Annotated in this window: 56 protein-coding genes (2 of these 56 cut by a window edge); 40 read left to right on the top strand and 16 right to left on the bottom strand. The window is 70.6% G+C overall.

Features of this window, described 5'->3' with window-relative positions; genetic code table 11:
* Window positions 1–224, bottom strand: partial view of a nucleoside deaminase gene (locus tag PGH47_RS24680; RefSeq protein WP_271665262.1) — the beginning only. The gene continues 226 nt to the left of window position 1, outside the view; only the first 224 of its 450 coding nucleotides appear in the window; its start codon is at window positions 222–224; its stop codon lies beyond the left edge, outside the window.
* Between the two features lie 334 nt (window positions 225–558).
* Between PGH47_RS24680 and PGH47_RS24685 the strand changes: the two genes are divergently transcribed.
* Window positions 559–1,080, top strand: coding sequence for a hypothetical protein (locus PGH47_RS24685; RefSeq protein ID WP_271665263.1), 522 nt, complete (start codon window positions 559–561; stop codon window positions 1,078–1,080).
* A gap of 25 nt (window positions 1,081–1,105) precedes the next feature.
* On the opposite strand, the gene PGH47_RS24690 is transcribed toward PGH47_RS24685, so the two are convergent.
* Entirely contained in the window at window positions 1,106–1,435 is a 330-nt protein-coding gene (locus PGH47_RS24690) for a PLD nuclease N-terminal domain-containing protein (protein ID WP_271665264.1), read from the bottom strand.
* Between the two features lie 86 nt (window positions 1,436–1,521).
* Between PGH47_RS24690 and PGH47_RS24695 the strand changes: the two genes are divergently transcribed.
* Complete coding sequence (locus PGH47_RS24695) at window positions 1,522–2,979, top strand: menaquinone biosynthesis decarboxylase (protein ID WP_150500515.1); 1,458 nt, start codon at window positions 1,522–1,524, stop codon at window positions 2,977–2,979.
* On the top strand, window positions 2,976–3,878 hold the full coding sequence (gene mqnP / locus PGH47_RS24700; RefSeq protein WP_271665265.1) for a menaquinone biosynthesis prenyltransferase MqnP: 903 nt from the start codon (window positions 2,976–2,978) through the stop codon (window positions 3,876–3,878). The genes PGH47_RS24695 and mqnP overlap by 4 nt, the downstream gene beginning before the upstream one ends.
* A gap of 6 nt (window positions 3,879–3,884) precedes the next feature.
* On the opposite strand, the gene PGH47_RS24705 is transcribed toward mqnP, so the two are convergent.
* Window positions 3,885–4,502 (bottom strand): rhomboid family intramembrane serine protease, encoded by a 618-nt coding sequence (locus PGH47_RS24705; protein ID WP_271665266.1) that lies wholly within the window; start codon window positions 4,500–4,502, stop codon window positions 3,885–3,887.
* A 143-nt stretch (window positions 4,503–4,645) separates the two neighbouring features.
* Here PGH47_RS24705 and PGH47_RS24710 point away from each other — a divergent pair, with 143 nt between their 5' ends.
* From PGH47_RS24710 to PGH47_RS24745, 8 genes are all read left to right on the top strand, one after another.
* Window positions 4,646–5,278, top strand: coding sequence for a UbiX family flavin prenyltransferase (locus PGH47_RS24710; RefSeq protein ID WP_443048531.1), 633 nt, complete (start codon window positions 4,646–4,648; stop codon window positions 5,276–5,278).
* Window positions 5,279–5,378: 100 nt separating this feature from the next.
* Complete coding sequence (locus PGH47_RS24715; protein WP_030944826.1) at window positions 5,379–5,834, top strand: Lrp/AsnC family transcriptional regulator; 456 nt, start codon at window positions 5,379–5,381, stop codon at window positions 5,832–5,834.
* 47 nt (window positions 5,835–5,881) lie between these two features.
* Window positions 5,882–7,045 (top strand): aminofutalosine synthase MqnE, encoded by a 1,164-nt coding sequence (gene mqnE, locus PGH47_RS24720; protein ID WP_030944829.1) that lies wholly within the window; start codon window positions 5,882–5,884, stop codon window positions 7,043–7,045.
* A gap of 47 nt (window positions 7,046–7,092) precedes the next feature.
* Window positions 7,093–7,629, top strand: a complete 537-nt coding sequence (locus tag PGH47_RS24725) for a GNAT family N-acetyltransferase (RefSeq protein WP_271665268.1) — start codon at window positions 7,093–7,095, stop codon at window positions 7,627–7,629.
* A 75-nt stretch (window positions 7,630–7,704) separates the two neighbouring features.
* On the top strand, window positions 7,705–8,016 hold the full coding sequence (locus PGH47_RS24730; protein ID WP_107904315.1) for a DUF4229 domain-containing protein: 312 nt from the start codon (window positions 7,705–7,707) through the stop codon (window positions 8,014–8,016).
* Between the two features lie 174 nt (window positions 8,017–8,190).
* Window positions 8,191–9,837, top strand: coding sequence for an SPFH domain-containing protein (locus PGH47_RS24735; protein WP_269641045.1), 1,647 nt, complete (start codon window positions 8,191–8,193; stop codon window positions 9,835–9,837).
* On the top strand, window positions 9,834–11,174 hold the full coding sequence (locus PGH47_RS24740) for an SPFH domain-containing protein (protein ID WP_271665269.1): 1,341 nt from the start codon (window positions 9,834–9,836) through the stop codon (window positions 11,172–11,174). Before PGH47_RS24735 ends, PGH47_RS24740 begins: the two co-directional genes overlap by 4 nt.
* A 58-nt stretch (window positions 11,175–11,232) precedes the next feature.
* The gene (locus PGH47_RS24745) at window positions 11,233–11,895 is read left to right on the top strand and encodes a TetR/AcrR family transcriptional regulator (RefSeq protein WP_107904309.1); all 663 of its coding nucleotides are present in this window, start codon (window positions 11,233–11,235) and stop codon (window positions 11,893–11,895) included.
* Here the strand turns inward: PGH47_RS24745 and PGH47_RS24750 are convergent.
* Together PGH47_RS24750 and PGH47_RS24755 are read right to left on the bottom strand one after the other, a co-directional pair.
* Complete coding sequence (locus PGH47_RS24750) at window positions 11,877–12,728, bottom strand: MaoC family dehydratase (protein WP_271665270.1); 852 nt, start codon at window positions 12,726–12,728, stop codon at window positions 11,877–11,879. The genes PGH47_RS24745 and PGH47_RS24750 overlap by 19 nt on opposite strands.
* Window positions 12,728–14,023 carry a 3-oxoacyl-ACP reductase gene (locus PGH47_RS24755; RefSeq protein WP_271665271.1) on the bottom strand — a complete coding sequence of 432 codons (1,296 nt, stop codon included), beginning with the start codon at window positions 14,021–14,023 and terminating at the stop codon, window positions 12,728–12,730. Before PGH47_RS24755 ends, PGH47_RS24750 begins: the two co-directional genes overlap by 1 nt.
* A gap of 85 nt (window positions 14,024–14,108) precedes the next feature.
* Here PGH47_RS24755 and PGH47_RS24760 point away from each other — a divergent pair, with 85 nt between their 5' ends.
* The 3 genes from PGH47_RS24760 (at window position 14,109) to PGH47_RS24770 (ending at window position 18,978) form a co-directional block, all read left to right on the top strand.
* A complete protein-coding gene (locus tag PGH47_RS24760; RefSeq protein ID WP_271665272.1) occupies window positions 14,109–15,503 on the top strand; it encodes an acetyl-CoA C-acetyltransferase in 1,395 nt (464 codons plus the stop codon).
* A gap of 236 nt (window positions 15,504–15,739) precedes the next feature.
* Complete coding sequence (locus tag PGH47_RS24765; protein ID WP_271665273.1) at window positions 15,740–17,668, top strand: AMP-dependent synthetase/ligase; 1,929 nt, start codon at window positions 15,740–15,742, stop codon at window positions 17,666–17,668.
* A gap of 173 nt (window positions 17,669–17,841) precedes the next feature.
* Window positions 17,842–18,978: a sugar ABC transporter substrate-binding protein gene (locus tag PGH47_RS24770; RefSeq protein WP_271665274.1), complete on the top strand. Its 1,137-nt coding sequence runs from the start codon at window positions 17,842–17,844 to the stop codon at window positions 18,976–18,978.
* Here the strand turns inward: PGH47_RS24770 and PGH47_RS24775 are convergent, their stop codons facing one another.
* Window positions 18,979–19,869, bottom strand: a complete 891-nt coding sequence (locus PGH47_RS24775) for a LysR family transcriptional regulator (RefSeq protein ID WP_271665275.1) — start codon at window positions 19,867–19,869, stop codon at window positions 18,979–18,981. It lies immediately after the preceding gene.
* A 279-nt stretch (window positions 19,870–20,148) separates the two neighbouring features.
* Between PGH47_RS24775 and kstD the strand changes: the two genes are divergently transcribed.
* Complete coding sequence (kstD, locus tag PGH47_RS24780; protein WP_271665276.1) at window positions 20,149–21,921, top strand: 3-oxosteroid 1-dehydrogenase; 1,773 nt, start codon at window positions 20,149–20,151, stop codon at window positions 21,919–21,921.
* Window positions 21,922–21,936: 15 nt separating this feature from the next.
* Here the strand turns inward: kstD and PGH47_RS24785 are convergent, their stop codons facing one another.
* The 4 genes from PGH47_RS24785 to PGH47_RS24800 all read right to left on the bottom strand — a co-directional run bounded on the left by PGH47_RS24785 (window position 21,937) and on the right by PGH47_RS24800 (window position 23,984).
* Window positions 21,937–22,584: a class I SAM-dependent DNA methyltransferase gene (locus PGH47_RS24785; RefSeq protein ID WP_271665277.1), complete on the bottom strand. Its 648-nt coding sequence runs from the start codon at window positions 22,582–22,584 to the stop codon at window positions 21,937–21,939.
* A gap of 128 nt (window positions 22,585–22,712) precedes the next feature.
* Window positions 22,713–22,961: a hypothetical protein gene (locus tag PGH47_RS24790; RefSeq protein WP_271665278.1), complete on the bottom strand. Its 249-nt coding sequence runs from the start codon at window positions 22,959–22,961 to the stop codon at window positions 22,713–22,715.
* Between the two features lie 25 nt (window positions 22,962–22,986).
* Window positions 22,987–23,301, bottom strand: a complete 315-nt coding sequence (locus PGH47_RS24795) for an AzlD domain-containing protein (RefSeq protein ID WP_271665279.1) — start codon at window positions 23,299–23,301, stop codon at window positions 22,987–22,989.
* On the bottom strand, window positions 23,298–23,984 hold the full coding sequence (locus tag PGH47_RS24800; RefSeq protein WP_271665280.1) for an AzlC family ABC transporter permease: 687 nt from the start codon (window positions 23,982–23,984) through the stop codon (window positions 23,298–23,300). The genes PGH47_RS24795 and PGH47_RS24800 overlap by 4 nt, the downstream gene beginning before the upstream one ends.
* A gap of 82 nt (window positions 23,985–24,066) precedes the next feature.
* Here PGH47_RS24800 and PGH47_RS24805 point away from each other — a divergent pair, with 82 nt between their 5' ends.
* Window positions 24,067–24,615 (top strand): helix-turn-helix domain-containing protein, encoded by a 549-nt coding sequence (locus tag PGH47_RS24805; protein ID WP_150500494.1) that lies wholly within the window; start codon window positions 24,067–24,069, stop codon window positions 24,613–24,615.
* Window positions 24,616–24,709: 94 nt separating this feature from the next.
* Here the strand turns inward: PGH47_RS24805 and PGH47_RS24810 are convergent, their stop codons facing one another.
* Window positions 24,710–24,913, bottom strand: a complete 204-nt coding sequence (locus tag PGH47_RS24810) for a cold-shock protein (protein WP_003992177.1) — start codon at window positions 24,911–24,913, stop codon at window positions 24,710–24,712.
* A 357-nt stretch (window positions 24,914–25,270) separates the two neighbouring features.
* Here PGH47_RS24810 and PGH47_RS24815 point away from each other — a divergent pair, with 357 nt between their 5' ends.
* The 5 genes from PGH47_RS24815 (at window position 25,271) to PGH47_RS24835 (ending at window position 30,593) form a co-directional block, all read left to right on the top strand.
* Window positions 25,271–26,119, top strand: coding sequence for a menaquinone biosynthetic enzyme MqnA/MqnD family protein (locus PGH47_RS24815; protein ID WP_030958190.1), 849 nt, complete (start codon window positions 25,271–25,273; stop codon window positions 26,117–26,119).
* Window positions 26,120–26,179: 60 nt separating this feature from the next.
* On the top strand, window positions 26,180–27,943 hold the full coding sequence (locus PGH47_RS24820) for a serine/threonine-protein kinase (protein ID WP_271665281.1): 1,764 nt from the start codon (window positions 26,180–26,182) through the stop codon (window positions 27,941–27,943).
* 19 nt (window positions 27,944–27,962) lie between these two features.
* On the top strand, window positions 27,963–28,688 hold the full coding sequence (locus PGH47_RS24825; RefSeq protein WP_376052340.1) for a prepilin peptidase: 726 nt from the start codon (window positions 27,963–27,965) through the stop codon (window positions 28,686–28,688).
* A gap of 92 nt (window positions 28,689–28,780) precedes the next feature.
* The gene (mqnC, locus tag PGH47_RS24830; RefSeq protein WP_271665283.1) at window positions 28,781–29,980 is read left to right on the top strand and encodes a cyclic dehypoxanthinyl futalosine synthase; all 1,200 of its coding nucleotides are present in this window, start codon (window positions 28,781–28,783) and stop codon (window positions 29,978–29,980) included.
* Between the two features lie 7 nt (window positions 29,981–29,987).
* Window positions 29,988–30,593: a hypothetical protein gene (locus tag PGH47_RS24835; RefSeq protein ID WP_271665284.1), complete on the top strand. Its 606-nt coding sequence runs from the start codon at window positions 29,988–29,990 to the stop codon at window positions 30,591–30,593.
* 78 nt (window positions 30,594–30,671) lie between these two features.
* On the opposite strand, the gene PGH47_RS24840 is transcribed toward PGH47_RS24835, so the two are convergent.
* Window positions 30,672–31,697 (bottom strand): chitinase, encoded by a 1,026-nt coding sequence (locus tag PGH47_RS24840; RefSeq protein ID WP_271665285.1) that lies wholly within the window; start codon window positions 31,695–31,697, stop codon window positions 30,672–30,674.
* A gap of 225 nt (window positions 31,698–31,922) precedes the next feature.
* Between PGH47_RS24840 and PGH47_RS24845 the strand changes: the two genes are divergently transcribed.
* The 4 genes from PGH47_RS24845 to PGH47_RS24860 are packed head-to-tail and all read left to right on the top strand — an operon-like array spanning window position 31,923 to window position 36,608.
* Window positions 31,923–32,255, top strand: a complete 333-nt coding sequence (locus PGH47_RS24845; RefSeq protein ID WP_333938103.1) for a hypothetical protein — start codon at window positions 31,923–31,925, stop codon at window positions 32,253–32,255.
* Window positions 32,256–32,275: 20 nt separating this feature from the next.
* Window positions 32,276–34,558: a bifunctional polysaccharide deacetylase/glycosyltransferase family 2 protein gene (locus tag PGH47_RS24850; protein ID WP_271665287.1), complete on the top strand. Its 2,283-nt coding sequence runs from the start codon at window positions 32,276–32,278 to the stop codon at window positions 34,556–34,558.
* Entirely contained in the window at window positions 34,555–35,889 is a 1,335-nt protein-coding gene (locus PGH47_RS24855) for an acyltransferase family protein (RefSeq protein ID WP_271665288.1), read from the top strand. The genes PGH47_RS24850 and PGH47_RS24855 overlap by 4 nt, the downstream gene beginning before the upstream one ends.
* Window positions 35,890–35,912: 23 nt before the next feature.
* Window positions 35,913–36,608: a demethylmenaquinone methyltransferase gene (locus PGH47_RS24860; protein WP_126900130.1), complete on the top strand. Its 696-nt coding sequence runs from the start codon at window positions 35,913–35,915 to the stop codon at window positions 36,606–36,608.
* Between the two features lie 9 nt (window positions 36,609–36,617).
* On the opposite strand, the gene PGH47_RS24865 is transcribed toward PGH47_RS24860, so the two are convergent.
* Complete coding sequence (locus PGH47_RS24865) at window positions 36,618–36,932, bottom strand: PASTA domain-containing protein (RefSeq protein WP_271665289.1); 315 nt, start codon at window positions 36,930–36,932, stop codon at window positions 36,618–36,620.
* A 155-nt stretch (window positions 36,933–37,087) separates the two neighbouring features.
* Window positions 37,088–37,621, bottom strand: a complete 534-nt coding sequence (locus PGH47_RS24870; protein WP_271665290.1) for a GNAT family N-acetyltransferase — start codon at window positions 37,619–37,621, stop codon at window positions 37,088–37,090.
* Between the two features lie 71 nt (window positions 37,622–37,692).
* Here PGH47_RS24870 and PGH47_RS24875 point away from each other — a divergent pair, with 71 nt between their 5' ends.
* Window positions 37,693–38,997 (top strand): geranylgeranyl reductase family protein, encoded by a 1,305-nt coding sequence (locus tag PGH47_RS24875; RefSeq protein ID WP_107904256.1) that lies wholly within the window; start codon window positions 37,693–37,695, stop codon window positions 38,995–38,997.
* Window positions 38,998–39,076: 79 nt separating this feature from the next.
* On the opposite strand, the gene def is transcribed toward PGH47_RS24875, so the two are convergent.
* Window positions 39,077–39,718: a peptide deformylase gene (gene def, locus PGH47_RS24880; protein ID WP_271665291.1), complete on the bottom strand. Its 642-nt coding sequence runs from the start codon at window positions 39,716–39,718 to the stop codon at window positions 39,077–39,079.
* A gap of 108 nt (window positions 39,719–39,826) precedes the next feature.
* Between def and PGH47_RS24885 the strand changes: the two genes are divergently transcribed.
* Window positions 39,827–41,653 (top strand): hydroxysqualene dehydroxylase, encoded by a 1,827-nt coding sequence (locus PGH47_RS24885; RefSeq protein ID WP_271665292.1) that lies wholly within the window; start codon window positions 39,827–39,829, stop codon window positions 41,651–41,653.
* 90 nt (window positions 41,654–41,743) lie between these two features.
* On the opposite strand, the gene PGH47_RS24890 is transcribed toward PGH47_RS24885, so the two are convergent.
* Window positions 41,744–42,577 carry a C40 family peptidase gene (locus PGH47_RS24890; RefSeq protein ID WP_126900135.1) on the bottom strand — a complete coding sequence of 278 codons (834 nt, stop codon included), beginning with the start codon at window positions 42,575–42,577 and terminating at the stop codon, window positions 41,744–41,746.
* 713 nt (window positions 42,578–43,290) lie between these two features.
* Here PGH47_RS24890 and PGH47_RS24895 point away from each other — a divergent pair.
* The 13 genes in view from PGH47_RS24895 to PGH47_RS24955 are tightly spaced (at most 16 nt apart) and all read left to right on the top strand, a layout consistent with a single transcriptional unit that may run on beyond the window.
* Window positions 43,291–43,650, top strand: coding sequence for an NADH-quinone oxidoreductase subunit A (locus PGH47_RS24895; protein ID WP_030950624.1), 360 nt, complete (start codon window positions 43,291–43,293; stop codon window positions 43,648–43,650).
* Window positions 43,651–43,665: 15 nt separating this feature from the next.
* Entirely contained in the window at window positions 43,666–44,220 is a 555-nt protein-coding gene (locus tag PGH47_RS24900) for a NuoB/complex I 20 kDa subunit family protein (RefSeq protein ID WP_010041554.1), read from the top strand.
* On the top strand, window positions 44,217–44,978 hold the full coding sequence (locus PGH47_RS24905) for an NADH-quinone oxidoreductase subunit C (RefSeq protein ID WP_271665293.1): 762 nt from the start codon (window positions 44,217–44,219) through the stop codon (window positions 44,976–44,978). Before PGH47_RS24900 ends, PGH47_RS24905 begins: the two co-directional genes overlap by 4 nt.
* Window positions 44,975–46,297: an NADH-quinone oxidoreductase subunit D gene (locus PGH47_RS24910; protein WP_271665294.1), complete on the top strand. Its 1,323-nt coding sequence runs from the start codon at window positions 44,975–44,977 to the stop codon at window positions 46,295–46,297. The genes PGH47_RS24905 and PGH47_RS24910 overlap by 4 nt, the downstream gene beginning before the upstream one ends.
* A complete protein-coding gene (gene nuoE, locus PGH47_RS24915; protein WP_271665295.1) occupies window positions 46,294–47,166 on the top strand; it encodes an NADH-quinone oxidoreductase subunit NuoE in 873 nt (290 codons plus the stop codon). The genes PGH47_RS24910 and nuoE overlap by 4 nt, the downstream gene beginning before the upstream one ends.
* Window positions 47,166–48,515 carry an NADH-quinone oxidoreductase subunit NuoF gene (gene nuoF, locus PGH47_RS24920; protein WP_271665296.1) on the top strand — a complete coding sequence of 450 codons (1,350 nt, stop codon included), beginning with the start codon at window positions 47,166–47,168 and terminating at the stop codon, window positions 48,513–48,515. The genes nuoE and nuoF overlap by 1 nt, the downstream gene beginning before the upstream one ends.
* The gene (locus tag PGH47_RS24925; protein WP_271665297.1) at window positions 48,512–51,016 is read left to right on the top strand and encodes an NADH-quinone oxidoreductase subunit G; all 2,505 of its coding nucleotides are present in this window, start codon (window positions 48,512–48,514) and stop codon (window positions 51,014–51,016) included. The genes nuoF and PGH47_RS24925 overlap by 4 nt, the downstream gene beginning before the upstream one ends.
* The gene (gene nuoH / locus PGH47_RS24930) at window positions 51,013–52,377 is read left to right on the top strand and encodes an NADH-quinone oxidoreductase subunit NuoH (protein ID WP_271665298.1); all 1,365 of its coding nucleotides are present in this window, start codon (window positions 51,013–51,015) and stop codon (window positions 52,375–52,377) included. Before PGH47_RS24925 ends, nuoH begins: the two co-directional genes overlap by 4 nt.
* Complete coding sequence (gene nuoI / locus PGH47_RS24935; protein ID WP_271665299.1) at window positions 52,370–52,999, top strand: NADH-quinone oxidoreductase subunit NuoI; 630 nt, start codon at window positions 52,370–52,372, stop codon at window positions 52,997–52,999. Before nuoH ends, nuoI begins: the two co-directional genes overlap by 8 nt.
* Window positions 52,996–53,838, top strand: coding sequence for an NADH-quinone oxidoreductase subunit J (locus PGH47_RS24940; RefSeq protein ID WP_269637505.1), 843 nt, complete (start codon window positions 52,996–52,998; stop codon window positions 53,836–53,838). The genes nuoI and PGH47_RS24940 overlap by 4 nt, the downstream gene beginning before the upstream one ends.
* Window positions 53,835–54,134: an NADH-quinone oxidoreductase subunit NuoK gene (nuoK, locus tag PGH47_RS24945; RefSeq protein WP_107904232.1), complete on the top strand. Its 300-nt coding sequence runs from the start codon at window positions 53,835–53,837 to the stop codon at window positions 54,132–54,134. The genes PGH47_RS24940 and nuoK overlap by 4 nt, the downstream gene beginning before the upstream one ends.
* A gap of 16 nt (window positions 54,135–54,150) precedes the next feature.
* A complete protein-coding gene (nuoL, locus tag PGH47_RS24950) occupies window positions 54,151–56,064 on the top strand; it encodes an NADH-quinone oxidoreductase subunit L (RefSeq protein WP_271665300.1) in 1,914 nt (637 codons plus the stop codon).
* A 5-nt stretch (window positions 56,065–56,069) separates the two neighbouring features.
* Window positions 56,070–56,380, top strand: the start of a protein-coding gene (locus tag PGH47_RS24955) for an NADH-quinone oxidoreductase subunit M (protein ID WP_271665301.1). Its footprint extends 1,261 nt past the window's final position; only the first 311 of its 1,572 coding nucleotides appear in the window; the start codon lies at window positions 56,070–56,072; its stop codon lies off the right edge, out of view.

The following is a 56,380-nucleotide window of genomic DNA, read 5'->3' on the forward strand; positions in this document are numbered from 1 at the left end:
GTCGTGCCGCGGTACGACCGCTGCCGCCCCGCCGCCCGGAACGCGGCCGTCTCCGCGTGCATGGACGGGTCGCCGTCCTGCACCCTGCGGTTGTGGCCGCGCCCGAGCGGCGTCCCGTCGGCCCCGTACAGCGCGGCTCCGATGGGGATGCCGCCCTCCGCGAGCCCGGTGCGTGCCTCCGCGAGCGCGGTGGCGAGCCACTCGCGTGCCTCCGACTGATCCATGCCCTCACTCTCCAGCGGCGGACCCGCGCAGGCAACGGCGGGAAGGGGCGAGCGGGATCGGCGGCGGAGCGTGAAGCGGCTCTCGCCGTCGTGGGGTCGAGGCGGGTCACCGTGTCCATGTGCGCGGGCTGTCGTCGTCGGGCGAACCGGCGCCGCGCCCGCGCGAAGGGGCATCTCGCCGCTGACGGCCGGGCGGCACGGTCGTACGGCTCGCGCTCCTCGCCCGGGCCTCCGCGCCGCCCCGCCCCGGTAATTCGGTGGCGTTGCGGGCGCCGGCCGGTGTTGTGTGGCCCGGCCCGGTGATCACCAGGAACGCCGGGGGCGGGGAGGGTCGATGGTGTGGTGGGAGCGGGCTTGGCGGATCGCCGAGCTGCGGCAGCGGGGGGATGTGCTGGCGGCGTTCGTGGCCGCGTGCGGCGAGGAGGAACGGGCCGGGCAGGCGCGGGAGTTGGCCGCCGGAGTGTGCGAGCTCCCGTACGCCGGGGGTGACCTCGATGCCGCCGAGGACGCCGTGCGGACGCTGGAGGAGTGGGCGGACGACCTCGGGGACCACCCGTACCGCCCCGGTGGGGCCCGCCCGGACGCGGCGGACCGGCTGACGCGCGACCACTTCAAGGACGTGCTGCGCGAGGCCCTGACGGTCCCGGCCCGCGACTGGATGTCGGCCACCCGGCTTTCCCTGGACGTCCACTACCAGGCCCTGTGCCGGGCGCGCGGCCTGGACCGCCGGACACGCGAGGACGCCTTCTACGTCTACGGGCGCGGCACGATGGCCCTCGACCTCGGCCATCGCACGGCGGCCGAACGTGAGGCGGCGCGGCTGCGGCAGCTGAGGGAGACCTGCGTCAAGCGGTGACGTCGGCCTCTTCGGCCGGGCCCGGTCAGGGCTCGTCGCGCTTCTTCCTGTCGTCGTCCTCGTCCGCCGACTTGTCCTCGTCGCCCAGGGACTTCAGGAACTCCGGGTTGTCGTCGGGCGCGACCCACTGCTGACGCCCGCGGTCCCGTACGCCGGACCAGCCCTCCGCGGCCGGGCTGCGCTTCTTGCCCGCGATCAGCCAGGAGATCGAGCCGACCAGCGGGAACACCAGCACGAGGATCGCCCACAGCGGCTTGGGCATGTGGCGGATGTCGTCCTCCTTCGTGCTGATGCAGTCGATGAACGCGTACACGCTCAGCGCCAGTGGCACGAGGAACATCAGCACCCGGAGCATGGGCCCTCTCAGCGAAACGGTCGGCGGACCGGGGGCACGGCCCCCGGGGTAAGGGCCAGGGTAGCCGCTCGGGGATACTTGACCCCATGGCTTACGACGATCTTCGTTCCCTGCTCAGGGCGCTGGAGCGCGAGGGCGACCTCAAGCGTGTGAAGGCTGAGGTCGATCCGTATCTGGAGGTCGGGGAGATCGTCGACCGGGTCCAGAAGTCCGGCGGTCCCGCGCTGCTCTTCGAGAACGTGAAGGGCTCCTCGATGCCCCTCGCGATGAACGTCTTCGGCACCGACCGGCGGCTGCTGAAAGCCCTGGGACTGAAGTCCTACGGCGACATCTCCGACAAGATCGGCGGGTTGCTGAAGCCCGAGCTGCCGCACGGCTTCGTCGGTGTCCGCGAGGCCTTCGGCAAGCTCGGCGCGATGACGCACGTACCGCCGAAGAAGGTGAAGTCCGACAGCGCGCCGGTGCAGGAGGTCGTGCTGCACGGCGACGAGGTCGACCTCGACCGGCTGCCGGCGCTGTTCACCTGGCCCAAGGACGGCGGCTCCTTCTTCAACCTGGGGCTCACCCACACCAAGGACCCGGAGTCCGGCGTCCGCAACCTCGGTCTGTACCGCCTCCAGCGCCACGACAAGCGCACGATCGGTATGCACTGGCAGATCCACAAGGACAGCCGCAACCACTACCAGGTGGCGGCGCGCAGGGGGGAGCGGCTGCCGGTCGCGATCGCCTTCGGCTGCCCGCCGGCGGTGACGTACGCCTCGACCGCCCCGCTGCCCGGTGACATCGACGAGTACCTGTTCGCCGGCTTCGTCGCCGGCAAGCGGATCGAGATGGTCGACTGCAAGACCGTCCCGCTCCAGGTCCCCGCGCAGGCCGAGGTCGTGCTGGAGGGCTGGCTGGAGCCGGGAGAGATGCTGCCGGAGGGCCCCTTCGGCGACCACACCGGCTTCTACACCCCGCAGGAGCCCTTCCCGGCCCTGAAGATCGACTGCGTGACGATGCGCCGCCGGCCCCTGCTCCAGTCGATCGTCGTGGGCAGGCCGCCGACGGAGGACGGGCCCCTCGGGCGGGCGACGGAACGCTTCTTCCTGCCGCTGCTGAAGATCATCGTCCCGGACATCGTGGACTACCACCTGCCGGAGTCCGGCGGCTTCCACAACTGCGCGATCGTCTCGATCGACAAGAAGTACCCCAAGCACGCCCAGAAGACGATGCACGCGATCTGGGGCGCGCACATGATGTCCCTGACCAAGCTGATCGTGGTCGTCGACTCCGATTGCGACGTGCACGACCTGCACGAGGTCTCCTGGCGGGCCCTCGGCAACACCGACTACGCCCGCGACCTCACCGTCGTCGAAGGTCCCGTCGACCATCTCGACCACGCCTCCTACCAGCAGTTCTGGGGCGGCAAGGCCGGCATCGACGCGACGAGGAAGTGGCCCGAGGAGGGCTACACCCGCGACGGCGGCTGGCCCGACATGGTCGAGTCCGACCCGGAGACGGCGGCGAAGGTCGACCGCCGCTGGAAGGAGTACGGCCTGTGAGCAGCGCCTCCGCCGCGATTCCGCAGCCAGGACGCACGAAGGCGTTCCTCCGCCTCGTCATGATCGAGCACTCGGTGTTCGCGCTGCCGTTCGCGTACATCGCCGCGCTCAGCGCGATGTTCCAACTGGACAGGAACATCCACTGGGGCCGGCTGCTGCTGGTGACGATCTGCATGGTGGGCCTGCGGACCTTCGCGATGGCCGTGAACCGGATCATCGACCGCGAGATCGACGCCCGCAATCCGCGCACCGCGCACCGCGAGCTGGTCACGGGCGCGATGTCGGTACGGCACGCCTGGACGGGCGCCCTGATCGCCCTGGTGGTCTTCCTGGGCTCGGCCGCCCTGCTGAACCCGCTGTGCCTGGCCCTCGCCCCCATCGCGGTGATCCCGATGGTGGTCTACCCCTACGGCAAGCGGTTCACGAACTTCCCCCAGGCCATCCTCGGCCTAGCCCAGGCGATGGGCCCGGTCGGCGGCTGGCTGGCCGTCACCGGCACCTGGTCCTGGGACGCGGTGATCCTCGGCCTCGCCGTCGGCATCTGGATCGGCGGCTTCGACCTGATCTACGCCTGCCAGGACGTCGAGACCGACCGCGAGATCGGCGTCATGTCGGTCCCGGCCCGCTTCGGCATCCCCGCGGCGATCTGGGGCGCGCGGGTCTGCCACGCCGTCACCACGGCCCTGTTCGCCTGGTACGCGCTCGCCACCGACGCGGGCGCCTTCTTCTGGCTGGGCCTGCTGATCGTGGCCGGCGCCTTCGTGTACGAGCACTCGATCGTCCGCCCCCATGACCTGTCCCGCCTGAACAGGGCGTTCTTCAGCGTCAACGGGTTCATCGGGATCGCCCTGTTCGTGTGCGCGCTGCTGGATCTGCTGGTGCGCGGACTCACCGTCTGACGGGGCCTAGACCGCGAGTTCCCCACGGGGGACGGTGCCGCGGCGGCGGAACACGAACGCCGCCGCGACGCCTGCCACCAGCCCCACCAGATGCCCCTGCCAGCTCACGCCGGACTGGGTCGGGGCGAGCCCCGCCAGGATCGAGCCGCCCCAGACCGCGGCCACCAGCAGGCCGGCCAGCACACCGAGCGGACGCCGCTCGACGAACCCGGTGACCAGCAGGAAGCCGAAGAGGCCGAAGATCAGGCCCGAGGCGCCCGCGGTGTTGGTGCCGGACGGGGATATCAGCCACACGCCCAGCCCGTCCGCGACGACGATCAGCGCACAGACCGCGGCGAACCGGCGGATGCCGCCGAGCGCCGCGAGGAAGCCGAGGACCAGCAGCGGCACGCTGTTCGCGGCGACATGGGCGAAGCCGAAGTGGATGAATGCGGCCGGGACGACGTCCACCAGCTCCGACGGGGTGCGCGGGACGATGCCGAAGCCGTCCAGCGCGTGCCCGCTGATCACGTCGGCCACTTCCAGCAGCCACAGCAGTGCCACCCAGCCCGCCATCAGCTTGGCCGCGGTCAGCGCCCGGTCACCCCGCGACACCTCGCGCCGCGCGTCCCACATGTCCGGCATGGCAACCCCCACTGCCCAACTCGTCCCCAAACGGGAACGCCTGGCACCCCTTGGTCGGTTCCCACCCCGCCACGCCGGATAGGCTCGGTGTCGTGAACCCAGTCAAGCCAGGAGAGACGGCGCGTACGCCTTGGATCGTAGGGGTGTCCGGCGCTTCCGGCACCCCATACGCCGCCGCCGTGCTCCGCGCGCTCCTCGCCGCCGGGGAAAGCGTCGACCTGGTCGTCAGCCGGGCGTCACGGCTCACCCTCCTCGACGAGACGGGGATCTCCTTCCGGGACGGCCACTGGCAGGACGACCTGCGGGAATGGCTCGCGCGGGGCGCCGACGGCAAGCCCGGGACCTTCGAGGCGGACATCGAGGACGTCCGGTACTGGAACGCCGGGGACCTCGCCGCCGGGCCGTCCTCGGGGTCGTACGCCACCAAGGGCATGCTGATCGTGCCCGCCTCCACCGCCTGCGTCGCCGGAGTCGCGCTCGGGCTGTCCAAGGACCTGTTGCAGCGGGCGGCGAGCGTGACCCTGAAGGAGGGGCGCGAGCTCGTCGTCGCCGTACGGGAGACGCCCCTGAACGGGCAGACGCTGCGCCACCTGGTGACACTGGACGACGCGGGCGCGACCGTCGTGCCCGCCTCGCCCGCCTTCTACGCCGGGGCCACGCACATCCAGGACCTGGTGGACTTCGTCGCCGGACGCGTCCTGGACGCGGCGGGTGTCGAGCACCGCCTCTACCGCCGCTGGAAGGGCGACCTGGGCGGCGGCGCCCGTTCCACCTGACCGGCGCGCGACCGCATCACGCGGCACGACCGGAACTCATCACTTCAAGGCTCAGTTCAGCAAGTACGTCAGACCTCTTCAGCGGAAGGCTTTCAATCGCATGGACGCGGTGGACAGGCAGCTCATCCAGGCCCTGAGGGAGAACGGCCGGGCCTCCTACGCGGAGCTGGGGCGCCTCGTCGGACTGTCGGGGCCCAGCGTCACCGACCGCATCAACCGGCTGGAGGCGGCCGGGGTCATCACCGGCTACCGCGCCACCGTCGACGCCGCCTCGCTCGGTCTCGGCGTCACCGCCCTGATCGGCATCTCGCTGTCCGACGCCACCGACCACGAGGACGTGGCGAACCGCCTGCGGGACCTGGGCGAGATCGAGGACTGCTGGTTCATCGCCGGCGACGACTCCTACATGCTCAAGGTGCGCGCGGCCGACGTGGACGGTCTTGAGAAGATCATCCGGCGGCTCAGCGGCACCACGGGCGTCTCCCGGACCCGTACCACCATCGTGCTGTCCACGAAGTGGGAGAACCGGGTGGGTGAGCTGCCGGAAGAGGTCTAGGGGGCTGGGCGTACGGTTGACGGAGTCTGATCGAGAGAGGTGCACGCATGGATGTCGGGCTCAAGCGCGAGCTGGAGGAGAAGGTCCGTTCCGGTGAGCGGCTGTCCCGCGAGGACGGCATCGCGCTGTACGAGTCGGACGACCTGGCGTGGCTCGGCGGCCTCGCCCACGAGGTGCGCACGCGCAAGAACGGCGACGTGGTCCACTTCAACGTCAACCGCCACCTCAACATGACCAACGTGTGCACGGCCTCCTGCGCCTACTGCTCCTTCCAGCGCAAGCCGGGCGAGAAGGACGCGTACACGATGCGCATCGAGGAGGCCGTGAAGCTGGCCAAGTCGATGGAGGCGGAGAACCTCACGGAACTCCACATCGTCAACGGCCTGCACCCCAACCTGCCGTGGCGCTACTACCCGCGCTCGCTGCGGGAGCTGAAGGCGGCCCTGCCGAACGTCTCCCTGAAGGCGTTCACGGCCACGGAGATCCACCACTTCGAGACGATCAGCGGGCTGTCCGCCTCCGAGATCCTCGACGAGCTCATCGACGCCGGCCTGGAGTCCCTGACCGGCGGCGGCGCGGAGATCTTCGACTGGGAGGTCCGTCAGCACATCGTGGACCACCGCACCCACTGGGAGGACTGGTCCCGCATCCACCGCCTGGCGCACGAGAAGGGCCTCAAGACGCCCTCCACCATGCTCTACGGCCACATCGAGGAGCCGCGCCACCGCGTCGACCACGTCCTGCGCCTGCGTGAGCTCCAGGACGAGACGAACGGCTTCCAGGTCTTCATCCCGCTGCGCTACCAGCACGACTTCGTCGACATGAAGGACGGCAAGGTACGCAACCGGCTCCAGGCCCGCACCCAGATGGCCACCGGCGCCGAGGCCCTGAAGACCTTCGCGGTCTCCCGGCTGCTCTTCGACAACGTCCCGCACGTGAAGGTCTTCTGGGTCATGCACGGCGTGCAGACCGCCCAACTGGCCCTCCAGCACGGCGCCGACGACATGGACGGCTCGGTCGTCGAGTACAAGATCACCCACGACGCGGACAACTTCGGCACCCCGAACAAGCTGACCCGCGAGGACCTCCTGGACCTGATCAGGGACGCGGGCTTCCGCCCCGTGGAGCGCAACACGCGCTACGAGATCATCCGTGAGTACGACGGCCCGGACCCGGAGCGCCGCGAGTCCCCGCAGCCGATGCGGGTCTGAGCGGCCGGCCCGGAAGGGGCGCGGCGTGTAAGGGATACGATTCCGTCGTGTCCCTTACTTTCACGCTCGACCCCGCCGTCACCCCCGACCTGCGTGACGGCATCCTCGACATGTGGACCGATGTCTCCAACAGGGGCGGGGCCGTCGGGTTCGTGCCGCCCGTGACGCGCGAGGACGTCCGGCCGGAGCTGGTGCGGCACTTCGTGGCGATGGCGGAGGGACGCTGCCGGCTGCTGGTCGGGCACGACACGGCGGGCAAGGTCGCCGCGACGGCGTTCTTCACCTTCAACACGCACCGGCTGATGGCCCACTGGGTGTGGCTGTACACGGTGATGGTGCACCCCCGGCACCAGGGCAAGGGATACGGCCGCGACCTGCTGAGCGCCGCCGAGGGGTCGGCCCGCACCTTCGACGGCATCGACGCGATCCGCCTCACCTGCCGGGGCGGCCTCGGCCTGGAGCGCTTCTACGGCTCCTGCGGCTACAAGGAGGTCGGCCGGATCCCGGACGCGATCAGGGTCGCGCCGGGCGAGGACCGGGACGACGTGATCATGCTGCTGCCGCTCGGCCGGGCAGCCGTCTGACCCCCCTGCAAGATCGGCACCACGCCGTGCTTCACTGGGCAGTGGCCCTTTTTGGATTCGGAAGAGTGGATTGAGATGCTCCGCTACACACTGATGCGCCTCGGGATCTTCGTGGGCTGCCTCGTGGTCGTCTCGGGGCTCGTCTACTCCGGCCTCGCCCCGCGCGGCCTCGGCGACTCCAACGGCATGTGGGTCGTCCTGCTCGCCCTGGTGCTCTCGGCCCCGATCAGCTTCGTGGTCCTGCGCAAGGAGCGCGACCGCGCCTCCGTCGGGATCGTCCAGCGCGTCGACCGCATGAAGGCCAACCTGGAGGCGAACCGCAGCCAGGAGGACGACGCGGTCGACGAGGCCGCCCGCGCGCAGGGACAGACTTCCCAGGCCTCGTAGGGCTTCGCGGAGCCGCTTCCGGATCCCGGCAGCGAATACCCGCCGGTAGCTGCGGGAGTGAGCCCTTTACCCTTGTCCGGATCATGATGTGGGATGGCTGGAACCACATCGGGTCGACCGGTGTATCAGCAGTAGGACCCGCATTCGACGGGCATCGGAACACAAGGGGGAACCGTGGCGCGAGCGCGCGCGAAACAGGGCGCACGACGTGTTGCCGAGGCCGTGGCCTCCGGCACCGATCCGCGGACGGCCGCGCAGGAGGAACTGCGGCGGCAGACCGGCGGACGAGGAACACAGGGCGCCGGCGGCTATGACGCCCAGGGCCAGGGCATAGACCCGGCCGACTTCCCGGCCGCACGGGAACAGGGCGGCTCCACCGCCACGGTGATGCGGCAGAAGACGGTGCCGCTGGACGAGGCCGGGGAGGCGCTCGGCCGCAGCGAGCAGGTCCGCGAGGGCACCGAGACGGTGCACGCCATCTGCCCGATGGTGATCCCCAAGGGCCGCTCGATCATCTCCATGCTGCCGGTGCTGATGCTGTTCCTGCTGGGCGTGGTCGGCGCGGGCATCGTGGGGGCGTCCGGCGCCGACGTGCTGACCAACCCCCTGTTCGGCGTGCACTACTGGGTCATCTCGCTGCTCGCCGTCGCCTTCGTGTGGTGGCGCCAGGGCATGGTCATGGTCCCCGACGGCTGCCAGGCGATGATCACCCGCTTCGGCAAGCTGGAGAAGGTCGTCGGACCGGGCCGGATCGTGCTGCTGAGCCCGTGGAAGCGGGTGTCGTACATCGTCAACACCACGATCGAGTACCCGTTCAACGCGCCGGTGCGCGAGGCGCCCACCCGGGGCGGTGTGAAGGGTTCCATCGACCTGTTCATCCAGTTCCGGATCAGCGACCCCACCGAGTTCGTCTACACCCTGGGCGCGGTGCGCGGATTCGAGGAGAAGCTCAGCAACGCGGTCAGCGAGACGATCCGCAGCCTGATCTACGAGCAGGAGGCCGCCGGCATCTACGACATGGTCGGCGAGGACACCGGCCGCCTCCTGGAGCAGCTCAACCAGCAGTTCCGCCCGGCCGTCGAGCTGACCAACGCCAACATCACCCACGCCGAACCCTCCGACCAGCGCTACCGCATGGACCTGGCGGCGCCCGAGATGGTGCGCGTGGCCAAGGAGGCGTACACCCACGAGTACGCGCTCCAGCTCCGCAAGGAGCAGGACGAGGGCGACCTCACCCGCGAACTCGCCTCCAGTCAGGAGACGCTCTCCGCGATCCAGGCCGACATCGCCCAGTACCAGGCGCAGATGGACACGGCCGTGGAGCGCGAGACCAACCGCGCCGAGGCACTCGCCCGGCAGCGCTACGTCCAGGCCGAGTCGGAGGCGAAGGCCAACGCGGCCCTGCTTGAGGCGCAGGCCCTCGACATCCGCGCGGTGACCGCGGCCGAGGCGCCGGAGATCCTGGAGTACCGCTACCAGCAGCAGGTGCTGGACACGCTGGAGCAGGTCGCCGACCACCTGCCGCGACTGGTGCGCATCGGCGGCACGACCGACGGCGGCGTCGCCGGCATCGACTTCCTCGAGCTGGCCCGAGAGTTGGTCGGCGAACGCGGCACGGAGCTGTTCACCGACGAGGACATGGCCGCCGTACGGGCGCGTCTCGGCGAGGTGTCCGAGCGGATCGCCGCGCGCGAGGCGGAGATCGGCGCGCTGCTGGCGGCCGAGCGGCCGACGGTGCCGCAGGTTCCCGACCAGCCCGCACCGGCCGACGGAGACGCCGGCGACGACAGCTCCGACACCGCCGAGGAGGCCACCCGATGAGCACCGCCCGTTCCCAGCGCAGGTCGGTCATCTCCGAGAAGGTCGCCCCGTGGGCCGACATCGCGCGGCTGCTGCGCGGCGGCGAGGCCGACACCCTGATCCCGGTGATCATCCCCCGCCACCGGCGCCGCCTGTGGTGGATGCTGCCGCTGTGGCTCGGTGTGTACGCCCTGTTCATGGGCGTGATGCTGTCCCTGAAGGAGGCGGACGCCGAGTCCGCCGCCGGGGACCTCGCCTACGGCACCCTCGCCGCCCTGTGCTACGCCGGCGGCGCCGTGCTGCTGCTGATCGGCGCGCTGTGGTGGTGGCGCTCCTCGATCGTGGAGATCGAGCAGGGCACCAACGGCGTGCTGACCCGCTACGGCGCCGTCGTGCGCACCCTGGACGCCGGCCGGCACTACTTGTGGCACCCGTGGTCCCGGGTCGACTTCGTCGTCGACACGGCCACCGAGATCCCGTACTCCGCGCCGGTGATGGCCTGCCCGACGCAGGAGAACGTGCCGCTGCGCTCGATCGAGTTCTTCCTGAAGTTCCGCATCACCGACGCCGTGCTGTTCGTGCGCACCATCGGTGCGGGCAACTTCGACCTGGTGCTCTCCAGCGCCGTGCAGGACGCCATCCGTCAGCGCGCCCGCAAGATGCGCACCGAGCGGGCCTACGACCTGCGCGGCTCGGACGTCGCCGACATGCAGGAGCTGCTCAACCGCCAGCTGTCCGGTTACGGCGTGCGCATCACCGGCTCCAACATCCCTGACGTACAGCTGCCGACGCAGTACCAGCAGCACCTGGCCACCCGGGAGCGGGTCGCCAAGGAACGCACGGCCTACGACCAGGAGTGGGGCCTGATCCGCAAGCGCCGGATCGACCAGCTGGGCATGGACATCGAGCGGGCCAAGAAGGTGCGCGACGCCCGGATCGTCGAGGTCAAGGCGGCGCTGAACCGGGCCCGCGAGGAGGTCGCCCAGCTGCTCGAACAGCAGGAGACCAACGCCCAGCGGGTGCGGTTCGAGATCGAGACGCGGGGCCGCAGCGGTCTGATCGCCGCCGAGAACGAGGCCCGCGCCCAGCGCGCCCTCGCCAAGGCCTACCGCGACAACCGCGCCGTCCTCCAGTACGAACTGGCCCGGCGCCGCCTGGAGGTGGGCGCGAAGCTCGCCGGCCGGGCACCGCAGCCGGTGGTGGTGCGCACCGACGGCACCGGCGCCGACACCTCGGCCCTGTCCACCCTGCTCACCGCGCAGTTGCTGCCCCGGCTGACGGCCCTGCCGCCCGTCGACGGGCAGGCGCTGACGGACCGGATGACACGGTTCGCCGACGAGCTGGGCGGCGAGGAGTAGGGCAGGCGTTCACGGCGGCCCGGGTGGGATCTCCCTCCCGGCCCGTACGCTAACGGCCATGGGTGCCGTCAAGACCAAACGGATGCCGCGGGCCGTCCGTGAGCAGCAGATGCTGGATGCCGCAGTGCGGACCTTCGGCAGGCGCGGGTACATGGCCGCGTCGATGGACGAGATAGCCGAACTGGCGGGCGTCTCAAAGCCGTTGGTCTACCTGTACCTGAACTCCAAGGAAGACCTCTTCACCGCCTGCATCCGGCGCGAGGCCGCCGCGCTGGTCGCGGCCGTGCGCGGCGGCGTGCGGACCGAGCTGCCCGCCGACCGTCAGCTCTGGGACGGACTGCGGGCGTTCTTCACCCACACCTCGCACTACCCGGACGCCTGGTCCGTGCTACACCTTCAGGCCCGCACCCACGGCGAGCCGTTCGCGACCGAGGTCGCCGCGATGCGCGCGGAGATCGTCGACTTCGTGACCCAGCTGATCCTGGTGGCCGCCCGCGAGGCCCACCGTGACCCCGACCTCCCGGCGAGCGAGGTCGCAGGGATCGCCGAAGCCCTGGTGGGCGCCGCGGAGTCGCTCGCCGACTGGGCCAACACCACGCCGGGCGTCAGCGCGCGCCAGGCGGCGGCCACGCTCATGAACTTCGCATGGGCCGGCCTGGCCAACCTCATGGACGGCCGGCCCTGGACACCGCCGGAGGCCGCTCACGAGGTGAGCGGATAGACCTCCCCGGCCAGGTGGACGCGGTCGTCCCCGCCGCGCAGTTCGAACCGCCCGCCGTCCGCGGCGTACGTCACCGTCCCGGGCAGCAGTACCGGCGCCCGGAAGTCGGCCTGTACCCGCACCGCGTCCGGTGTGCCATGGGCGGCGAGGCAGCGTGCCACCGTCCACATGCCGTGCGCGATGGCGCGCGGGAAGCCGAACAGCCGGGCGGTCAGGGCGTGCAGGTGGATGGGGTTGCGGTCGCCGGAGGCGGCGCCGTAACGGCGTCCGACGTCCCCGGCGATGCGCCACTCGGCGACCGCCGGGAGCGGCTTTGGCTCCTCGGCCGGCCGGGTCTGAGCACCGGCGTCCGGGCCGTTCGTGCGGTGCCGGGCGAGATACCTGCTGGTCGACTCCCACACGACGTCCTCGCCCGACCGCAGCTCGGTGACCACCACGGCCTCCGTGCCCCGGCGATGCTCCGCCAGGCGGTCGACGTGCACGCCGATCTCGTACGCGCCGGTCGCGGGCATCGCGGTGTGCCGGGTGACCTCGATGGAGGTGTGGACGAGCCCCAGCAGCGGCAGCGGGAACGCCCGCTCGCTCATCAGCCGCATGGCCAGCGGGAAGCCGAGGACGTGCGGATAGGTGAGGGGCAGCGCGTCGGCGCCGGTCGCGAAGCCGCACACCCGCTCGTACGCCGCCAGCCGCGCCAGGTCGACGCGCGCGCCGGGCAGCACGAGCCGGGTGCGGGGGAACTCCGCGTCGGGACGCGGCCGTTTGAACGCGGAGAGCACCGCGCCCCGGGCGAGCAGGGCCGGAAGCGAGGGGGCGCCCGTCAGCACGGTCGTCATCAGGCCCCCAGCAGGCTCTGGCCGCACACCCGGACGACCTGGCCGTTGACCGCGCCCGACGCGGGGTGCGCGAGCCAGGCGGTCGTCTCGGCGACGTCGGCCGGCAGTCCGCCCTGCGCGAGGGAGTTCATGCGCCGGCCCGCCTCCCGGATGAACAGGGGGATCGCGGCGGTCATCTTCGTCTCGATGAAGCCGGGCGCGACCGCGTTCACGGTCACCCCGTGCTCGGCGAGCGCCCGCGGCGCCAGGGAGCGGACCAGACCGACCACGCCCGCCTTGCTCGCGCCGTAGTTGGTCTGCCCGGCGTTCCCCGCCAGCCCGGCGATGGAGGCCGTCGCCACGATCCGGCCGCCCTCGCGCAGGGTACCGCCCGCCAGCAGTGCGTCCGTCGTGCGGAGCACGCTCGCGAGATTCACGTCGAGCACCGAACTCCAGCGCTCGGCGGGCATGTTGACCAGCCGCCGGTCGCGGGTGATGCCGGCGTTGTGGACGAGGACGTCCAGCCCGTCGGGCAGCGCGGCCGCGATGCGTGCCCCGGCGTCGTCGGCGGTGATGTCCAGCGCGAGCGCGGTGCCGCCGAGCCGGTCGGCCACCCGCCGCGCGTCCTGCTCGGCCTGCGGCACGTCCAGTACGACGACCCGGGCGCCGTCCCTGGCCAGCGTCTCGGCCACCGCCTCGCCGATGCCGCGCGCGGCGCCGGTGACCAGGGCGGTGCGGCCGGTGAGGGGACGCTCGGGGTCCGCGGGCGCGGTGACGTCCTGCGGGCCGACCTCGACGACCTGGCCGCTGACGTAGGCCGACTTGGGGGAGAGGAGGAAGCCGAGGGTCGACGCGGCGGCGTGCGCGTCCGTCAGCCGGACCAGGTTCACGGTCCTGCCGCGCCCGATCTCCTTGCCGAGCGAGCGCGTGAAGCCCTCCAGGGCCTGCTGGGCGGCGGCCTGGTGATGGTCGGCGGGGTCGAGGGGCGCGCCGAGGACGACGATCCGGCCGCTCGGCGCCACCGACCGCACGACCGGATGCAGGGCCGCGTGCACCTCGGCGAGCGTCTCGACGTCCCGCACTCCCGTGGCGTCCAGCAGGACGGCGACCGGGTGCTCACAGGAGGCCGTCAGACCGAGGCCCGTCGCGGCGAGGTCGAGGTCCGACTTGCCGGCCGTGAGGAGCAGCCGGTCGCCCTGGAGCGCGGGCCGCTCGGGCGAGAAGCGTTCCAGTGACGCGGGCTGCGGCAACCCCAGGCGACGCGTGAGGAAGCGGCCGGGTGCGGTGCCGGTGAAGCTCAGATAGCGGTCGGCCATGTGCGACTCCCAGTGCGCTCCGGAACTGACTCTGGAGTAAGGTTACCGGAGGTAAGCCCATGGTGGACGTGAGGAGTGGGTGGAGATGAGCCCCAGCGACAGCTCCGGGACGAGCCCCGGCGAGAGCTCGGGTGCGAGCCCCGGCGAGAGCTCGGGTGCGAGCCCCGCCAAGAGCTCGGGTGCGAGCCCCGCCAAGCGCTCCGTGTCGACCCCCGCGGTCCGCCGCGTCGCGGTCATCGGCGGCACCCGCATCCCCTTCGCCCGCTCCGACGGCCCGTACGCCACCGCGTCCAACCAGGACATGCTCACGGCCGCCCTCGACGGCCTCGTCGAACGGTACGGCCTCGGTGACCCGGGCGCCGTCGGCGAGTTCGTCGCCGGGGCCGTCCTCAAGCACAGCCGTGACTTCAACCTCGCCCGCGAGACCGTCCTCGGCTCGGAACTGGACGCGCGTACGCCCGCGTACGACATCCAGCAGGCCTGCGGCACCGGCCTCCAGGCCGTCATCGCCGCCGCCAACAAGATCGCCCTCGGTCAGACCGAAGCGGCGATCGCGGGCGGCGCGGACACCGCAAGCGACGCGCCCCTCGGCGTCAACGACCGGCTGCGGCGCATCCTGTTGGAGGCCCGGCGGGCCAAGTCGCTCGGCGGCCGGGTCAAGGCGCTCTCCCGGGTGCGGCCCTCCCACCTCGTCCCGGACATCCCCCGCAACGCAGAGCCGCGCACGGGGCTCTCCATGGGCGAGCACGCGGCCGTCACGGCACGCGCGTGGGGCGTCACCCGCGAGGCCCAGGACGAACTCGCGGCGGCGAGTCACCAGCGGCTCGCGGCGGCGTACGAGCGCGGCTTCTTCGAGGACCTGGTCGTGCCCTTCCGGGGGCTGGACCGGGACCAGAACCTGCGGCCCGGCTCGACGCCGGAGAAACTCGCCGCGCTGAAGCCGGTGTTCGGCCTGGACGGGGAGCACCCGACGATGACGGCGGGCAACTCGACGCCGCTGACGGACGGGGCGGCTCTGGTGCTGCTGGCGAGCGAGGAGTGGGCGGAGCGCCGGGGGCTGGAGCCGCTGGCCTACCTCACCGCCCACGAGACGGCGGCCGTGGACTTCGTGCACGGCGATGTGGCGGGCGGCGAGGACGGGCTGCTGATGGCACCGGCGTACGCCGTCCCACGCATGCTGGAGCGGGCCGGACTCGGCTTCGGCGACTTCGAGTTCGTGGAGGTCCACGAGGCCTTCGCCTCCCAGGTGCTGGCCACGCTGGCGGCGTGGGAGAAGCGCGGGCTCGCCCCCGTGGACCGCGCCCGGCTGAACGTCAACGGCTCGTCCCTGGCGACCGGTCACCCCTTCGCGGCGACCGGGGCCCGTATCGTGGCGACGCTCGCCAAGTCGCTCGCGGAGGGCGGTGGTTCGGGGCGCGGGCTGATCTCGGTCTGCGCGGCCGGCGGGCAGGGTGCGACGGCGATTCTGGAGCGAAGGTAAGGATCGGGTGAGCCGAAGCTGAGTGCCCCTCACATAAACCCCGAGGTTGCACATACCCGGCTCCGGACCACCGCCGAACCCGCACAACCCCCACACGCGCGAGCCGTACGATCTCCTGCCTAACCAGCGGTAACCCCTTTCCGCAGGCCTCCGCAGGTGAACGCCAAGGTGCGCGAGGCACGTACGTCATGCAGCAAGCAGATTTTCTCGCTGCAAGCCCGTCGCAGGAGCCGCCCGTGTCCACCTCGCTTCCGTCCTTCGCTCCCTCGGCCGCCTTCCACGACGCCCCGGGACCGACCCTGGTGCAGCCGGAGACGAGGCGGCTGGACGGCGTCGTACGGGAGGCCTACGTGCCGCCGTTCGCGCCGCCGGTCACCCACGGCTCGCTCGCGGACCTGCCGTTCGACAACGCGGACGCGGCTCCCGACGCCGTCGTCCTCAGCCGCAAGGGCGCGGACGGACGGTGGACGGACGTGACGGCGGCCGAGTTCGCCGAGCAGGTGCAGCAGGTGGCGAAGGGGCTGATCGGCGAGGGCCTGGTGCCGGGGGACCGGATCGCCGTCATGGCCCGCACCTGCTACGAGTGGACGCTGCTCGACTTCGCCGCATGGGCGGCCGGCCTGGTGACGGTCCCCGTCTATCCCACCTCATCCGTCTTCCAGACCCGCTGGATCCTCCAGGACTCCGGCGCGGTGGCCCTGGTCACCGAGACCGCGGGCCAGGCGGCCGCGCTCGGCCCCGAACTGGACCGGGTGCCCGACCTGCGCCACATGTGGGTGATGGAGAAGGGCCATGTGGACCGGCTCGCGGAGGCCGGTGCGCAGCAGCCCGACGGGGAAGTGGCCGTACGGCGGGGCATGCTGGTGCCGGACACGCTGGCGACCCTCATCTACACCTCCGGCACGACCGGCCGCCCCAAGGGCTGCGCGCTGAGCCACAGCAACTTCTTCGCCGAGGTCGACAACGCCATCGAACTGCTCTACCCGATCTTCAAGACGCGGACCAGCGAAGAGGCGTCGGTGCTGCTCTTCCTGCCGATGTCGCACGTCTTCGGCCGGATGGTGGCGGTGGCCTGCGTACGGGCCCGGGTGCGCCTCGGCCACGCGCCGAGCCTGAAGGCGGAGGATCTGCTGCCGGACCTCGCGGCGTTCCGCCCGACCTGTCTGCTGACCATCCCCTACATGCTGGAGAAGGTCTTCAACTCCGCCCGCGCCAAGGCCGAGACGGGCGGCCGTGCCTCCTCCTTCGACCGTGCGGCGTCGGTCGCCGAGCGCTACGGCGAGGCGCTGGAGGCCCGCGCGTCCGGGACCGGCGGCGGCCCGAACACGGCCCTCAAGACCGCCCGCGCCTTCTACGACCCGCTGGTCTACCGCCGTATCCGCAACGCGATGGGCGGCCGCGTGAAGTACGCGATCTGCGGCGGCTCCCCGCTCGGCCGGCGCCTGGCCGCCTTCTACGCCGGGGCGGGCATCGAGATCTACGAGGGCTACGGCCTCACGGAGACGACCGCAGCCGCGACCGTGACACCGCCGCTCAAGCCCCGTCTGGGCACCGTCGGCTGGCCGCTGCCCGGCACCCGCGTCCGGATCGCCGCCGACGGCGAGATCCTCGTCTCCGGCGACCAGGTGCTGCGCGGCTACTGGGACCCGGCCGCCGGTGGCGTCGTCCCGGCGGCGGCGGACGGCTGGTTGCCGACCGGGGACATCGGTGCGCTGGACGACGACGGCTATCTGACGATCACCGGCCGCAAGAAGGAACTCCTCATCACCGCGGGCGGCAAGAGTGTGGCCCCGGCACCGCTGGAGAACTGGTTGCGCTCGCACCCGCTGATCTCCCAGTGCATGGTCCTGGGCGACCGCCGCCCCTATGTCTCCGCGCTGATCACCCTGGACATGGACGGCGTCACCCACTGGCGCCGGATGAACGGCAAGCACTCCGTCCCGGCCGAACTCCTCGTGGACGACGCGGAGCTGAGGGCGATACTGCAACGCGCGATCGACGAGGCCAACAAGCTCGTCTCCCGCCCGGAGTCCATCCGCCGCTTCGCGATCCTGCCGACGGACTTCACCGAGATGGACGGCCACCTGACGCCGTCGATGAAGCTGCGACGGGACGTGGTCATGCGGGACTTCGCGGGGGAGGTGGAGGGGCTGTATGCGAAGTAGCCGGCCAGGGCGATCTCGGCGCATCCGTCGACAGGGCCGACCCAACTCGGTGTACGGAGCATGAAGAACGGTTGCCGTCTCGTTACGACAACCGCTTGACGTGACATGCCCTGTCCGCGTTGGCTACCGCCACCCGGGTAGCAACGCCGCTCCTCCGCTCGGAAGGCCCAGTAGTGAAAGCTCGCACGCCCCACACCTCCGCCGTACGCCGTATCGGCATAGCGCTCGTCGCCTCCGCCTCGGCGATGTCGCTCACCGCGTGCGGCGTCATCGACGGCATCGGGGGCGGTGACAGCTCGGCCTCGCCGGAGAAGGGTGACGACATCACGGTGGGGCTGCTGCTGCCCGACAAGGACACCGCACGCTTCGAGAAGTTCGACTACCCGCTCATCAAGAAGGAAGTCGGCAACCTCACCGACGACAAGGGCAAGGTCGTCTACGCCAACGCCGGGGCGAGCCCGGAGAAGCAGAGCGAGCAGTTCCAGCAGATGATCGACGACAAGGTCGACGTCGTCCTCGTGGACGCGGTGGACGCCAAGGCCATCGCCCCGCAGGTGCAGAAGTCGAAGGACGCGGGCATCCCCGTCATCGCCTACGACCGCCTCGCCGAGGGTCCCATCGACGCCTACGTCTCCCACGACAACGAACTCGTCGGCGAGGTGCAGGGACGATCCCTCGTCGAGGAACTCGGCGACAAGGCGGCGAGCAGCAAGGTCGTCATGATGAACGGCGACCCGGCCGACCCGAACACCGACCGCTTCAAGAAGGGCGCCCTCACGGAGCTCGACGGCGCGGTGAACATCGTCAAGAAGTACGACACCGAGAAGTGGTCGCCCGAAGCCGCCAAGGCCAACATGCAGAAGGCGATCGCCTCCGTCGGGGTCTCCGGCATCGGTGCCGTCTACTCCGCGAACGACGGCATGGCCGGGGCCGTGATCGACGCGCTCAAGGAGGCCGGCGCGAGCACGATCCCCCCGGTGACCGGGCAGGACGCGAACCTGGACGCGGTGCAGCGGATCGTCTCGGGCGAGCAGTTCATGACGGTGTACAAGCCCTTCCTGCTGGAGGCGACCAACGCCGCGAAGATGGCCGTGTACCGGGTGCAGGGCCGTGATCTGGAGTTCGACTCGCTGACCCAGGACTCGGTCGACAGCCCCACCCAGGACGACATCCCGGCCCAGCTGGTGACGGTGATCGCCCTGACGCAGGGCAACATCGAGGAGACGGTGGTCAAGGACGGCGTCTACACCGTCGACCAGATCTGCACCCCCGAGTACAAGGCGGACTGCGACCGGATCGGCCTGAAGTAGTCAGCCCCGGCGATAGCTCTCCACCAGGTCCGCGAACGCCCTGGCCGGCGGGCCGAGCGCGTCCCACCGGCGCACGGCCCAGCCCACGGGCAGCGGACGCAGCCCGGGCACCGGGATCAGCCGCAGGTCGCCGTCGCCGGGGACCGCCAGCCCCGGCAGGGCGGGCACGACCGCCCGCCCGACCCCCAGTTCGGCCAGCAGCAGCGCCGTGTCCCAGTCGGCGACGCTGGTGTCCTGCGCGAACCGGACGCCCAACTCTGCGCAGGCGGCGTCCAGATGAGCCGCCGACGCGGAGTTCGGCGGCAGCCGGATGAGCCGTACGTCCGCCATGTCGGCCCCGGCGTCGATGTACGGCCGTTCGGCCAGCGGGTCGTCGGCCCGTACCGCCAGCACCCACGGGAGCTCCACCACCGGCCGCTGCTCGATGCCGCGCACCGGCGGCCCGAGGGTGATCCAGGCCAGGTCGAGCGTGCCGTCGGCCAGCGCGTCGAAGCTGCCCCGCCCCGAACTGACCGTACGGAACTCCAGGTTGACCCGGGGATGCCGGCGCCGGTACGCGACCACCGCCTCCGACATGAAGTGCCGTACGGTCGTCGCCCCCGTCGCCACCCGCACGTACCCGCTCTCGCCGTCGAGCAGGTCCCGCAGCTGCCGTACCGCCAGATCCAGCCCGGATATCCCCTCCGCGGCCGCCGCCTCCAGCACCCGGCCCGCCTGTGTCGGCACCACTCCCCGGGGCTGGCGCTCCAGCAGCGCGACGCCGGTCTCCCGTTCCAGCCGCTTCACGTGCTGGCTCACGGCCGACTGGGTGCAGCCCAGCTCCCGTGCCACCGAGCTGAGACTCCCGGCCCGGCACACGGCCACGAACACCCGCAGGTCATCGAGGGTCATGACATCCAAGTCAATACTTGGGGCAGGCCACAAATCCCAAGGATTGACTGGGCTTTGCCCGATGGACGACGATCCTAGACGGGCCCGGGCGGCAACCCGCTCCTCGCCCCCGTCGGAGTCCGGACCATGGCGGGGGAGGGGGCGGGTGCCGACCCAACGCGAGCGACGGAGAGCTTCAACTCCGGCGCCTTGCGCTTGACTTCACAAGGCATCCGCGTCACATTCGCATTTCTGACACACCCTCAGAAATGCGGAGTCGTCCAGGCGGGAGCTGCCCCCATGACCACCAGCGCGCACCCTTCCCGAAGACACGTCCTCGCCGCCGGTGCCGCGGGCACGGCCACCACCGCCCTCGGGTTCACCGCGGCGTCCCAGCAGACCGCGCGGGCGGCCGACCTGCCGCTCCTCGGCACGTACGACGTCGTGGTCGTCGGCTCGGGCGCGGCCGGCATGACCGCCGCCCTCACCGCCGCGGGGCAGGGCCTGAGCTGTGTGGTGCTGGAGAAGGCGCCCACCTTCGGCGGGTCCGCGGCCCGGTCCGGTGCCGGGATCTGGATCCCCAACAACTCCGTGCTCCTGGCGGCGGGCGTGCCGGACACCCCCGCGAAGGCCGCCGCCTACCTCTCCGCCGTCGTCGGCCCGGACGTGCCCGAGGACCGGCAGCGGGCCTTCCTCGCCCACGGCCCGGCGATGCTCTCCCTCGTCATGGCCCGCAGCCCCCTGCGATTCCGCTGGATGGAGGGGTACAGCGACTACTACCCCGAGCTGCCCGGAGGGCTGCCGAACGGCCGCTCCATCGAACCCGACCAGCTCGACGGCAACCTCCTGGGCACCGAGCTGGCACGCCTGAACCCGCCGTACATGGACGTGCCCGCCGGCATGGTCGTCTTCAGCGCCGACTACAAGTGGCTGGCCCTGGCCGCGGTGAACGCCAAGGGCGCCGCCGTGGCCACACAGTGCCTGGCACGCGGTACGGCGGCCGCCCTGCGCGGGGAGAAGCCGCTGACCATGGGCCAGTCCCTGGCGGCCGGGCTGCGGCTCGGGCTCCGCTCGGCGGGAGTGCCCGTATGGCTCGGCACACCGCTGACCGACCTGTACGTCGAGGACGGCGCCGTGACCGGGGCGGTCGTCACCCGCGACGGCGGTCCGGGCCTGGTCCGCGCCCGGCGTGGTGTGATCGTCGGTTCGGGCGGCTTCGAGCACAACGCGGCGATGCGCGCGCAGTACCAGCGTCAGCCCATCGGCACGGACTGGACGGTCGGCGCGAAGGAGAACACCGGCGACGGCATCCGGGCCGGACACCGGCTGGGCGCCGCGCTCGGCCTCATGGACGACGCCTGGTGGGGCCCGGCGATCCCGGTCCCCGGCCAGCCGTACTTCTGCCTGGCCGAACGTACCCTCCCCGGCGGGCTGCTGGTCAACGCGGCGGGCGCCCGCTTCGTCAACGAGGCCGCCCCCTACAGCGACGTCGTCCACACCATGTACGACGTCCACGACACCAGCCCGGCCATCCCGTCCTGGCTGATCGTCGACCAGCACTACCGCAACCGCTACCTCTTCAAGGACGTCCTGCCGACCCTGCCCTTCCCGGCCGCCTGGTACGACTCGGGCGCCGCGCACAAGGCCTGGACGCTGGACGCGCTCGCCGCCTCGATCGGCGTCCCGGCGACGGCCCTGCGCACCACGGTGGACCGCTTCAACTCGCAGGCCCTGAGGGGGAAGGACCCCGACTTCCACCGGGGCGACAGCGCCTACGACCACTACTACACGGACCCGTCCGTGCTGCCCAACTCCTGTCTGGCGCCCCTCTGGCTGCCCCCGTACCACGCCTTCCGGATCGTCCCGGGCGACCTCGGCACCAAGGGCGGCCTCCTCACCGACGCCCGCGCCCGGGTGCTGCGGGAGGACGGCTCGGTCATCCGGGGTCTGTACGCGGCGGGCAACGCGAGCGCGGCCGTCATGGGGCACAGCTACGCGGGTGCGGGCTCGACGATCGGCCCGGCGATGACCTTCGGCTACATCGCCGCGAGGGACATCGCCGGGACCCTGTAACGGCGGCTACCCGGGCTATCCGGGCTTCCTGGCGATCAGGAACGCCTGCTGCGAGGTCTCGTCGAGCGCCGGGTCGGGCTCGCGGACGGTCCGGGAGACGAGGGCGAAGCCGGCCGCCGTCAGCAGCTCGGCGATGTGCTCGGGCCGCCGCCGCTGGAAGGTGAGCGCGACCGGGTGGCCGAAGGGCCGGTCGTGGTGGCGGTGTTCGTCGCCGGCCTGGAAGGCGACGAGCAGCGGCGCGCCCGGGGCCAGCACCCGGCGGAACTCGGCGAAGAGAGCGGGCAGTCGCTCCACGGGCGTGTGGATGGAGGAGTAGAAGGACAGCGCGCCGGCCAGCGTGCCGTCGGGCAGGTCGAGCTCCAGCATCGAGCCCTGCTCGAACCGCAGCTCCGGGTTCTCGCGGCGGGCGATCGCCAGCATCGACTCCGACAGGTCGACCCCGAACACGGGCAGCCCCAGCGCGGCGAGGCGCGCCGTCGTCCGGCCCGGCCCGCAGCCCAGGTCGGCCACCGGCCCGTCCCCGTCGACCAGTTCGGCGAACAGCGTCAGGATCGCCCGCTCCAGGGGCCTGTTCGCGAGCTCGTCCTGGAAGAGGACCGCGTAGTCCTCGGCGATGGCGTCGTAGAAGGTGCGTGTGGTGGCCAGAAAGTCGGAGTCGGTCATGGCGGGGGACCCTAGCGAACGGCACTGACAGGGCCGCCGGCCTCGGCGAACGACGCCGACACGGCCGGGTGCGCCGCCGGCCTCCGCGCGAGCCGCTGTCCTCGCCGGGATCCCGGCGGGCTCCGTCGCTACTCGCTGCCCCGCCCTGGCTGTTCGCCGTCGCCCCGAGTCCCGCCCGCCCCGATCGCGCTGCCGACGGCGACACCCAGGCACAGCCCCAGACCCAGCCCGAGCGCGAGGTTGTCGAAGACGATCAGCCCGAGGACCAGGCCGATGCCGGCGCCGAGGGCCAGCCCGATGGACAGGCCCGTCGCCGGTCTGTTGTCGGCGGGGGACCCGCCCTCTTCCCCGTGGTCGTTCTCGTCCTGGCCGGTCATCCGGCGATTTTCGCACGTGGGCGGCTCACGCCAGGCCCGCCGCCCGCAGCAGCGCCGCCGCCCCGGCCGCCCCCAGCACCACGACCGGGAACGGCGCCCGCCGCCACGCGAGGACGCCCCCGACCAGGACTCCGGCCGGCCGCGCCCACCCCGCGAAGCCGCCGCCCTCCGTCAGCGCCCCCGTCGCCAGCAGCGCCACCAGCAGCACCACCGCTGCGGCCGACAGCAACTCCTGTACCCAGTCCGGGAGTTCGACCCGTCCGTGCAGCGCGGGGCCCACGAGCCGGAAGGCGTACGTCCCCACCGCCAGCACCAGGATCACGGCGACCGTGGCGTTCACGCCGCCCCCTCCTTGCGGCCGTACCGGACCAGCCCCGCCAGGGCCAGCAGCACCGGCACCCCCGCGGGGACGGCCGGTGTCACGGCCAGCGCCAGTGCGGCGCCGAGCAGCGCACACCTGCGGATGCGGGCGTCCGTGCGCAGGGTGGGCAGGACCAGTGCCACCAGGACGGCCGGGAAGGCGGCGTCGAGGCCGTACCTCGCCGTGTCGCCGAGCGCGGTTCCGGCCAGCGCACCGGCCAGGACACCGATGTTCCAGGCGGCGAACAGACCGAGCCCGTTCACCCAGAACGCCGCCCTGCGCCGCACCGGATCGGGCTGGGCGAGCGTGAAGGCCACCGTCTCGTCGGTGACGAGGTGGGCGCCGAGGAAACGGGCGAACCGGCTCCGGCCGCCGAGGACGTCGGCGACGGCGAGGCTGAAGGCCGCCGTGCGCGTGTTCAGCAGCAGTCCGGTGGCCGCCGCGGCGAGCGGCCCGCCCCCGGCGAGCAGCACGCCCACCGCGCTGAACTGCGCCGACCCCGCGTACACGATCAGCGACATCGCCACCGGCACCCAGACCGGCAGCCCGCCGGCGACCGAGATCGCGCCGAAGGAGACGCCGACGACACCGCTCGCCAGCCAGACGAGCGCACTGTCGCGCACCAGAGGTGCCATCATCGGTGTTCGGAGTAGCGAACGCATGTTTCCCAGAATGAACAAGTGAACGGCCGTTCGTCAAGCCGAACGAACGTACCTGTAGAGCGAACGACGGGAAGTGAACCGGATGAGCGAGCCCCTCGCGTGGATCGCCGTCGCCCTGCGCCGCGAGCGCACCCGGGCCGGGCTGTCGCTGTCGGAGCTGGCCAAGCGGGCCGGGATCGCGAAGTCCACGCTGTCCCAGCTGGAGGCGGGCGGCGGAAACCCCAGCGTGGAGACGCTGTGGGCGCTGGGGGTCGCGCTCGGTGTGCCGTTCAGCGTGCTGGTCGAGCCGCCGGCGCCGGCCGTACAGGTGATCCGGGCGGGTGAAGGGCCCACGGTCGCCTCGGAGCGCGCGGACTTCGTGGCCACCCTGCTCTCTGCCAGCCCACCCGGCGCGCGCCGGGACATCTACCACCTGAGTGCGGAGCCGGGCCCGCCCCGGGAGTCGGACCCGCACATTCCGGGGACCGTGGAGCATCTGATCGTCAGTACCGGCCGGGTGAAGGCGGGTCCCCGGGGTGACGAGGCCGAGCTCGGTCCCGGCGACTACATGTCGTACCGCGGGGATGTGCCGCACTCCTACGGGGCGCTCGCGCCCGGGACGACGTTCGTGCTGGTCATGCAGCACATCTGAGCAAAAGGCAGGAGCCCCGTCGCCTTGCGGCGCGGGGCTCCTTGGGTACTGCTATCTGTTCCGGATCAAAGCACCAGGCTCCGAGACCGAATGATCAGACGGGGGTGACGTTCTCCGCCTGCGGGCCCTTCGGACCCTGGGTCACGTCGAAGGAGACCTGCTGGTTCTCCTCCAGCGAGCGGAAGCCGCTCGCGTTGATCGCGGAGTAGTGAACGAAGACGTCGGGGCCGCCGCCTTCCTGGGCGATGAAGCCAAAGCCCTTTTCGGCGTTGAACCACTTCACGGTTCCGGTAGCCATAAGCCCTCCTTGGGCCCAAAGGGTTGCCCTGCTCCAGAACCCTGCAAGTGTGAAAACAAAGTCCCGCACAACTGCATACGTCTGAAAACGACGAGAGCCCGCGGTTACATGCTCCGCAGGCTCTGTACTGCAAGGGAAACCAAACTGCAACTTGCGGCGAGCCTAGCACGCAGGCAGCCGAAAGCAATAGAGGCCAAGATCACGTCACTCGGACGTTTGAAGGCCCGTTTCATGTTGACGGGTCTGAAGCCCTACACGGTGACGGTGCGAATCCGACACTCGGGTGAAGGGAGGTTGTGACGAGGGTGTCACGACCCTGAAGGCTGCACGCTACCTCATGGGGTCTAGTCTCGCGATGTGGACAATTCTCGCACCCGGCCGCGCGTAGGCCACATCCAGTTCCTGAACTGCCTGCCCCTTTACTGGGGGCTCGCGAGAACGGGCACCCTGCTCGACTTCGAGCTCACCAAGGACACCCCCGAGAAGCTGAGCGAGCGGCTCGTGCGGGGAGACCTCGACATCGGCCCCATCACCCTGGTCGAGTTCCTGCGCAACGCCGACGACCTGGTCGCCTTTCCTGACATCGCCGTGGGCTGCGACGGCCCGGTGATGTCCTGCGTGATCGTCTCGCAGGTCCCGCTGGACGAACTGGACGGCGCCCGCGTCGCCCTCGGCTCGACCTCGCGCACCTCGGTCCGGCTGGCCCAGCTGCTGCTCGCCGAGCGCTACGGCGTCCAGCCCGACTACTACACCTGCCCGCCCGACCTCAGCCTGATGATGCAGGAGGCGGAGGCCGCCGTACTCATCGGGGACGCCGCGCTGCGGGCGAACCTGCTGGACGGGCCGCGCTACGGCCTCGAGGTGCACGACCTCGGCGCGCTGTGGAAGGAGTGGACCGGCCTGCCCTTCGTCTTCGCCGTCTGGGCCGCGCGCCGGGACTATCTGGAGCGCGAACCGGTCATCACCCGCCGGGTCCACGAGGCCTTCCTCGACTCCCGCAACCTCTCCCTGGAAGAGGTGAGCAAGGTCGCCGAGCAGGCGGCCCGCTGGGAGGCCTTCGACGAGCAGGTCCTGGAGCGGTACTTCACCACCCTCGATTTCCGGTTCGGCGGCCCGCAGCTGGCCGCGGTCGCGGAGTTCGCGCGAAGGGTGGGGCCGACCACCGGATTCCCGGCGGATGTGAAGGTGGATCTGCTCCAGCCGTAAAGCAGACGGTGATTCCGCACTAATCTGCTGACGGTTCCTACGGGGGAGGGATGGACGCGGATGCAGCCGCTCGGAGTTGACGAGCCCACGGTCGTCGGACCGTACCGGCTGCTCGGCCGGCTCGGTTCCGGCGGCATGGGGCGGGTGTACCTGGGACGCAGCGCGGGCGGCCGCACGGTCGCCGTCAAGATCGTGCACCCGCACTTCGCCCTCGACGAGGAGTTCCGCGCGCGCTTCCGCCGGGAGGTGGAGGCGGCCCGCCGGGTGGGCGGCGCGTGGACGGCACCAGTCCTGGACGCCGATCCGGAGGCGCCGGTGCCGTGGGTGGCCACGGCGTACGCGGCAGGCCCCTCGCTGACGTCCGCCATCGCGGACTCGGGCGCGCTGCCGCCCCATTCGGTACGGGCGCTCGGCGCGGGTCTCGCGGAGGCGCTGGCGGCGGTGCACGAACTGGGCCTGGTGCACCGGGACGTGAAGCCGTCGAACGTCCTGCTCACCCTGGACGGACCCCTGCTCATCGACTTCGGCATCGCCCGCGCCATGGACGGCACCGCGTCCCTGACGTCGACCGGCGTCTCGATCGGCTCCCCGGGCTACATGTCGCCCGAGCAGATCCTCGGCAAGGGGGCCACGGGAGCGGCGGACGTCTTCTCGCTGGGTGCCGTGCTGGCGTACGCGGCGACCGGGGAGCCGCCGTTCTCCGGGGACTCGTCGGCGGCACTCCTGTACAAGGTCGTCCACGAGGAGCCCGAACTCGACGCGCTGGACGGTGAGTTGCGGGAGCTGGTGGCGGCCTGCCTGGTGAAGGAGCCGGGCGCCCGGCCCGCACCCGGTGAGGTGGCCCGGCGGCTGGCTCCGCAGGGCGCTGCCCGTCTGGTCGCGGGCGGCTGGCTGCCGGGGCCGCTGGTGGAGCAGGTCAGCCGCGGTGCGGTGCGGCTGCTGAATCTGGAGGCGGGGGAGGACGTCTCGTCGGGGCCGGTGCGATTCGACCTGCCCTCGGTCGGGGCGGTGGAGACGACGGCCGGCGGTGAGGCGGCCGGGCGGGCGACGGTGGGCGAGTTCGGCCCGCCGCCGGTGATGGGGGGTCCTGCCACGCCGACGCCTACGCCCACGCCTTCTACGCCTTTCACGCCGATGTCCGCACCGCCCGTCGCCCCGCCCTCGTCACCCGCTGCCGTACCGGAACCGCGCGACGCGCCGCCCCCGCAGGACGCCGTCCCCGGCTCCGAGCGCCGGCCCGGCAAGCTCGCCGTCTCCGTCGCCGCGTCCTCGACGCCCGGGGAGGGCGGCCGTGGGCGGCGGATGAGCTGCACGGTGGCGCTGGCCGTCGCGGGCGCGCTGGCGGCCGTGACCGTGGGGTCGGTGTTCGTGTTCGAGCTGCTGCCCGGCGGGGAGAAGGACTCCGCGAGCGGGGACACCGGAGCCGCGTCGTCCCAGGCGCCCCAGGAGTCCGACGCCCCGGCGGGGAGCGCCGTGCCCGACCGATACCTCGGTACCTGGGAGGGCAAGGCCACCGTCCTGGACGGCGCCCTGCCCGCAGGCACCTTCCGGCTCACCGTGCACAAGGCCGACGTCGGCGACGAGGTGGGCACCCTCCGGCAGACCGACCTGCTCGGCGGTGCCTGCAACGACGTACTGACCCTGAAGAAGGCCTCGGCGAAGGAGCTCGTAGTGACGTCCGTGGGCCGCAAGTCGAACCACGGCGGCTGCAATCCGACCCCGCACACCGTCCGGATCACACCCTCCGGCGACGACCTCGTGTACCGGTCGGAGAGCGACGACGAGGGCAATCCCGAGGCACGCCTGTCGAAGGTCCAGCGGTGACGGGCCCCTGGGAGTGAGCGTGTTCGCCGTGGTCGTCGTCGCCGCGCTCTGGGGCCTGGCGGCGGGCCTCCTCCTGCCCCGGGCCGCCTACCGGTTCGCCGCGCCGGACGAGGAGGGGTGGCGGGAGCAGTGCCCCGGCGGGCATCCGATACCGGGGTGGCTCGGCCGGGCCCGGTGCGCGCGATGCGAGGCCGGCACCTCGTACGGCCCCGGCGCCGCCGCGCTCGCCACCGCCACCGCCCTGGTCTGCGCCGCCCTCGCCGCCGCCACCGGCACCCGCCCCGAACTGGGCGTCTGGCTGCTGCTGGCGCCGGTCGGCGTGCTGCTCACGGTGGTCGACCTCCGGGTACGGCGGCTGCCGAACCCGCTGACGCTCCCCCTCGCCGGGGCCACGCTCGGGCTGCTCGGCCTGGTCGCCCTCGTCCCCGAGCACGCGGGCGACTGGCCGACCGCGGTGTGGGGCGCGCTCGCGCTGGGCGCCGGGTACTACGCGCTGCACCTGATGAACCCCGCCGGCATGGGGTTCGGCGATGTGAAGCTCGCGCTCGGGGTCGGGGCGGCGCTCGGCTGGTACGGGTGGCCGACCGTGATGCTCGGTACGTTCGCCGGGTTCCTGTTCGGGGCGCTGTACGGCTGGGGGCTCGTCGCGCTGCGGCGGGCCGGGCGCGGGTCGGCGATCGCGTTCGGGCCTTTCCTGCTCGGCGGGGCCTTCGCGGGACTGCTGATGGGGGCCTACGCGGCCTGACGTCCGTCCCGTGAACGGCCTGGCGTAGGCTGGTTCGGTCCGCTGCCAACAAGGTGGATCCGTCCACAACCCTTGACGAAAGGGACGCCCCGGTGACCGAGAAGGCCGACCTTCAGTCCGTCCTCGACCGTGCCGCCGAGGGTGGGCGCATCACACCCGACGAGGCGCTGGACCTGTACCGCGACGCCCCGCTGCACGCGCTGGGCGCCGCCGCCGACGCCGTACGCCGCCGCCGGTACGCGGGCACCGAGCACATCGCGACGTACATCATCGAGCGCAACATCAACTACACGAACGTGTGCGTCACGGCGTGCAAGTTCTGTGCCTTCTACGCCGCCCCCAAGGACACCGCCAAGGGCTGGACCCGCGACCTGGACGACATCCTGCGGCGCTGCGCCGAGACCGTCGAACTCGGCGGCACCCAGATCATGTTCCAGGGCGGCCACCACCCGGACTTCGGCGTGGAGTACTACGAGAAGCACTTCGCGGCCATCAAGAAGGACTTCCCGCAGCTCGTCATCCACAGCCTGGGGGCGAGCGAGGTCGAGCACATGGCCCGGATCTCCGGGGTGTCGGTCGAGGAGGCCATCACCCGGATCCACGAGGCCGGACTCGACTCCTTCGCGGGCGCCGGCGCCGAACTGCTGCCCGCGCGGCCGCGCAAGGCCATCGCGCCGCTGAAGGAGAGCGGCGAGCGCTGGCTGGAGATCATGGAGATCGCGCACGGGCTGGGTGTGGAGTCCACGTCGACGATGCTGATGGGCACGGGCGAGACCAACGCCGAGCGGATCGAGCACCTGCGCATGATCCGTGACGTCCAGGACCGCACGGGCGGCTTCCGGGCCTTCATCCCGTACACCTACCAGCCCGAGAACAACCACCTGAAGGGCCGCACGCAGGCCACGCTCTTCGAGTACCTGCGGATGATCGCCATCGCGCGCCTCTTCATGGACAACATCCAGCACATCCAGGGCTCCTGGCTGACCACCGGCAAGGAGGTCGGGCAGCTGTCGCTGCACTACGGCGCGGACGACCTCGGCTCGATCATGCTGGAGGAGAACGTCGTCTCCTCCGCCGGCGCCAAGCACCGCTCCAACCGGATGGAGATCATCGACCTCATCCGCAAGGCGGGCCGCGTGCCGGCGCAGCGCGCCACGACGTACGAGCACCTCGTCGTGCACGACGACCCGGCGAACGACCCGGTCGACGAGCGGGTCATGTCCCACATCTCGTCCACCGCGATCGCCGGCGGCACGGCTCACCCCGAGCTGAAGATCCTCGCCTCCAACTGACGTACTCGTGCTGACGATCCACGCGGACTCCAGGGGGCGGGCGCTCGCCGTCAAGGGCGCGTGGATCGCCGGCGCCGGGCGGTTGGAGGACCTGGTCGCCGCCCATCCGGGGGCCCGGGTGCGGCAGTGGCCGGGCATCCTCACGCCCGGCCTGATCAACCTCCACGGCAACGAACTGCTGGAGGAGGCGTACCACCCCGATCCGCGCGAGGCCGACGAGCTGGGCACCGAGCCGCTGACCGGCGACGCGCTGGCGGCCCTCGCCATGGACGACACCCGCTGGGGCGCGAGCGCCCGGCGCGGGGTGCAGCGGATGCTGGCCCACGGCACGGTCCGCGCGGCCTGCGAGACACTGACCAACCGTGCGGTGCGCGACGCCGTGCACCGCTCGGGGCTGGCGGTCATGGGAAGGATCGGCCGCCCGGGCGGAACACCGGCCCTGGACCCGTACGCCTCCGGGCTCCCGGTGGAGTTCGCCGAGCCGAGGGAGCGCGACTCGGCGGCGCGGTTCGCCTTCTTCGACGTACGGGACGAGGCCGAGCTCGCGGAGCGGGGGGCGGGCACATGCGTGGCGACGGTGGTGGACGGCCGGCTGCTGTATCGGCGGCGCTGAAGGGCCTCCAGGGGCGCGGGGAACTGCGCGATCAGCCGCTGACCACCCGCGGCCCGCGTACGTCAGAGGCCCCCGGGCTCATCCCGAGAACGCCTCCGCGAACGCCCCGTCCTCCTGCTCCACCCCGCTGCAGTCGGTCAACTCGTCATCCCCGGATTCGGCACCGCACCGCTGATCCCGGAACGTCGCCCACATGGACACCCACCCGATCCCCTTTTCGTCGGCGAACTCCCGCACCTGCGCCGCGTCGTCGAGCGTGAAGGTCTCGTTGTCGACGTCATTCGTGCCGAGCATCGACGTCAACGCCATCGCCTTCCACGCGGTCGCGTCCGACGTACCGAAAATCTCCTTCAGCTGGGAATGCGTGGCCTTTGCGGACGCGAGAGCGTAGTCCCCCATGTCACCGTCGTACGACTCGCCGTAATTCATCGTCATGATGTTCACGGTGGAGACCTGGACGTCGTGCTCGTTCGCGGACTCCAGCAGCGCCACACCGTCGTCGTCCAGCCCGGACGGCATCACCGGCAGCGTGAAGGAGACCTCCAGGTCGCCGCGCTCCTTCTGGAGCAGCGCGATCGCCTCCGACCGCAGATCCACCGAGTCGGAGTCGGTCAACTGCTCGCCCTCGACGTCGAAGTCGGCCTGCGCGGAACCCGCCGCGTCCAGCGCCTTCCCGTACGCCCGCGCCAGCTCGGAGGCGCTGTCGCAACTCGCCGCCAGCTCCTTGCCGGAGGCCCCGCCGAAGGAGACGCGGACCGAGGCGCCGCCCCGAGTCAGCTTGGAGACACGGGACTTCACCGCCGCGTCGGTCAGGGCGGTGGTGCCGTTCCACTTCGGCGTGCAGTCGCTGCCGTCCGCGATGACGAAGGCAAGGTTGTACGTCGCCGGGGAGCCGGCGGAGTCGTTGGCTGAGGCCTCGGTGGCGCTGACGTATGGCGCGTACGACGTGCCCGACGCGGCGCTCCCGGAGGGCGACGCCCCGGCCCCCGACGGTGTCGGCGCCGCCGCGTCCGCCGTGCCGCCGGAGCCCGCGGAACACCCCGTGACGGCCAGTGCGAACACGCAGATGAGACAGGCGGCCGACTTCCCTCGGTACGTATGCATGCCGGCAAATCTCTCATCATTTTGAGGCCGTCGTCCAAATTCTCAGGCAAAGGACAGCCTCAGGCTTTTCTCATGGGCGCCTCACATAGAAAGAGAGCCGTGGGCACATAAAGGCTCCCTAACATCCGGGGAATGCATTCCGAGCCTGCCATCGAAAACCGCGCCGCCGAACGGCGTGCACGCGGTCGCCGCCGCAAACGCGGTAACGGGTCCGCAGAGGGGCCCGTGTTCGTTGACAACTCCGGACGCCGCTCCAAGCTGCTGCGGCGCCTCGGCCTCCTGCTCGGCGTCGCCTGTCTCGGCTACGCGGTGGTGCTGGGCATGGCCTTCATGGGCGTCGGCACCTCGCTGAGCCCGTCCCAGCTGCTGCCCTTCGCGAACGGTCAGGGCGCCCCTGGCGGCACGGGCCCGGGCACCGTCCCCCAGGGCGGCCGCGGCAACCCCGTCGCCCCGCCCAGCGGCGCCCCGACGGCGCCGCCCTCGGGCGCCCCCGCCCCGACCGCCGACGCGTCCGCGTCCGCCGCCCCCTCCGCGTCCGCCGACGCGTCCGCGAACTGACCCGGAGCGCAGCCCCACTCATGACCACGACGACGCCCACACGTCGCCGCCGTCGCGCCCCCACCCGCATCGAGCGGGTGGCCGGCAAGGCCGCGGCCCTGCAAAAACCCCGGGTGATCCTCGCCGGGCTGCTGCTGCTCGCGCTGACCAGCGTCATGCTGCTGGACGGCTATCTGCGCGCCGAGGTCGGCGGCGACCAGCGGGTGCGCACCGGCGCCGCCTCCGGCAAGGTCCCGGACAAGGTCCTCGACGGCGGTCCGATCCTCACGTTCCGCGGCGGCCAGGCCACCACCGTCTCGGTGCCGGACAAGACGATCGCGCTCACCTTCGACGACGGCCCCAACCCGACCTGGACGCCGCAGGTCCTGGCGATCCTGAAGAAGTACGACATCCCCGCCACGTTCTTCGTGGTCGGCTCGATGGTCTCGCGCTATCCGTCGATCGTCGCGGACATGGTGGACGCGGGCAACGAGGTGGGCATCCACACCTTCACCCACGTCGACCTCTCCTACCAGAGCGACGCCCGCGTCAACCGCGAGATGCAGCAGACGCAGCTCGCGCTGGCGGGCGCGGCCGGCATCACGACGACGCTGTTCCGGGCGCCGTACTCGTCGGAGACGGACGCCATCGACAACTACAGCTGGCCCGTCTACAAGAAGCTCGGCGAGGACGGCTACACCAGCGTCTTCGTCGACACCGACAGCGACGACTGGAAGCGGCCCGGCGTCTCGAAGATCGTCAAGTGGGCCACCCCGGACGACGGCGAGGGCGCGTCCGTCCTCTTCCACGACGCGGGCGGCGAGCGCTCGCAGACGATCAAGGCGCTGCCGAAGTACATCGAGAAGATGCGGGCGAAGGGGTACACCTTCACCACGATCAGCGGCGCCGTCCAGGAGCAGGAGGCGGCGGCCGGTGGTCAGGCCGGTGGCCGGGCGCAGGGCGGTCCGAACGGGCAGCCCGGCGGGGCGGGCGCGGGCGCGGGGACCTCGAACCTCCAGGCCGCCCACCGTACGGCCACCGGCGCGACCCTCTACGAGGGCAAGGCCCTGATCGGGGCGGTGGCCGTCGCCGAATGGACGGTGCCGGTGCTGTCGGTCGGCCTCCTCGTCGTCGGCGTCGCCGTCATGGGCCGCTTCGGCATGATGCTGATCCTCGCGAGGCGCCACTACCGGCAGCGCAACAGACGCCGGTTCAGCTGGGGACCGCAGGTTTGGCAACCGGTGAGCGTGATCGTCCCGGCGTACAACGAGAAGGAGTGCATCGCCAACACCCTCGAATCGCTGGCGCGGAGCACCCATCCGATCGAGATCATCGTCGTCGACGACGGCTCCACGGACGGCACGTCCGAGATCGCCCGTGACGCGGCCCGGGAACTCGGCATGACCAATGTCCGCGTGATCCGCCAGGAGAACGCGGGCAAGCCGGCCGCGCTGAACAACGGTGTGCGCAGCGCCGGCCACGACATCGTCGTGATGATGGACGGCGACACGGTCTTCGAGCCGGACACCGTACGGCAGCTGGTGCAGCCCTTCGCCGATCCCGAGGTCGGCGCGGTCGCCGGCAACGCCAAGGTCGGCAACCGCAACACCGTGATCGGCGCCTGGCAGCACATCGAGTACGTGATGGGCTTCAACCTCGACCGGCGCATGTACGACCTGCTGCGCTGCATGCCGACCATCCCCGGCGCGATCGGCGCGTTCCGCCGCGAGGCGGTCCTGGAGGTCGGCGGCATGAGCGAGGACACCCTCGCCGAGGACACCGACATCACCATCGCCATGCACCGCGCAGGGTGGCGGGTCGTCTACCAGGAGCACGCCAGGGCCTGGACGGAGGCGCCGGGTTCGCTCAAGCAGCTGTGGTCGCAGCGCTACCGGTGGTCGTACGGCACCATGCAGGCCCTGTGGAAGCACCGCAAGTCGCTGACGGACAAGGGCCCTTCGGGGCGCTTCGGCCGGGTCGGCATGCCGCTCGTGGTGATCTTCCAGATCGTCACGCCGGTCTTCGCGCCGCTCATCGACGTCTTCACCGTCTACTCGATGATCTTCGTCGACTTCCGCGCGGCGCTGCTGGCCTGGCTCGCGGTGCTGGCGGTGCAGCTGCTGTGCGCGGCGTACGCCTTCCGCCTGGACCGCGAGAAGTACCGCTATCTGCTGATGATGCCGCTCCAGCAGCTCGCCTACCGCCAGATGATGTACCTCGTCCTGATCCACTCCTGCATCACGGCGATGACGGGCGGCCGGCTGCGCTGGCAGAAGCTGAAGCGCACCGGCGAGGTCGGGACGCCGGCGGGGGCGGGCCGATGAGCTGGGAACAGCAGCCGGGATACTGGCAGGAGCCGGGCCATCAGCAGCCGCAGTATCCGCAGTACCAGCAGCAGTCGTACACGCAGCCTGCGTATGCGCACTCGTACGAGCCGGTGCCCGCGGATCCGCAGCCGTACGAGCAGCCGACCTACCACCAGGGGTACGGTCAGGAGTACGGGTATCCGGCCCACGCACAGCAGGAACCGGTGCCGCAGCCCCTGGCTCCGGCGCCTCCCGCAGCCGCCGAGGCGGAGGAGGAGAAGCCTCCGCCTCGGCCCCCGGGCCGCGACCGCTACTTCGACACCCTGCGTGCCGTCGCCCTGATCCGCGTCGTCGGCTACCACACCTTCGGGTGGGCCTGGGCGGGCATGGTCTTCCCCTCGATGGGGATCATGTTCGCCCTGGCCGGCACCCTCATGGCGAAGTCCCTGGAGCGCCCCGCGCGGCAGGTGGTGCGCGGACGGCTGCGCCGGCTGCTGCCGCCCTTCTGGTTCTGGGGCTTCTTCGTGGTCCTGGCGATGCTGATCCACGACTGGATGCCGGGCTGGAAGATCGTCTACTGGATCGTGCCGCTGGGCGACCCGCCGGGCAGCGCGTGGGCCGAGCAGGCCTGGGAGATCCTCTGGTACCTGCGGACGTACCTGTGGTTCGTGCTGCTCTCCCCGCTGCTGCTGAAGATCTTCCGGCCGGCCCCGGTGGCGGTGCTGCTGCTCTCCCTGGCCCCGATCCTCGTCCTGCACTTCCTGTGGGAACCGCCGGACGACCGCCTCGGCAGCGCGCTGACCGACCTGGCCACCTTCCTGTTCTGCTGGATCCTCGGCTTCGCGCACCGGGACGGGGTGCTGGCCCGGCTGAGGCCGTTCGCCGTGGCCGCTCTGTCGCTCGCCGCCATCGGCTTCGCCGGCTGGTACGCCCTCACGCACCAGGCCGAGACCGGCTCGTACGACCTGGACGACATCCCGCTCGCGCAGGCCCTGTGGTCGGCGGGGTACGTGACGCTCCTGATGTGGGCGAAGTCGTACTTCGGGATCGACTTCGCATGGCTGACCCGCTTCCGGCGGACCGACCGGATCGTCACGATCTTCAACTCCCGCGCGGTGACGATCTACCTCTGGCACGAGATCGCCCTGATCCTCGCCGTCCCGCTGATCGACCAGCTCTGGAACGTGCCCGCGTTCGAGACCTACCTGCCGCTGGAGAGCCAGTGGTTCATGTTCGGCGTCGGCTGGATCCTGATCGCCGTCTTCGTGCTGCTGTGCGGCTGGGTGGAGGACGTGGCCGGCAGGAAGAAGCCGACGCTCCTCCCGGGAGGCCGTCCTGCGAGCCCGTGAGGCCGTACTGCCACAATGGGCCCGTGACCCGCGCATCCCTGGACAAGCAGCCGCACGAAGTCGCCTCGATGTTCGACAACGTGGCGGAACGGTACGACCTGACCAACGACGTGCTGTCGCTCGGCCAGGACCGCAGATGGCGCAAGGAGGTCGCGAAGGCCGTCGACGCCCGCCCGGCGCAGAAGATCCTCGACCTGGCCGCCGGCACGGCCACCTCCTCGCTGCCCTTCGCGCAGACCGGCGCCTATGTCGTCCCCTGCGACTTCTCCCTCGGCATGCTCCAGGTCGGCAAGCGCAAGCACACCTGGCTGCCGTTCACCGCGGGGGACGCGACGAAGCTGCCGTTCAAGGACGACACCTTCGACGCCGTGACGATCTCCTTCGGGCTGCGCAACGTCCAGGACTTCGACTCCGCGCTGCGCGAGATGTACCGGGTGACGCGGCCCGGCGGCAGGGTCGTGATCTGCGAGTTCTCGCACCCGACCTGGGCGCCCTTCCGCACCGTCTACACCGAGTACCTGATGCGTGCCCTGCCCCCGGTCGCCCGCTCGGTCTCCTCGAACCCCGACGCGTACGTCTATCTCGCCGAGTCCATCCGCGCCTGGCCCGACCAGCCGGCCCTGGCCGAGCGGCTGCGCAAGGCGGGCTGGTCGAAGGTGGCGTGGCGGAACCTGACGGGCGGGGTCGTGGCCCTGCACCGGGGCTTCAAGCAGGACTGAACGCCGGGTTCAGGCCGAGCTGACCACGGGGTACGAATCCTCTCCGGGCTCGTTGAGCTCGCGCCTCAGTCCGCCCGAGGGCGGTCGCGGTATGCGTGGCTCGCGTATGCCTCCGCCGCCCTCGCCCTCGCCGAAGTCGAACCAGATGTAGACCATCGAGTCCCGCGGCACCTCGGCTCCGGGCTGGGGATACTGGCGTACGACGTAGTCGACGACGGTGAGATGGAAGTCCGGCCGGTCCGGTGCGTTCAGGACGAGGCCGTGCGACTTCGCCGCCTCGCGCGCGTCCATGGCCATCAGTCCGACGAGTCTAGGAACTCGCACCTCGGGCGTTTTGGGTGTTATACGCACAGATGTCACCCCCAGCGGTATTGGAAGGGTAACCGCCCGGGGGTGTCGTCCGGAAGCTTCAAGTACCTTTCTGTAACAGTAGATTACTGTCTGTGACGTATCCGGAATTTGACCTCTCGGTTACCCGCTCACAGGCCGAGCCGATAGCAGCGCGCCGTCCGCCCGGCGTCCGGGCCGGTGAACTCCTCGGCGAACCGCATCCCCAGCCGCCGCGTCACCGCGATCGACCGCGCGTTGCCGGCGTCGACCATGGCGACCACGTCCGGGACCCCGGCCGCCCGCACCCGCTCCAGCGTCAACCGCGCGGCGGCGGTGACGTACCCCTGTCCCCAGTGCTCACGCCCGAGCCGCCAGCCGATCTCTATCTCGCCCGTCGGACCCCACGGCCGCTCCCAGGGCTGGGCGCCCGTGAAGCCGAGGACCCGCTCCTGCTCGTCGAGCAGGGTCCACAGACAGAATCCCCGCTCGGCGTCGTGCCGGCGCTGGCGGGCGGTGAGCTCCTCGTAGACGGACAGTTCGGCGGCGCGGCCGCCGTGGAACTCCATGACGTCCGGGTGGGCGAACACCCGGTGCCACGCGATCGCGTCCTCGTCGGTGGGCACACGCAGCCGTACTACGGGGAGAGCTCGGTTCACAGGGCAGCCCTTCAGCCGGGTGATCAATTCTGCTGAATAGACTGCCCATGTCCAGTGCCGGTCGGCACGCAGATTTCGAACCCTGGGGAGATCCAGCCGTGACCGTCGTGACCGAGCCCCACTCCTCCCCTTTCACCGAGAACACCGCCGATGTGATCGTCGTGGGCGCGGGGCCGGCCGGCTCCACGACGGCGTACCACCTCGCCAAGTCCGGCCTCGACGTACTCCTGCTGGAGAAGACCGAGTTCCCGCGGGAGAAGGTCTGCGGCGACGGCCTCACCCCGCGCGCCACGAAACAGCTCGTGGCCATGGGCATCGACATCTCCGAAGAGGCCGGCTGGCTGCGCAACAAGGGGCTGCGCATCATCGGCGGCGGCGTCCGCCTCCAGCTGGACTGGCCGGATCTCGCCTCCTTCCCCGACTACGGACTCGTCCGCAAGCGCGACGACTTCGACGAGCAGCTCGCCCGCCAGGCCCAGAAGGCCGGCGCCCGGCTCTACGAGCGCTGCAACGTCGGCGCCCCGATCATCGACGACCGCACCGGCCGCATCACCGGCGTCCACGCCAAGCTCGGCGAGGAGAAGCGCGAGGTCACCTTCCACGCGCCGCTGGTGGTCGCCGCCGACGGCAACTCCACCCGCCTCTCCCTGGCGATGGGCCTGCACCGCCGCGAGGACCGCCCGATGGGCGTCGCGGTGCGGACGTACTTCGAGAGCCCCCGTCACGAGGACGACTACCTGGAGTCCTGGCTGGAGCTGTGGGACCGCCGCGGTGCCGAGGACCGTCTCCTGCCGGGCTACGGCTGGATCTTCGGCATGGGCGACGGCACCTCGAACGTGGGCCTCGGCGTGCTCAACACCTCCGACTCCTTCAAGGAGCTGGACTGGCGCGAGGTCCTCAAGGCCTGGTGCGCCTCCATGCCGGAGGACTGGGGCTACACGCCGGAGAACATGACCGGCCCGATCCGCGGCGCCGCCCTGCCCATGGCCTTCAACCGGCAGCCGCACTACACCAAGGGCCTGCTGCTGGTCGGCGACGCCGGCGGCCTGGTGAACCCCTTCAACGGCGAAGGCATCGCCTACGCCATGGAGTCCGGCCAGATCGCCGCCGACGTCATCGTCCAGGCCCACGCCCGCCCGACGCCCGCGAGCCGCGAACTCGCCCTCCAGCGCTACCCGCGCGTCCTGAAGGACACCTACGGCGGCTACTACACGCTGGGCCGCGCCTTCGTGAAGCTCATCGGCAACCCGAAGGTCATGAAGATCGCGGCCCAGCGCGGCCTGACCCACCCGATGCTGATGAAGTTCACGCTGAAGCTGCTCGCGAACCTCACGGACCCGACCGGCGGCGACGCGATGGACCGCATCATCAACGGCCTCAGCAAGGTGGCCCCGAAGGCCTGATCATGGCTGTGGCTGTGGCTGTGGCTGTGGCTGTGGCTGTGGCTGCGGCTGCGGCCGGGGCCGGGGCCGGGGGCAGGGCTCAGCCTGTCGCCCGGGCCTCGCCGAGGGCCTCGACGTTGGCGGCCCGGCGCGCGAACACCTCGTCGCGCCGGTCCGCCACCTGCCGCAGCGCGTCCCTGCGCTCCCGCTTCGACAGCCGGTCCAGATAGACCTGCCCGTCGCAGTGATCGGCCTCGTGCGCGAGACAGCGGGCGAAGTACCCGGTGCCCGCGATCACGAGCGGCTCGCCGTCCTTGTCGACGCCGCGCACCACGGCCCGGTCCGGACGCGGTACGTCCATCACGGCACCCGGCACGGACAGACAACCCTCCGAGTCGGTCAGGAGCCGCCGGTCCGCGGCGCCGAGCGGCTCCAGCACCGGATTGACGATGTGCCCGACATGCCTGACCCCGTCGTCGTCCGGGCAGTCGTACACGAACAGCCGCGCGTCGACCCCGACCTGGTTCGCCGCCAGTCCCGCCCCGTCGGCGATGTACATCGTCAGGAACATGTCGTCGATGAGCGCGGCGAGATCGGGCCCGAACTCGGTCACGTCCCGGCACGGCTTGTGCAGCACCTCCTCGCCCACCTCGGTGATCCGCCGCACCGAGCCCCGCCGGGCCTCGGGCGCCAGCGGCGGATACGACTCCACGGGCCTGCCTTGCACGAAAACGCTGGGCATCGTCGTTCTCCCTTTCCGTCCTTCTGCCTTCGCGGGTTGTGAGGATGCTGTGGCCGGGCGAGAAACGGCCTTCCGGCCTGCACGGCCCCTCCCTACCCTCCGGGTCTCATGACAACAGAACACGAGCACGAGCCCCAGGAGCAGACAGGTCACACACCGTCCGGCCACACCCGCAGACGCTTCCTGGCAGGAGCCGGCACGATGGCGGGCGCCGTCGCCTTATGGCCCGCCGGAACCGCCCGGGCGGCCGCGGGCAAACGCGTCGCCGTCCTCGGCGGGGGAGTCTCCGGCCTGAGCGCCGCCCACGAACTCGCCGAACGCGGCTACGCCGTCACCGTCCTCGAGTACTACGACGCCCTCGGCGGCAAGGCCCGCTCGATGCCCGTCCCGGGAACGGCGGCCGGCGGCCGCGCCGACCTCCCCGCCGAGCACGGCTTCCGCTTCTTCCCCGGCTTCTACCGGAACCTGCCGGACACCATGCGCCGCATCCCCGTCCCCGGCAACGCGCACGGCGTCCACGACAACCTCGTCAGCGGCACCGAGGCCCTGTTCGCCCGCTCCGGCGGCCGCGCCGACCTGCACTTCCCGCTGCGCCGCGCGACCACCCCGCCGCGCCCCGGCGACCTCACCCCCGGCTGGATCCGCGACCAGCTCCTGTCGGTGCTGGAACTCGGCACCCGCCTGCCCGCCCACGAGGCCGCCTACTTCGCCGACCGTGTCCTGGTCCACCTCACCAGCTGCGACGCCCGCCGCGAGGAGCAGTGGGAGAAGGTCTCGTGGTGGGACTTCATCCGCGCCGAGGAGATGAGCGAGGAGTACCGGACCGTCCTCGGCATCGGCCAGACCCGCAACCTCGTCGCCACACGCGCGGAGGTCGCCTCCACCCGGACCGTCGGCCGCGTCATCATCGAGGCCCTGCTCCTGTGGGGCCTGCTCGGCCGCGGCATGGACGGCGACGCCGACATCGACCGCGTCCTCAACGCCCCCACCAGCGAGGCATGGATCGACCCCTGGGAGACCCACCTGCGCTCCCTCGGCGTCGAATTCGCCCTCGGCACCCAGGTCCGCGAGATCCAGTACGCCGCCGGCCGCGTGACCGGCGTGCGCGTCTCGGACCGCGACGGCGGCGACGAACGCACCGTCACCGCCGACCACTACGTCTGCGCCCTCCCCGTCGAGCACGCGCGCGGCACCTGGGGCCCCGCCCTGCGCGCGGCCGACCCGCAGCTGGCACGCTGCGACGCCCTCCAGGCCGACTGGATGACCGGCGTGATGTTCTACCTCCGCACTCCCACCCCGGTCGTGCACGGCCACATCAACTGCCTCGACTCACCCTGGTCGGTGACCGGCGTCGGCCAGGCCCAGTTCTGGCCCGGACGGGACTTCTCCCGCGACTACGGCGACGGACGCGCCCGGGACTGTCTCTCCGCCATCATCTCGGAGTGGGACAAGCCGGGCATCCTGTACGGCAAGACGGCCAAGGAGTGCACCAAGGAGGAGGTCGTCGCCGAACTCTGGGCCCAGTTGAAGGACGGCCTCAACGACGCCGGCAAGACGGTGCTGCGGGACGAGGACCGCCTCGGCTGGTTCATGGACCCGGCGGTGACGGGCCTGGGTGGCCCCGACCCGCAGAACCGCGAACAGCTCCTCATCCACCCCACGGGCACGCTCTACAACCGCCCCACGGCCCGCACGAGGGTCCCGAACTTCTTCCTCGCCGGCGACTACGTCCGTACCGACGTCGACCTCGCGACGATGGAGGGCGCCAACGAGTCGGCCCGCCTCGCGGTCAACGCGCTCCTGGACGCGGACAATTCGGACGCCGAGCGCTGTGAGATCCAGGAGCTGTACCGGCCCCCGGAGATGGAGCCCCTCAAGCGGATCGACGCGGTGCGCTTGAGGCTCGGCCTGCCCAACACCTTCGACCTCGGCTAGACGTCGCGAGGGCTCCACGAACAGGACGGAGGGGCCGCTGCCCCCGAGCGGCTGCGGCCCCTTCCGTACGTCTGTGCTGTACGGCTCGTGTCAGAGCACGCGCACCGCACCCGACGCCGGGTAGCCGGACAGGTCCTGGATGACGACGCCCTTGGAGGGGTTGGCCGCGTCCAGGTACTGGCCGTTACCGATGTACACGCCCACATGGTAGGCGGAACCCTTGCCACCCCAGTAGAGGATGTCGCCGACCTGCACCTGCGAGAGCGGGATGTCGGTGCCGGACATCGACTGGTCCTGCGATACCCGCGGCAGGTCGACACCGACCTGCTTGTACGCGGCCTGGACCAGGCTGGAGCAGTCCCACGCGTTGGGGCCGGTGGCACCCATGACGTACGCGTCGCCCAGCTGCGCCTTGAGGAAGGCGATGACCGTGCCGACGCTGCCGCTCGCGGGAGCGGACACGTCCGCGCTGGTGCTCGCGGAGGCGGACAGGGTGGTCCGCTCGGCGCTGCGGGAGGCGGCCTCCTCGGCGGCGGCCCGGCGGGCCTCCTCGGCCTTCTTCTTCGCCTCGGCCTTCTTCTTGGCCTCGGCGAGGTCCTTCTTGGCCTCCTTGGCGGCCGCGGCGGCTGCCGCGTCACGCTCGGCGTCGAGCTCGTAGTTCGCCGCCGCCAGCTGCGTGGCGTCGGCGGACTGGGCGAGCTGGTCCGCCAGGTCACCCGTGAGGGTGGGCAGTTCGATGGTCTGCGTCACGGGCTCGGCGGCGTGCGCCGTGGCCGCTGCGCCTGCCGCTGCCATGCTGAGGACGCCACCGGCAACTCCGGCGCGCATCGCGATCGTCGACGACGCGGCGCGGCGGGGCTTCCGGTGGCTGCGTATGTGAGCGGTGTGGGACATGAGTACAACGGGTACCAGGGACTCCTCCATACCTTCAAGAAACGTGGGCTGCGCCACAGTTGTTCAATCGACGGCCCGAAATTCCCCCGCGTCACCCTTTATTGACGCCGTAACGGACATAGCGGGCGCCCACCGTCTGCCCGCGATCACGGGCTTTCATCATTAAGTCCGAATTGCTCTCCGCTTACCACCTGTTGGAACCGGTGGCCAAGCCCGGTTCTCATGGGTCTCTCATCGATGTGGCGGAGGTCACGCAACGGTCACGGGGTCGTGTGCGTCCGGTGCGCGAACCGCGACCGCCGCCGCTCGTGAATGCGTGCACGCGTCCACATCCGCTCCCCGCTCTCCCCCTGATGTGTGAACGGGGTCCTCTAGCAACACATCCGGTCCAGCGCCAATTTGCATGCAAGAGAACCCTCTTGATATGGAGACGCCCCCTCCGAGCTGCATCGACGAGCGAAAATGTCACCTCTGGTGATCACTCGGACGCTTCTCGTGTGAAGATCACCGCTCATCCGTGTTCATGATCCTTCGTCAGGTGGTGGAGATCACAAAGCTTGTGCAATACCCCGTGTCGCAGATCACAGAGCGGCGGGCATAAGATGCGAGGCAGTTGGGCTTGTGACCTGCTTCACATGTTCTCGATCTTCGCCGGGACGAGCGGGGCTCGTGGGACCGGTGGGGCGGCTGGGAGCCCAGTGCAACCGCCAGCAGTCAGTGCCGACTGAGAGGAGCGAGGAGCGGTGAACGCCTATGCGCCCATCCTCGTACTGGGAGCCCTCGGGGCAGGCTTTGCGATCTTCTCCGTGGTCATGGCCACGCTGATCGGTCCGAAGCGGTACAACCGGGCCAAGCTCGAGGCCTACGAGTGCGGTATCGAGCCGACCCCCACGCCGGCCGGCGGCGGGCGCTTCCCGATCAAGTACTACCTGACGGCGATGCTCTTCATCATCTTCGATATCGAGATCGTCTTCCTCTACCCCTGGGCCGTCACCTTCGACTCCCTGGGGATCTTCGGGCTCGTGGAGATGTTGCTCTTCGTGCTCACCGTCTTCGTCGCGTACGCGTACGTATGGCGGCGCGGCGGCCTGGAATGGGACTGAGGGGCCTTTAAAGACATGGGACTCGAAGAAAAGCTGCCGAGCGGATTCCTGCTGACCACCGTCGAGCAGGCCGCGGGCTGGGTGCGCAAGTCGTCCGTCTTCCCGGCCACGTTCGGACTCGCCTGCTGTGCCATCGAGATGATGACCACCGGCGCCGGCCGCTACGACCTGGCGCGCTTCGGCATGGAGGTCTTCCGCGGTTCGCCCCGCCAGGCGGACCTGATGATCGTCGCCGGCCGGGTCAGTCAGAAGATGGCGCCGGTGCTCAGGCAGGTCTACGACCAGATGCCGAACCCCAAGTGGGTGATCTCCATGGGGGTCTGCGCCTCCTCGGGCGGCATGTTCAACAACTACGCGATCGTGCAGGGCGTCGACCACATTGTCCCGGTCGACATCTATCTGCCGGGCTGCCCGCCGCGGCCCGAGATGCTGATGGACGCCATTCTCAAGCTCCACCAGAAGATCCAGACCTCCAAGCTCGGCGTGAACGCCGAGGAGGCGGCCCGCGAGGCGGAGGAAGCGGCGCTCAAGGCTCTGCCCACGATCGAGATGAAGGGGCTGCTGCGATGAGCGACGCGAACGGCACCAACGGGGCGAACGGATCGAACGGGGTCAACCCCGAGAAGGATCTCTCCGCCTCCAACCTCCCCGGCCAGCGCGGCCAGGGCGGCGAGGAGATCCGCGTCCAGCGCGGCATGTTCGGCGCCGACAACGGCGGCGACACCTCCGGCTACGGCGGCCTCGTCCGCTCGGTCCGGCTCCCTGGCCCGGCGAGCCGCCCCTACGGAGGCTGGTTCGACGAAGTCGCCGACGAGCTCGAGGGCGCGCTGGAGGAGCAGGGCCTCCTGCCCGACAGCGCCGTCGAGAAGACGGTCGTCGACCGGGACGAGATCACCTTCCACATCGAACGCGAGCACCTGGTCCGCGTCGCACGCACCCTGCGCGACGACCCGGCCCTGCGCTTCGAACTGTGCACCGGGGTCAGCGGCGTCCACTACCCGAGCGACAAGGGCCGGGAACTGCACGCCGTCTACCACCTGCGCTCGATCACCCACAACCGGCTGATCCGCCTCGAGGTCAGCGCCCCCGACAGCGACCCGCACATCCCGTCGCTGGTCTCCGTCTACCCGACCAACGACTGGCACGAGCGCGAGACCTACGACTTCTTCGGCATCGTCTTCGACGGTCACCCCGCCCTGACGCGGATCATGATGCCGGACGACTGGCAGGGCCACCCGCAGCGCAAGGACTACCCCCTCGGCGGCATCCCCGTCGAGTACAAGGGCGCCCAGATCCCGGCTCCGGACCAGCGGAGGTCGTACTCGTGAGCACGCAGTCAGCATCTGCCCGTGAGACCACCGAGGGCACCGTATATACGGTCACCGGTGGCGACTGGGACGAGGTCGTCGAGGCCGCGGCCCGTGCCGACGACGAGCGCATCGTCCTCAACATGGGCCCCCAGCACCCCTCCACGCACGGAGTGCTCCGCCTGATCCTGGAGATCGACGGCGAGACCGTCACCGAGGCCCGCTGCGGCATCGGCTACCTCCACACCGGCATCGAGAAGAACCTCGAGTACCGGACCTGGACGCAGGGCACCACGTTCGTGACGCGCATGGACTACCTGACGTCCTTCTTCAACGAGACCGCCTACTGTCTCGCCGTCGAGAAGCTCCTCGGAGTCGAGGACCAGATCACCGAGCGCGCCAAGATCATCCGGGTGCTCCTGATGGAGCTGAACCGGCTCTCCTCCCACCTGGTGTGCATCGCCACCGGCGGCATGGAGCTCGGCGCCACCACGATCATGATCTACGGATTCCGCGATCGTGAAATGATTCTCGACATCTACGAGCTCATCACGGGGCTCCGGATGAACCACGCGTACATCCGCCCCGGCGGACTCGCCCAGGACCTGCCGCCCGGCGCGGTGGACCAGATCCGCGAGTTCGTGAAGAAGATGAAGAAGAACCTCCCGGAGTACGACAAGCTCGCCACCGGGAACCCCATCTTCAAGGCCCGTATGCAGGACATCGGCTATCTCGACCTGGCCGGCTGCATGGCCCTCGGCGCGACGGGCCCGATCCTGCGCTCCACCGGCCTCCCGCACGACCTGCGCAAGTCGCAGCCGTACTGCGACTACGAGACCTACGACTTCGAGATCCCGACCGCCGACACCTGCGACTCCTACGGGCGCTTCCTGATCCGTCTCGAGGAGATGCGCCAGTCGCTCGGGATCGTCGAGCAGTGCCTGGACCGGCTGCAGCCCGGCCCGGTCATGGTCGCCGACAAGAAGATCGCCTGGCCCGCCCAGCTCGCCCTGGGCCCCGACGGACTCGGCAACTCCCTCGACCACATCAAGAAGATCATGGGCACCTCCATGGAGGCCCTGATCCACCACTTCAAGCTGGTCACCGAGGGCTTCCGTGTTCCGGCGGGACAGGCGTACGCGGCCGTCGAGTCGCCCAAGGGCGAGCTCGGTGTGCACGCCGTGTCCGACGGCGGCACCCGCCCCTTCCGGGTCCACTTCCGCGACCCGTCCTTCACCAACCTTCAGGCCATGGCGGCGATGTGCGAGGGCGGCCAGGTCGCCGACGTCATCGTCGCCGTGGCGTCCATCGACCCCGTGATGGGAGGCGTCGACCGGTGACCACCTCTTCTTCCGAGCGGGGCGTCAGCCTGGGTATGCCCGCACTGCCCGCGCCCGGCTACCCGGACGACGTCCGGGCCCGGCTGGAGACCGACGCGCGCGAGATCATCGCCCGCTACCCGGACTCCCGTTCCGCCCTCCTGCCGTTGCTGCACCTCGTGCAGTCGGAGGAGGGACACGTCACGCGAACCGGCATGCAGTTCTGCGCGGACGTACTGGAGCTGACCACGGCCGAGGTCACCGCGGTCGCGACCTTCTACACCATGTACCGGCGCAAGCCGAGCGGTGACTACCAGGTCGGCGTCTGCACCAACACGCTGTGCGCGGTCATGGGCGGCGACGCGATCTTCGAGCAGCTCCAGGAGCACCTGGGCGTCGGCAACGGCGAGACCACGGGCGACGGCAAGGTCACCCTGGAGCACATCGAGTGCAACGCCGCCTGCGACTTCGCGCCCGTCGTGATGGTCAACTGGGAGTTCTTCGACAACCAGACCCCCGCGAGCGCCAAGCGCCTCGTCGACGACCTGCGCGAGGGACGGCCCGTGGAGCCGACGCGCGGGGCACGGCTGTGCACCTTCAAGGAGACCGCGCGGATCCTGGCCGGCTTCCCCGACGAGCGGCCCGGGGCCGTCGAGGAGAGCGGCAGTGCGGGACCGGCCTCGCTGGTGGGCCTCCGCCTGGCCAAGGGGGAGACCGCACCCGCGCGCGTGGTCCATCCGCGCGACGGCGGCCCGCACGACGAGCCGCAGGACAGGGCACCGCACGAGCCCTCGCCGACCGAGCACCTCAGTTCGCACGACGCGCCGCATGAGACGTCGGCATCCGACCCCGCCCACCCGGCAGGGCCTGTCGCCGAGGAGGGGGAGTGATGACGTTGGCACCAGAGCTGAAGGAAAACAGCCCCGAGAAGCTGCTCGCACCCGTGCTGTCGGCCTTCTGGGACGAGGACAGGGCCTGGACGCTGGACGTCTACCGGAGGCACGAAGGGTACGAGGGGCTCCGCAAGGCGCTCGCCATGTCGCCGGACGACCTGATCGCGTACGTCAAGGACTCCGGTCTGCGCGGGCGCGGCGGCGCGGGATTCCCGACGGGAATGAAATGGCAGTTCATTCCCCAAGGTGATGGCAAGCCGCACTATCTAGTTGTCAACGCCGACGAATCGGAGCCCGGAACCTGCAAGGACATTCCGCTCCTCTTCGCGAACCCGCACAGCCTCATCGAGGGCATCGTCATCGCGTGTTACGCCATCCGGTCTTCGCATGCCTTCATCTATCTGCGTGGTGAAGTCGTCCCCGTTCTGCGGCGGTTGCACGAGGCCGTGCGCGAGGCCTACGCGGCCGGCTTCCTCGGCGAGAACATCCTCGGCAGCGGACTGAATCTCGAACTCACCGTGCACGCCGGCGCCGGCGCGTACATCTGCGGTGAGGAGACCGCGCTGCTCGACTCGCTCGAAGGCCGCCGTGGACAACCGCGGCTGCGTCCCCCCTTCCCCGCGGTGGCAGGTCTCTACGCCTGCCCGACTGTTGTGAACAACGTCGAGTCGATCGCGTCGGTTCCCGCGATCCTGCACCGCGGCAAAGAATGGTTCCGCTCGATGGGCAGCGAGAAGTCCCCTGGCTTCACGCTCTACTCGCTCAGCGGCCACGTCACGAGCCCCGGCCAGTACGAGGCCCCGCTCGGCGTCACCCTGCGCCAGCTGCTCGAGATGAGCGGCGGCATGCGCGCCGGCCACCGCCTGAAGTTCTGGACGCCGGGCGGCTCCTCGACGCCGATGTTCACCGACGAGCACCTCGACGTCCCCCTCGACTACGAGGGCGTCGGCGCCGCCGGCTCCATGCTCGGCACCAAGGCGCTCCAGTGCTTCGACGAGACGACCTGCGTCGTCCGCGCCGTCACCCGCTGGACCGAGTTCTACGCCCACGAGTCCTGCGGCAAGTGCACGCCCTGCCGCGAGGGCACGTACTGGCTCGTGCAGTTGCTGCGCGACATCGAGGCCGGCAAGGGCGTCATGAGCGACCTCGACAAGCTGAACGACATCGCCGACAACATCAACGGCAAGTCCTTCTGCGCCCTCGGCGACGGCGCCGCCTCGCCGATCTTCTCCTCGCTGAAGTACTTCCGCGAGGAGTACGAGCAGCACATCACGGGCCGTGGCTGCCCCTTCGACCCGGCCAAGTCGACGGCCTGGGCCGACCACCGCACGGAGGTGAACGCATGACTGTGACCACCAGCGCTCCCTCCGGAGGGGGAGAGGCGGCGGTCCCGCCGGAGGATCTCGTCTCGCTGACCATCGACGGCGCCGAGATCAGCGTGCCCAAGGGCACCCTGGTCATCCGCGCCGCCGAGCAGCTCGGCATCGAGATCCCACGCTTCTGCGACCACCCCCTCCTCGACCCGGCCGGCGCCTGCCGCCAGTGCATCGTCGAGGTCGAGGGCCAGCGCAAGCCGATGGCGTCCTGCACGATCACGTGCACCGACGGCATGGTCGTCAAGACGCACCTGACCTCGCCGGTCGCCGAGAAGGCCCAGCACGGTGTGATGGAGCTCCTCCTCATCAACCACCCGCTGGACTGCCCGGTCTGCGACAAGGGCGGCGAGTGCCCGCTGCAGAACCAGGCCATGTCGCACGGCCAGGCCGAGTCCCGCTTCGAGGGACGCAAGCGGACCTACGAGAAGCCGGTCCCGATCTCCACGCAGGTGCTGCTCGACCGCGAGCGGTGCGTGCTGTGCGCCCGCTGCACCCGGTTCTCCAACCAGGTCGCGGGCGACCCGATGATCGAGCTGCTGGAGCGGGGCGCGCTCCAGCAGGTCGGCACCGGTGAGGGCGACCCGTTCGAGTCGTACTTCTCCGGCAACACCATCCAGATCTGCCCGGTCGGCGCGCTCACCTCGGCGGCGTACCGGTTCCGCTCCCGCCCCTTCGACCTCGTCTCCTCGCCGTCGGTGTGCGAGCACTGCTCCGGCGGCTGCGCCACGCGCACCGACCACCGGCGCGGCAAGGTCATGCGACGCCTCGCGGCCAACGACCCCGAGGTCAACGAGGAGTGGATGTGCGACAAGGGCCGGTTCGGCTTCCGCTACGCCCAGCAGCGCGACCGGCTCCAGACGCCGCTCGTGCGCAACGCGGAGGGTGAGCTGGAGCCGGCCTCCTGGCCGGAGGCGCTCCAGATCGCCGCGCAGGGTCTGCTCGCCTCCCGCGGACGCACCGGCGTACTGGCCGGCGGCCGGCTGACCGTCGAGGACGCCTACGCGTACAGCAAGTTCGCGCGCGTGGCGCTCGACACCAACGACATCGACTTCCGCGCGCGCGTGCACAGCGGCGAGGAGGCCGACTTCCTCGCCGCGCGGGTCGCCGGTCACGGCCGCGACCTCGACGGCAAGGGCACCACGTACACCTCCCTGGAGAAGGCACCGGCCGTACTGCTGGCCGGGTTCGAGGCCGAGGAGGAGGCACCCGGGGTCTTCCTGCGGCTGCGCAAGGCATGGCGCGGGCACGGCCAGAAGGTCTTCTCGCTCGCCACGCACGCGACACGCGGCCTGGAGAAGGCAGGCGGCACGCTGCTGCCGGCCGCTCCCGGCACCGAGACCGAGTGGCTGGACGCGCTCGCGAGCGGCGTCGGCCTGGACGAGGCCGGCGCGCAGGCGTCGGAGGCGCTGCGCACCGAGGGTTCGGTGATCGTCGTCGGCGAGCGCCTGGCGGCCGTGGCGGGCGGTCTCACCGCCGCCGCACGGGCCGCGACCGCGACCGGCGCCGAGCTGGTGTGGATCCCGCGCCGGGCGGGGGAGCGCGGTGCCGTCGAGGCGGGCGCGCTGCCGTCGCTGCTGCCGGGCGGACGTCCCGCGACCGACCCACGCGCGCGTGAGCAGGTCGCCGCGGTCTGGGGAGTGGCCGAACTGCCGCTGCGCTACGGCCGCGACACCGGCCAGATCGTCGAGGCCGCCGCGACCGGCGAACTCCAGGCCCTGCTGGTCGCGGGCGTCGAGGTCGCCGACCTGCCGGACCCGGCACGCGCGCGTGAGGCGCTCGGCGAGGTCGGCTTCGTGGTGTCGCTGGAACTGCGGCCCGGCGAGGTGACCGAGCTCGCCGACGTCGTGCTGCCGGTCGCCGCGGTCGCCGAGAAGGCCGGCACCTTCCTCAACTGGGAAGGCCGGGTGCGCTTCTTCGAGGCCGCGCTCAAGCCCGAACAGATGACGCGCCGCCTGGCCCCGACCGACGCGCGCGTCCTGCAGATGCTGGCCGACGCCATGGACGTACACCTGGGCCTGCCGGATCTGCGCACCACGCGCGCGGAGATCGACCGGCTCGGCGCCTGGGACGGCGCGCGGGCCACCGAACCCCTCCAGACCGGGGTCCAGCTGCCGCGGCCGGCCGCCGGTGAGGCCGTGCTCGCCGGGCACCGGCTGCTGCTCGACCAGGGCCGTCTCCAGGAGGGAGACGAGGCGCTCGCCGGCACCCGGCACGCCGCCCACGCGCGTGTGTCGGCCGCCACCGCCGCCGAGGCCGGCGTGAAGGACGGCGACGCTCTCGCCGTCACCGGCCCCACAGGAACGGTCGAACTGCCGCTGCGGATCACCGAGATGCCCGACCGGGTCGTGTGGCTCCCGCTGAACTCCGTGGGCGCCGGCGTCGCCTCCGACTCCGGGGCGCTGCCCGGCTCACTCGTCCGCATCGGCCCGGCGACCCTCGCGTCCGAGGCCCCCGAGGAGGTGGAGGCATGAGCCCTTTCCTCGCCGCTGAAGACCTCTCGATGTTCGGCCGCGACCCCTGGTGGCTGGTCGTCATCAAGGCGGTGTTCTGCTTCGCCTTCCTGATGGTGACCGTGCTGTTCTCCATCGTCTGGGAGCGCAAGGTCGTCGCCTGGATGCAGCTGCGCATCGGGCCCAACCGGCACGGCCCCTGGGGCATGCTCCAGTCGCTCGCCGACGGCATCAAGCTGATGCTGAAGGAAGACGTCATCGTCAAACGCGCGGACAAGGTCGTCTACGTCCTCGCACCGATCGTCGCGGCCATCCCGGCCTTCATGGCGATCGCGGTGATCCCCTTCGGCCCGGCCGGCAACGAGATCTCGATCTTCGGCCAGCGCACCACGATGCAGCTCACCGACCTGCCGATCGCGATGCTCTACATCCTCGCGGTCGCCTCGGTCGGCATCTACGGCATCGTGCTCGCGGGCTGGAGTTCCGGATCCACCTACCCGCTGCTCGGCGGCCTGCGCTCCTGCGCGCAGATGATCTCCTACGAGATCGCGATGGGCGCCGCCTTCGCGTCGGTGTTCCTCTACTCCGGTTCGATGTCGACCTCGGCGATCGTCGAGGCCCAGCAGGACCGCTGGTACGTCGTCCTGCTGCCGGTGTCCTTCCTGATCTACATCGTCACGATGGTCGGCGAGACCAACCGCGCCCCGTTCGACATGCCGGAGTCCGAGGGCGACCTGGTGGGCGGCTTCAACACCGAGTACTCGTCGATCAAGTTCGCGATGTTCATGCTCGCCGAGTACGTGAACATGGTGACGGTCTCGGCGGTGTCGGTGACGCTCTTCCTGGGCGGCTGGCGGGCCCCGTACCCGGTCAGCACCTTCTGGGAGGGCGCCAACCACGGCTGGTGGCCGCTCCTCTGGTTCGTGATCAAGGTCCAGCTGCTGCTGTTCTTCTTCATCTGGCTGCGCGGCTCGCTCCCGCGCGTGCGCTACGACCAGCTGATGAAGCTCGGCTGGAAGGTCCTCATCCCGGTCTCCGTCGTCTGGCTGATGCTCGTCGCGACCGTGCGGACCCTGCGCAACGAGAACTACGACTTCGCCGACATCGCCCTCTACGTCGGCGGCGGCGTCCTCGCGCTGCTCCTGCTCTCCTTCATCGCCGACATGTTCCGCGAGAAGGCGAAGGGCGCCGAGGGAGCCGCCGAGGAACCGGCCTCGTTCGACGCGATGGCAGGCGGGTTCCCCGTACCGCCGCTGCCGGGGCAGGAGTTGCCGCCGGTGCCGCGCCGCAGCTCGCGCCGCGAGCGGGAGCTGATTGTCAGTGGTGGGCCCGATACTCAGAGTGACGGATCTCTGGATGGAAAGGAGGCGTCCGATGGCTGAGGAGCCCAAGGAGACCAAGCCCGGTTTCATGAACCCCGTCGCAGGCTTCGGCGTGACCTTCAAGGCCATGTTCAAGAAGCGGCTGACCGAGCAGTACCCGGAGCAGCAGAAGACCACAGCTCCGCGCTTCCACGGACGGCACCAGCTCAACCGCCATCCGGACGGCCTGGAGAAGTGCGTCGGCTGCGAGCTGTGCGCCTGGGCCTGCCCCGCCGACGCCATCTATGTCGAGGGCGCCGACAACACCGAAGAGGAGCGCTACTCGCCCGGCGAGCGGTACGGGCGCGTCTACCAGATCAACTACGCCCGCTGCATCCTGTGCGGCCTGTGCATCGAGGCGTGCCCCACGCGCGCGCTCACGATGACCAATGAGTTCGAGCTCGCGGACTCCAGCCGCGCCAACCTCATCTACACCAAGGAGCAGCTGCTCGCCGGTCTCGAGGACGGCATGGTCGACACGCCCCACGCCATCTACCCGGGGACCGACGAGCAGGACTACTACCGGGGTCTGGTGACGGAGGCCGCCCCCGGTACGGAACCTCAGGTCGCCGTCTCCAAGGGCGAACTGCATCCATCGGCAGGCCCTTCGGGCGCGGCCGAAGACGAGGAGGTGGACGCATGAGCGCACAGCTCGCCGCCTACTCCACCTCCACCGGAGAGGCGGTCCAGTTCTGGATGCTGGGCACCGTCGCCGTCATCGGCGCCCTGTGCACCGTATTCATGAAGAAGGCGGTGCACAGCGCGCTGTGCCTGGCCGGGACCATGATCGTCCTGGCGGTCTTCTACCTCGCCAACGGTGCCTACTTCCTGGGCATCGTGCAGATCGTCGTCTACACCGGCGCGATCATGATGCTGTTCCTGTTCGTGGTGATGCTGGTCGGCGTGACGGCGGCTGACTCCCTGAAGGAGACCATCAAGGGCCAGCGCTGGCTGGCCCTTCTCTGCGGCCTCGGCTTCGGCATCCTGCTGATCGCGGGCATCGGGAACGCCTCCATCACGGAGTTCAACGGCCTCGCCCAGGCGAACGCGAACGGCAACGTTGAGGGCCTCGCCACCCTCATCTTCACCAAGTACGTCTTCGCCTTCGAGATCACCGGCGCCCTGCTGATCACGGCCGCCATCGGCGCCATGGTGCTCACGCACCGCGAGCGCACCGAGCGCGCCAAGACCCAGCGCGAGCTGTCCGAGGAGCGCGTCCGCGAAGGCAAGCACGTGCCGCCGCTGCCGGCCCCCGGTGTCTACGCCCGGCACAACGCCGTGGACATCGCGGGCCTGCTGCCCGACGGCACCCCCTCCGACCTCACGGTCAGCAAGACGCTGCGCGAGCGCGGCCAGATCCGCGACGTGTCCACCGAGGCGCTCAACGACCTGCGGGCGCTGGAGCAGCGGGCGGAGGAGCGGCTGGAGCGCACCGCCATCGAGCCGTCGACCTTCAAGCGGGCTGAGGAGGCGTCGAAGTGAACCCGGTCAACTACATCTATCTCGCCGCCCTGTTGTTCACGATCGGTGCCACCGGTGTGCTGATCAGGCGCAACGCGATCGTCGTGTTCATGTGCATCGAGCTCATGCTCAACGCCTGCAACCTGACGCTCGTCGCCTTCTCCCGGATGCACGGCAATCTCGACGGCCAGATCATCGCGTTCTTCACGATGGTCGTCGCCGCCGCGGAGGTCGTCGTCGGGCTCGCGATCATCGTGTCGCTGTTCCGTTCCCGCCACTCGGCCTCGGTCGACGACGCCAGCCTGATGAAGCTCTGAGGGGTCGGAAGAAAACGTGGAGAACCTGATTGCGCTGCTGATCGCGGCGCCCCTGCTCGGAGCGGCCGTCCTGTTGTGCGGCGGCCGGCGGCTGGACGCCGTCGGCCAGTGGGTCGGCACGCTCCTGTCGTTCACCTCCTTCGCCTTCGGCGTGGTCCTCTTCGCCGACCTGCTGGGCAAGGACCCCGAACAACGGACCCTCACCCAGCACCTGTTCAGCTGGATCCAGGTCGAGGGCTTCCAGGCGGACGTCGCCTTCCGTCTGGACCAGCTGTCGATGACGTTCGTGCTGCTGATCACCGGCGTCGGCTCGCTGATCCACCTGTACTCGATCGGGTACATGGAGCACGACGAGCGGCGCCGCCGCTTCTTCGGCTATCTGAACCTGTTCCTCGCGGCGATGCTGCTGCTCGTCCTCGCCGACAACTACCTGCTGCTGTACGTCGGCTGGGAGGGCGTCGGTCTCGCGTCGTACCTGCTGATCGGCTTCTGGCAGCACAAGCCCAGCGCCGCCACGGCCGCGAAGAAGGCCTTCCTGGTCAACCGCGTCGGCGACATGGGCCTGTCGATCGCGATCATGCTGATGTTCTTCTGGTTCGGCACCTTCGCCTTCGGGCCGCTGCTCGGCGGCGAGGGGGAGCCCGGCCTGGCCGCCGACGCGAGCGAGGGCAAGCTCACCGCGATCGGACTGATGCTGCTGCTCGCCGCCTGCGGCAAGTCCGCCCAGGTGCCGCTCCAGTCCTGGCTCGGGGACGCGATGGAGGGCCCGACCCCGGTCTCCGCCCTCATCCACGCCGCGACGATGGTGACCGCGGGCGTCTACCTGATCGTCCGCTCCGGCGCCATCTTCAACGCCGCGCCCGACGCGCAGCTGGTCGTCACGATCGTCGGTGCCGTCACGCTCCTGTTCGGAGCGATCGTCGGTTGCGCGAAGGACGACATCAAGAAGGCACTGGCCGGCTCGACCATGTCGCAGATCGGCTACATGGTCCTCGCCGCCGGCCTCGGCCCCATCGGCTACGTCTTCGCGATCATGCACCTGGTGACGCACGGCTTCTTCAAGGCCGGGCTGTTCCTCGGTGCCGGTTCCGTCATGCACGGCATGAACGACGAGGTCGACATGCGCAAGTACGGCGGTCTGCGCAAGTACATGCCGGTCACCTTCGTGACGTTCGGCCTCGGCTACCTCGCGATCATCGGCTTCCCCGGTCTGTCCGGCTTCTTCTCCAAGGACAAGATCATCGAGGCCGCGTTCGCCAAGGGCGGCACCGAGGGCTGGATCCTCGGCGGCTGCGCACTGCTGGGCGCCGCGATCACGGCGTTCTACATGACGCGCGTGATGCTGATGACGTTCTTCGGCGAGAAGCGCTGGCAGCCGGACGAGAACGGCAACGAACCGCACCCGCACGAGTCGCCGAAGATCATGACGATCCCGATGATCGTGCTGGCCGTCGGATCGGTCGCCGCCGGTGGGTTCTTCAGCATCGGCGACCGCTTCATCCACTGGCTGGAGCCCATCACCGGGCACGACCACGGCCATGCGCCGATCGGCGCGGGAGTCATCACCGGCGCGACCGTCGCGTGCATGGTCATCGGCGTCGCCATCGCCTACGGCCAGTACGGCCGCCGCCCGGTCCCGGCCGTCGCCCCGCGCGGGTCGGTGCTCACCAGGGCCGCCCGGCGCGACCTGTACCAGGACGACTTCAACCACGTCGTCCTCGTCCGCGGCGGCGAGCACCTCACGCGGTCCCTGGTGTACGTCGACCACACCCTGGTCGACGGCGTCGTCAACGGCACGGCGGCCTCGGTCGGCGGTCTGTCCGGACGGATGCGCAGGCTCCAGAACGGCTTCGTGCGGTCCTACGCGGTCTCGATGTTCGGAGGTGTGGCGATCCTCATCGCCGCGACCCTGCTGATGAGGGCGGTCTGATACCGATGTCCTTTCCTCTGCTGACAGCCACGGCGGTGCTCCCGGCGATCGGGGCGATCGCCACGGCCGCCGTACCGGCCGCGCAGCGCACCGCCGCCAAATGGCTGGCGCTGCTCGTCTCGCTCGGCACACTCGCCCTCGCGATCACCGTCCTGGTCCGCTTCGACCCGGGCGGCGACCGTTATCAGCTCACCGAATCCCACTCCTGGATCGCGGACTTCGGGGTCCGCTACGAACTCGGCGTGGACGGCATCGCGGTCGCGCTGATCGCGCTGACGGCGCTGCTGATCCCGTTCATCATCCTCGCGGGCTGGCA

Origin of the sequence: Streptomyces sp. HUAS 31 (assembly GCF_028198125.1) — a bacterium.
Classification (GTDB): domain Bacteria; phylum Actinomycetota; class Actinomycetes; order Streptomycetales; family Streptomycetaceae; genus Streptomyces; species Streptomyces chartreusis.

Excerpts from the sequence above, each read along its gene's own strand:
- PGH47_RS24890 (WP_126900135.1), bottom strand. The coding sequence starts at position 42,577 with ATGGAGGAGTCCCTGGTACCCGTTGTACTCATGTCCCACACCGCTCAC.
- PGH47_RS24820 (WP_271665281.1), top strand. The coding sequence starts at position 26,180 with ATGCAGCCGCTCGGAGTTGACGAGCCCACGGTCGTCGGACCGTACCGG.
- PGH47_RS24750 (WP_271665270.1), bottom strand. The coding sequence starts at position 12,728 with ATGACGACCGTGCTGACGGGCGCCCCCTCGCTTCCGGCCCTGCTCGCC.
- PGH47_RS24855 (WP_271665288.1), top strand. The coding sequence starts at position 34,555 with ATGAGCTGGGAACAGCAGCCGGGATACTGGCAGGAGCCGGGCCATCAG.
- mqnE (WP_030944829.1), top strand. The coding sequence starts at position 5,882 with ATGGATGTCGGGCTCAAGCGCGAGCTGGAGGAGAAGGTCCGTTCCGGT.
- PGH47_RS24840 (WP_271665285.1), bottom strand. The coding sequence starts at position 31,697 with ATGCATACGTACCGAGGGAAGTCGGCCGCCTGTCTCATCTGCGTGTTC.
- PGH47_RS24810 (WP_003992177.1), bottom strand. The coding sequence starts at position 24,913 with ATGGCTACCGGAACCGTGAAGTGGTTCAACGCCGAAAAGGGCTTTGGC.
- PGH47_RS24715 (WP_030944826.1), top strand. The coding sequence starts at position 5,379 with ATGGACGCGGTGGACAGGCAGCTCATCCAGGCCCTGAGGGAGAACGGC.
- PGH47_RS24885 (WP_271665292.1), top strand. The coding sequence starts at position 39,827 with ATGACAACAGAACACGAGCACGAGCCCCAGGAGCAGACAGGTCACACA.
- PGH47_RS24775 (WP_271665275.1), bottom strand. The coding sequence starts at position 19,869 with ATGACCCTCGATGACCTGCGGGTGTTCGTGGCCGTGTGCCGGGCCGGG.
- PGH47_RS24730 (WP_107904315.1), top strand. The coding sequence starts at position 7,705 with ATGCTCCGCTACACACTGATGCGCCTCGGGATCTTCGTGGGCTGCCTC.
- PGH47_RS24790 (WP_271665278.1), bottom strand. The coding sequence starts at position 22,961 with ATGACCGGCCAGGACGAGAACGACCACGGGGAAGAGGGCGGGTCCCCC.
- PGH47_RS24925 (WP_271665297.1), top strand. The coding sequence starts at position 48,512 with ATGACTGTGACCACCAGCGCTCCCTCCGGAGGGGGAGAGGCGGCGGTC.
- PGH47_RS24850 (WP_271665287.1), top strand. The coding sequence starts at position 32,276 with ATGACCACGACGACGCCCACACGTCGCCGCCGTCGCGCCCCCACCCGC.
- PGH47_RS24740 (WP_271665269.1), top strand. The coding sequence starts at position 9,834 with ATGAGCACCGCCCGTTCCCAGCGCAGGTCGGTCATCTCCGAGAAGGTC.
- PGH47_RS24905 (WP_271665293.1), top strand. The coding sequence starts at position 44,217 with ATGAGCGACGCGAACGGCACCAACGGGGCGAACGGATCGAACGGGGTC.
- PGH47_RS24755 (WP_271665271.1), bottom strand. The coding sequence starts at position 14,023 with ATGGCCGACCGCTATCTGAGCTTCACCGGCACCGCACCCGGCCGCTTC.
- nuoI (WP_271665299.1), top strand. The coding sequence starts at position 52,370 with ATGGCTGAGGAGCCCAAGGAGACCAAGCCCGGTTTCATGAACCCCGTC.
- def (WP_271665291.1), bottom strand. The coding sequence starts at position 39,718 with ATGCCCAGCGTTTTCGTGCAAGGCAGGCCCGTGGAGTCGTATCCGCCG.
- PGH47_RS24940 (WP_269637505.1), top strand. The coding sequence starts at position 52,996 with ATGAGCGCACAGCTCGCCGCCTACTCCACCTCCACCGGAGAGGCGGTC.
- nuoF (WP_271665296.1), top strand. The coding sequence starts at position 47,166 with ATGACGTTGGCACCAGAGCTGAAGGAAAACAGCCCCGAGAAGCTGCTC.
- PGH47_RS24900 (WP_010041554.1), top strand. The coding sequence starts at position 43,666 with ATGGGACTCGAAGAAAAGCTGCCGAGCGGATTCCTGCTGACCACCGTC.
- PGH47_RS24805 (WP_150500494.1), top strand. The coding sequence starts at position 24,067 with ATGAGCGAGCCCCTCGCGTGGATCGCCGTCGCCCTGCGCCGCGAGCGC.
- PGH47_RS24745 (WP_107904309.1), top strand. The coding sequence starts at position 11,233 with ATGGGTGCCGTCAAGACCAAACGGATGCCGCGGGCCGTCCGTGAGCAG.
- PGH47_RS24705 (WP_271665266.1), bottom strand. The coding sequence starts at position 4,502 with ATGCCGGACATGTGGGACGCGCGGCGCGAGGTGTCGCGGGGTGACCGG.
- PGH47_RS24695 (WP_150500515.1), top strand. The coding sequence starts at position 1,522 with ATGGCTTACGACGATCTTCGTTCCCTGCTCAGGGCGCTGGAGCGCGAG.
- PGH47_RS24685 (WP_271665263.1), top strand. The coding sequence starts at position 559 with ATGGTGTGGTGGGAGCGGGCTTGGCGGATCGCCGAGCTGCGGCAGCGG.
- nuoH (WP_271665298.1), top strand. The coding sequence starts at position 51,013 with ATGAGCCCTTTCCTCGCCGCTGAAGACCTCTCGATGTTCGGCCGCGAC.
- kstD (WP_271665276.1), top strand. The coding sequence starts at position 20,149 with ATGACCACCAGCGCGCACCCTTCCCGAAGACACGTCCTCGCCGCCGGT.
- PGH47_RS24760 (WP_271665272.1), top strand. The coding sequence starts at position 14,109 with ATGAGCCCCAGCGACAGCTCCGGGACGAGCCCCGGCGAGAGCTCGGGT.
- PGH47_RS24800 (WP_271665280.1), bottom strand. The coding sequence starts at position 23,984 with ATGCGTTCGCTACTCCGAACACCGATGATGGCACCTCTGGTGCGCGAC.
- PGH47_RS24690 (WP_271665264.1), bottom strand. The coding sequence starts at position 1,435 with ATGCTCCGGGTGCTGATGTTCCTCGTGCCACTGGCGCTGAGCGTGTAC.
- PGH47_RS24785 (WP_271665277.1), bottom strand. The coding sequence starts at position 22,584 with ATGACCGACTCCGACTTTCTGGCCACCACACGCACCTTCTACGACGCC.